Source organism: Streptomyces sp. NPDC042638, from assembly GCF_040647235.1.
Classification (GTDB): Bacteria; Actinomycetota; Actinomycetes; order Streptomycetales; family Streptomycetaceae; genus Streptomyces; species Streptomyces rameus.
On record NZ_JBEZBT010000003.1, the window covers coordinates 151,089 to 208,759 of the forward strand.

44 protein-coding genes, 2 tRNA genes and 2 pseudogenes (2 of these 48 cut by a window edge) are annotated in these 57,671 nt (G+C 72.0%); 27 read left to right on the forward strand and 21 right to left on the reverse strand.

The genetic code is table 11. The annotated features are described in order from the left end of the window. On the forward strand, window positions 1-1,717 hold the 3' portion of the coding sequence (gene malQ, locus AB0B40_RS03820; protein ID WP_345047699.1) for a 4-alpha-glucanotransferase. The gene continues 392 nt to the left of window position 1, outside the view; 1,717 of the gene's 2,109 nt are visible here — the last part of the coding sequence; its start codon lies off the left edge, out of view; the stop codon is at window positions 1,715-1,717. Between the two features lie 47 nt (window positions 1,718-1,764). Beyond that, the gene (locus AB0B40_RS03825) at window positions 1,765-2,046 is read left to right on the forward strand and encodes a hypothetical protein (protein ID WP_345047700.1); all 282 of its coding nucleotides are present in this window, start codon (window positions 1,765-1,767) and stop codon (window positions 2,044-2,046) included. 164 nt (window positions 2,047-2,210) lie between these two features. Here the strand turns inward: AB0B40_RS03825 and AB0B40_RS03830 are convergent, their stop codons facing one another. Next, window positions 2,211-2,711, reverse strand: coding sequence for a MarR family transcriptional regulator (locus tag AB0B40_RS03830; protein ID WP_345047701.1), 501 nt, complete (start codon window positions 2,709-2,711; stop codon window positions 2,211-2,213). A 120-nt stretch (window positions 2,712-2,831) separates the two neighbouring features. Between AB0B40_RS03830 and AB0B40_RS03835 the strand changes: the two genes are divergently transcribed. Both AB0B40_RS03835 and AB0B40_RS03840 read left to right on the forward strand, forming a co-directional pair. After that, the gene (locus AB0B40_RS03835) at window positions 2,832-3,797 is read left to right on the forward strand and encodes an EamA family transporter (RefSeq protein ID WP_362262627.1); all 966 of its coding nucleotides are present in this window, start codon (window positions 2,832-2,834) and stop codon (window positions 3,795-3,797) included. Between the two features lie 38 nt (window positions 3,798-3,835). Next, window positions 3,836-4,762, forward strand: coding sequence for an EamA family transporter (locus AB0B40_RS03840; RefSeq protein ID WP_362262630.1), 927 nt, complete (start codon window positions 3,836-3,838; stop codon window positions 4,760-4,762). 75 nt (window positions 4,763-4,837) lie between these two features. Here the strand turns inward: AB0B40_RS03840 and AB0B40_RS03845 are convergent, their stop codons facing one another. Further along, window positions 4,838-6,358, reverse strand: a complete 1,521-nt coding sequence (locus AB0B40_RS03845) for a catalase (RefSeq protein WP_345047705.1) — start codon at window positions 6,356-6,358, stop codon at window positions 4,838-4,840. Between the two features lie 412 nt (window positions 6,359-6,770). Between AB0B40_RS03845 and AB0B40_RS03850 the strand changes: the two are divergent. Together AB0B40_RS03850 and AB0B40_RS03855 are read left to right on the forward strand one after the other, a co-directional pair. Further along, window positions 6,771-7,178, forward strand: a pseudogene (locus tag AB0B40_RS03850) (LysR family transcriptional regulator); the annotation flags it as partial. A 189-nt stretch (window positions 7,179-7,367) separates the two neighbouring features. Beyond that, window positions 7,368-7,874: pseudogene (locus AB0B40_RS03855) on the forward strand (LysR substrate-binding domain-containing protein); the annotation flags it as partial. Window positions 7,875-7,925: 51 nt separating this feature from the next. On the opposite strand, the gene pepN (AB0B40_RS03860) reads toward AB0B40_RS03855, so the two are convergent. After that, window positions 7,926-10,499 carry an aminopeptidase N gene (gene pepN, locus AB0B40_RS03860; RefSeq protein WP_362262633.1) on the reverse strand — a complete coding sequence of 858 codons (2,574 nt, stop codon included), beginning with the start codon at window positions 10,497-10,499 and terminating at the stop codon, window positions 7,926-7,928. A 112-nt stretch (window positions 10,500-10,611) separates the two neighbouring features. Between pepN (AB0B40_RS03860) and AB0B40_RS03865 the strand changes: the two genes are divergently transcribed. Then, window positions 10,612-11,088, forward strand: a complete 477-nt coding sequence (locus tag AB0B40_RS03865; protein ID WP_345047710.1) for a DUF1203 domain-containing protein — start codon at window positions 10,612-10,614, stop codon at window positions 11,086-11,088. A 100-nt stretch (window positions 11,089-11,188) separates the two neighbouring features. Here the strand turns inward: AB0B40_RS03865 and AB0B40_RS03870 are convergent, their stop codons facing one another. Together AB0B40_RS03870 and AB0B40_RS03875 are read right to left on the reverse strand one after the other, a co-directional pair. Further along, on the reverse strand, window positions 11,189-11,422 hold the full coding sequence (locus AB0B40_RS03870; protein ID WP_345047711.1) for a hypothetical protein: 234 nt from the start codon (window positions 11,420-11,422) through the stop codon (window positions 11,189-11,191). Window positions 11,423-12,281: 859 nt separating this feature from the next. Then, window positions 12,282-13,307 (reverse strand): aspartate-semialdehyde dehydrogenase, encoded by a 1,026-nt coding sequence (locus AB0B40_RS03875; RefSeq protein ID WP_345060190.1) that lies wholly within the window; start codon window positions 13,305-13,307, stop codon window positions 12,282-12,284. Window positions 13,308-13,636: 329 nt separating this feature from the next. On the opposite strand from AB0B40_RS03875, the gene AB0B40_RS03880 reads away from it, so the two are divergent. Both AB0B40_RS03880 and AB0B40_RS03885 read left to right on the forward strand, forming a co-directional pair. Beyond that, a complete protein-coding gene (locus AB0B40_RS03880) occupies window positions 13,637-14,212 on the forward strand; it encodes a sigma-70 family RNA polymerase sigma factor (RefSeq protein ID WP_362262794.1) in 576 nt (191 codons plus the stop codon). 1 nt (window position 14,213) lies between these two features. Then, complete coding sequence (locus AB0B40_RS03885) at window positions 14,214-15,527, forward strand: hypothetical protein (protein WP_362262638.1); 1,314 nt, start codon at window positions 14,214-14,216, stop codon at window positions 15,525-15,527. A 69-nt stretch (window positions 15,528-15,596) separates the two neighbouring features. Here the strand turns inward: AB0B40_RS03885 and AB0B40_RS03890 are convergent, their stop codons facing one another. Beyond that, window positions 15,597-18,902, reverse strand: coding sequence for a S8 family serine peptidase (locus AB0B40_RS03890; protein ID WP_362262641.1), 3,306 nt, complete (start codon window positions 18,900-18,902; stop codon window positions 15,597-15,599). Between the two features lie 513 nt (window positions 18,903-19,415). Between AB0B40_RS03890 and AB0B40_RS03895 the strand changes: the two genes are divergently transcribed. From AB0B40_RS03895 to AB0B40_RS03905, 3 genes are all read left to right on the forward strand, one after another. Next, the gene (locus tag AB0B40_RS03895) at window positions 19,416-19,931 is read left to right on the forward strand and encodes an NUDIX hydrolase (protein ID WP_362262644.1); all 516 of its coding nucleotides are present in this window, start codon (window positions 19,416-19,418) and stop codon (window positions 19,929-19,931) included. Window positions 19,932-20,244: 313 nt separating this feature from the next. Beyond that, window positions 20,245-21,384 (forward strand): serine hydrolase domain-containing protein, encoded by a 1,140-nt coding sequence (locus tag AB0B40_RS03900; protein ID WP_362262647.1) that lies wholly within the window; start codon window positions 20,245-20,247, stop codon window positions 21,382-21,384. A 151-nt stretch (window positions 21,385-21,535) separates the two neighbouring features. Then, window positions 21,536-22,729 (forward strand): glycosyltransferase, encoded by a 1,194-nt coding sequence (locus AB0B40_RS03905; RefSeq protein ID WP_362262797.1) that lies wholly within the window; start codon window positions 21,536-21,538, stop codon window positions 22,727-22,729. Between the two features lie 530 nt (window positions 22,730-23,259). Here AB0B40_RS03905 and AB0B40_RS03910 read toward each other — a convergent pair. The 3 genes from AB0B40_RS03910 to pepN (AB0B40_RS03920) form a co-directional block, all read right to left on the reverse strand. Next, entirely contained in the window at window positions 23,260-24,069 is an 810-nt protein-coding gene (locus AB0B40_RS03910; RefSeq protein ID WP_345047750.1) for an SGNH/GDSL hydrolase family protein, read from the reverse strand. 201 nt (window positions 24,070-24,270) lie between these two features. Further along, the gene (locus AB0B40_RS03915) at window positions 24,271-25,320 is read right to left on the reverse strand and encodes a hypothetical protein (RefSeq protein WP_345047749.1); all 1,050 of its coding nucleotides are present in this window, start codon (window positions 25,318-25,320) and stop codon (window positions 24,271-24,273) included. 195 nt (window positions 25,321-25,515) lie between these two features. Continuing rightward, window positions 25,516-28,110 (reverse strand): aminopeptidase N, encoded by a 2,595-nt coding sequence (gene pepN, locus AB0B40_RS03920; protein WP_362262800.1) that lies wholly within the window; start codon window positions 28,108-28,110, stop codon window positions 25,516-25,518. 140 nt (window positions 28,111-28,250) lie between these two features. Between pepN (AB0B40_RS03920) and AB0B40_RS03925 the strand changes: the two genes are divergently transcribed. Then, window positions 28,251-28,913 (forward strand): DsbA family protein, encoded by a 663-nt coding sequence (locus AB0B40_RS03925; RefSeq protein ID WP_345047748.1) that lies wholly within the window; start codon window positions 28,251-28,253, stop codon window positions 28,911-28,913. Window positions 28,914-29,119: 206 nt separating this feature from the next. Here AB0B40_RS03925 and AB0B40_RS03930 read toward each other — a convergent pair whose 3' ends face one another. The 7 genes from AB0B40_RS03930 to AB0B40_RS03960 form a co-directional block, all read right to left on the reverse strand. Further along, window positions 29,120-30,499 carry an amino acid permease gene (locus AB0B40_RS03930; protein WP_345047746.1) on the reverse strand — a complete coding sequence of 460 codons (1,380 nt, stop codon included), beginning with the start codon at window positions 30,497-30,499 and terminating at the stop codon, window positions 29,120-29,122. Between the two features lie 122 nt (window positions 30,500-30,621). Then, a complete protein-coding gene (locus AB0B40_RS03935; protein WP_345047744.1) occupies window positions 30,622-31,512 on the reverse strand; it encodes a TauD/TfdA family dioxygenase in 891 nt (296 codons plus the stop codon). 11 nt (window positions 31,513-31,523) lie between these two features. Beyond that, the gene (locus AB0B40_RS03940) at window positions 31,524-32,858 is read right to left on the reverse strand and encodes an LLM class flavin-dependent oxidoreductase (RefSeq protein WP_345047743.1); all 1,335 of its coding nucleotides are present in this window, start codon (window positions 32,856-32,858) and stop codon (window positions 31,524-31,526) included. Continuing rightward, the gene (locus AB0B40_RS03945; RefSeq protein WP_362262654.1) at window positions 32,855-33,589 is read right to left on the reverse strand and encodes an ABC transporter ATP-binding protein; all 735 of its coding nucleotides are present in this window, start codon (window positions 33,587-33,589) and stop codon (window positions 32,855-32,857) included. Before AB0B40_RS03945 ends, AB0B40_RS03940 begins: the two co-directional genes overlap by 4 nt. Then, complete coding sequence (locus AB0B40_RS03950) at window positions 33,565-34,413, reverse strand: ABC transporter permease (protein ID WP_362262657.1); 849 nt, start codon at window positions 34,411-34,413, stop codon at window positions 33,565-33,567. The genes AB0B40_RS03945 and AB0B40_RS03950 overlap by 25 nt, the downstream gene beginning before the upstream one ends. Then, window positions 34,410-35,453, reverse strand: a complete 1,044-nt coding sequence (locus tag AB0B40_RS03955) for an ABC transporter substrate-binding protein (protein WP_345047740.1) — start codon at window positions 35,451-35,453, stop codon at window positions 34,410-34,412. The genes AB0B40_RS03950 and AB0B40_RS03955 overlap by 4 nt, the downstream gene beginning before the upstream one ends. 206 nt (window positions 35,454-35,659) lie before the next feature. Further along, window positions 35,660-36,859 (reverse strand): ROK family transcriptional regulator, encoded by a 1,200-nt coding sequence (locus AB0B40_RS03960; protein ID WP_362262660.1) that lies wholly within the window; start codon window positions 36,857-36,859, stop codon window positions 35,660-35,662. 435 nt (window positions 36,860-37,294) lie between these two features. On the opposite strand from AB0B40_RS03960, the gene AB0B40_RS03965 reads away from it, so the two are divergent. Then, window positions 37,295-37,876 (forward strand): biotin transporter BioY, encoded by a 582-nt coding sequence (locus AB0B40_RS03965; RefSeq protein ID WP_345047737.1) that lies wholly within the window; start codon window positions 37,295-37,297, stop codon window positions 37,874-37,876. 342 nt (window positions 37,877-38,218) lie between these two features. Here the strand turns inward: AB0B40_RS03965 and AB0B40_RS03970 are convergent, their stop codons facing one another. Then, window positions 38,219-39,637 (reverse strand): amino acid permease, encoded by a 1,419-nt coding sequence (locus AB0B40_RS03970; RefSeq protein ID WP_345047735.1) that lies wholly within the window; start codon window positions 39,635-39,637, stop codon window positions 38,219-38,221. A gap of 213 nt (window positions 39,638-39,850) precedes the next feature. Here AB0B40_RS03970 and AB0B40_RS03975 point away from each other — a divergent pair, with 213 nt between their 5' ends. Together AB0B40_RS03975 and AB0B40_RS03980 are read left to right on the forward strand one after the other, a co-directional pair. Then, entirely contained in the window at window positions 39,851-40,336 is a 486-nt protein-coding gene (locus tag AB0B40_RS03975; RefSeq protein ID WP_345047734.1) for a ribose-5-phosphate isomerase, read from the forward strand. 290 nt (window positions 40,337-40,626) lie between these two features. Further along, window positions 40,627-41,436 carry a DNA-formamidopyrimidine glycosylase family protein gene (locus AB0B40_RS03980; protein ID WP_362262665.1) on the forward strand — a complete coding sequence of 270 codons (810 nt, stop codon included), beginning with the start codon at window positions 40,627-40,629 and terminating at the stop codon, window positions 41,434-41,436. A gap of 16 nt (window positions 41,437-41,452) precedes the next feature. Here the strand turns inward: AB0B40_RS03980 and AB0B40_RS03985 are convergent, their stop codons facing one another. Continuing rightward, entirely contained in the window at window positions 41,453-42,694 is a 1,242-nt protein-coding gene (locus AB0B40_RS03985) for a GNAT family N-acetyltransferase (protein WP_345047731.1), read from the reverse strand. A 160-nt stretch (window positions 42,695-42,854) separates the two neighbouring features. Between AB0B40_RS03985 and AB0B40_RS03990 the strand changes: the two genes are divergently transcribed. Next, window positions 42,855-44,024, forward strand: coding sequence for a PP2C family protein-serine/threonine phosphatase (locus AB0B40_RS03990; protein WP_362262668.1), 1,170 nt, complete (start codon window positions 42,855-42,857; stop codon window positions 44,022-44,024). An 84-nt stretch (window positions 44,025-44,108) separates the two neighbouring features. Beyond that, on the forward strand, window positions 44,109-44,606 hold the full coding sequence (locus AB0B40_RS03995; protein ID WP_345047728.1) for an HD domain-containing protein: 498 nt from the start codon (window positions 44,109-44,111) through the stop codon (window positions 44,604-44,606). Here AB0B40_RS03995 and AB0B40_RS04000 read toward each other — a convergent pair. Continuing rightward, a complete protein-coding gene (locus AB0B40_RS04000) occupies window positions 44,603-45,823 on the reverse strand; it encodes an acyltransferase family protein (RefSeq protein WP_362262671.1) in 1,221 nt (406 codons plus the stop codon). The genes AB0B40_RS03995 and AB0B40_RS04000 overlap by 4 nt on opposite strands. A gap of 437 nt (window positions 45,824-46,260) precedes the next feature. Here AB0B40_RS04000 and AB0B40_RS04005 point away from each other — a divergent pair, with 437 nt between their 5' ends. Next, window positions 46,261-46,455 (forward strand): hypothetical protein, encoded by a 195-nt coding sequence (locus AB0B40_RS04005; RefSeq protein WP_030345093.1) that lies wholly within the window; start codon window positions 46,261-46,263, stop codon window positions 46,453-46,455. Window positions 46,456-47,008: 553 nt separating this feature from the next. Here AB0B40_RS04005 and AB0B40_RS04010 read toward each other — a convergent pair. Continuing rightward, window positions 47,009-47,079, reverse strand: a tRNA-Gly gene (locus AB0B40_RS04010). A 161-nt stretch (window positions 47,080-47,240) separates the two neighbouring features. On the opposite strand from AB0B40_RS04010, the gene AB0B40_RS04015 reads away from it, so the two are divergent. The 5 genes from AB0B40_RS04015 to clpX all read left to right on the forward strand — a co-directional run bounded on the left by AB0B40_RS04015 (window position 47,241) and on the right by clpX (window position 51,986). Further along, window positions 47,241-47,317: transfer RNA gene (locus AB0B40_RS04015), tRNA-Pro, on the forward strand. A 179-nt stretch (window positions 47,318-47,496) separates the two neighbouring features. Beyond that, window positions 47,497-48,876, forward strand: a complete 1,380-nt coding sequence (gene tig / locus AB0B40_RS04020; RefSeq protein ID WP_345060604.1) for a trigger factor — start codon at window positions 47,497-47,499, stop codon at window positions 48,874-48,876. A 312-nt stretch (window positions 48,877-49,188) separates the two neighbouring features. Beyond that, complete coding sequence (locus AB0B40_RS04025) at window positions 49,189-49,794, forward strand: ATP-dependent Clp protease proteolytic subunit (RefSeq protein ID WP_345060617.1); 606 nt, start codon at window positions 49,189-49,191, stop codon at window positions 49,792-49,794. 69 nt (window positions 49,795-49,863) lie between these two features. After that, a complete protein-coding gene (locus AB0B40_RS04030) occupies window positions 49,864-50,529 on the forward strand; it encodes an ATP-dependent Clp protease proteolytic subunit (protein WP_345060602.1) in 666 nt (221 codons plus the stop codon). Between the two features lie 170 nt (window positions 50,530-50,699). Continuing rightward, complete coding sequence (gene clpX, locus AB0B40_RS04035) at window positions 50,700-51,986, forward strand: ATP-dependent Clp protease ATP-binding subunit ClpX (RefSeq protein WP_014672712.1); 1,287 nt, start codon at window positions 50,700-50,702, stop codon at window positions 51,984-51,986. A gap of 65 nt (window positions 51,987-52,051) precedes the next feature. Here clpX and AB0B40_RS04040 read toward each other — a convergent pair whose 3' ends face one another. Then, a complete protein-coding gene (locus tag AB0B40_RS04040) occupies window positions 52,052-53,035 on the reverse strand; it encodes a hypothetical protein (protein ID WP_345060598.1) in 984 nt (327 codons plus the stop codon). A gap of 137 nt (window positions 53,036-53,172) precedes the next feature. Here AB0B40_RS04040 and AB0B40_RS04045 point away from each other — a divergent pair, with 137 nt between their 5' ends. The 3 genes from AB0B40_RS04045 to AB0B40_RS04055 all read left to right on the forward strand — a co-directional run. Further along, a complete protein-coding gene (locus AB0B40_RS04045) occupies window positions 53,173-55,797 on the forward strand; it encodes a valine--tRNA ligase (RefSeq protein ID WP_345060596.1) in 2,625 nt (874 codons plus the stop codon). A gap of 177 nt (window positions 55,798-55,974) precedes the next feature. Then, entirely contained in the window at window positions 55,975-57,486 is a 1,512-nt protein-coding gene (locus AB0B40_RS04050; protein ID WP_345060594.1) for a folylpolyglutamate synthase/dihydrofolate synthase family protein, read from the forward strand. Between the two features lie 9 nt (window positions 57,487-57,495). Next, on the forward strand, window positions 57,496-57,671 hold the beginning of the coding sequence (locus AB0B40_RS04055) for a DUF4233 domain-containing protein (RefSeq protein WP_345060592.1). It continues 187 nt past the right edge of the window; the window shows 176 of its 363 coding nt (coding positions 1-176); its start codon is at window positions 57,496-57,498; its stop codon lies beyond the right edge, outside the window.

Genomic DNA, 57,671 nt, shown 5'->3' on the forward strand with positions numbered 1-57,671 from the left:
CGGGCGGACCGGCGAGGCGTACCTCGTCATGGCCCCGGACCGGCTGCCCGCCCCGTCCGGCCGCTCCCACGGCCTCCTCGTCCAGCTGTACTCGCTGCTCTCCCGCCGCTCCTGGGGCATGGGCGACCTCGCCGACCTCGCCGAGCTGGCCGGCTGGGCCGGACGCACCGCCGGTGCCGGATTCGTCCAGGTCAACCCGCTGCACGCGGCCGTACCCGGCTCCCCCACCGACCCCTCCCCCTACCGGCCCTCCTCCCGCCGCTTCCCCGACCCGGTCCACCTGCGCGTCGAGGATGTCCCCGAGTTCGCGTACGCCGAGGACCGCGAGCGGCTGAGCGGGCTGCTGGAACGCGCCGCCCGGCTGCGCGCCGACGTGCTCGACAAGGGCGCCCTCATCGACCGGGACGCCGTGTGGGAACTGAAGCGGGAGGCGCTGGAGCTGGTCCTCGCGGCTCCCCTGGGCCCCGGCCGGCAGGCCGCCTACGACGCCTTCCGCGCGGCCCACGGCCAGGCCCTGGACGACCACGCCACCTGGTGCGCCCTCGCCGAGATCCACGGCTCCGACTGGCACCGCTGGCCGGACGGGCTGCGTGATCCCCGCTCCGCCGCCACCGCCCGGGCCCGCGCCGAACTCGCCGACCGGGTCTCCTTCCACGCCCGCCTCGCCTGGCTCACCGACGGCCAGCTCCGCACCGCCCAGCGCGCCGCCCGCGAGGCCGGCATGTCCGTCGGGATCGTGCACGACCTCGCCGTCGGCGTGCACCCGGCCGGCGCGGACGCCTGGGCTCAGCAGGACGTGTTCGCCGCCGGCATGTCCGTCGGCGCCCCGCCGGACGCCTTCAACGCCCGCGGCCAGGACTGGGGCCTGCCGCCCTGGCGCCCCGACCGGCTCGCCGCCACCGGTCACGCCCCCTACCGCGACCTCCTGCGCGCGCTCTTCCGTTACGCGGGCGCCCTGCGCATCGACCACGTCATGGGCCTGTTCCGGCTCTGGTGGGTCCCCCAGGGCAACCCGCCCACCGAGGGCACCTACGTCCGCTACGACGCCGACGCCATGCTCGCGATCCTCGCCCTGGAGGCCGCCCGTGCCGGGGCGGTCGTGATCGGCGAGGACCTGGGCACCGTCGAACCCGGCGTGCGCGAGGCACTCCAGCGGCGCGGAGTGCTCGGCACCTCCGTGCTGTGGTTCGAGCGCGACTGGGAGGGCGACGGCCACCCGCTGCCCCCCGAACGCTGGCGTGCCGACTGCCTGGCCACCGCCACCACCCACGACCTGCCGCCCACCGCCGCCCGGCTCACCGGCGACCACGTCGACCTGCGCGACCGCCTCGGCCTGCTCACCCGTTCGGCGGCCGAGGAACGCGCCGAGGCCACCGCCGACGCCGCCGAGTGGCTCGCCCTGCTGGGCAGCCTCGGCCTGCTGGACAGCCCGGCGGCCGGACCGCCCGGCTCCGACGAGGAGGAGGAGATCCGAGCCGTCCACCGCTTCCTGCTGCGTACCCCCGCCCGGCTGATCGGCGTCTGGCTCCCGGACGGCCTCGGCGACCGCCGCCCGCAGAACCTGCCGGGCACCTGGGACCAGTACCCGAACTGGCGGCTGCCGATCGCCGACCGCGACGGCCGGCCGGTGCCGCTGGAGGACCTGGTGGCCTCGCCCCGGCTGCGGGGGCTGCTGGAGGTGTTCCGGCCGGCCGGCGGGGACGCCCCGCCCCGGTAGGGCACCCCGGCCGCGCGGCCCCGGCGACGGTTCGCTAACTTGATTCCGTGGACAAGAAGAACGCCCTGCGCGCCGGCGCCCTGGCTGCCGGTACGACGCTGATGATGCTGCTCATGTCGTCCCCCGCGCTCGCGCTAACCCGTGACGACGGCGACGACCCCGGCAAGGGCCTGAGCGTCATCCAGACGCTGGGCCTGTACGTCTTCCTCCCGCTGGCGCTGTTCGTGGTGATCGCCGGGCTGGTCATGATGCTGGACAAGTCGCGGGCCAAGAAGGACACCACCTCGTCCAACATCGACGTCCGGTCCGACGCCCGCGCCAAGGCCTGACCGGACCGCTGGTTCGTTCGCCGGGGGCGCCGGTCCTCCCGTCGGTACGCGTACGCGCGTGCCCGGGTGGGACCGGCGCCCCCGGCTTCGTCGTCCGCGCGTAGGCCCACCCCCGCGGGCCACCCCCGTGGTCCCAGCCCCGCGGGCCGGCCGCCGCTCGTCGGCTACTCGGCCGTCGTGCTCAGCAACTCCCTCAGCAGGCCGGCCAGTTGGCCGGCCTGTTCGGCGTTCAGGGTGGCCAGGGCGGCGCTCTCCTCCGCCAGGCCCGCGCCCACCGCCTCGTCGATCAGCCGCAGCCCCTCCTCGGTGAGGGTCACCTGGAGACCGCGCCGGTCGTGCGGGTCGGGGGAACGGCGCAGCAGTCCGGCCCGCTCCAGCTTGTCCAGACGGCCGGTCATACCGCCGGTGGTGAGCATGAGCGCGGCCGACAGCTCGCGCGGCGAGAGGGTGTAGGGCTCGCCGGAGCGGCGCAGGGTGGCAAGGACGTCGAACTCGCCGCGCGAGATGCCGTAGGGCTTGTACGCCTTCTCCATCCGGTCGCCCATCGCGCGGGAGAGCCGGAAGATCCGGCCGAAGACCTCCATCGCCCGGGTGTCCAGGTCGGGCCGTACCCGCGCCCACTGCTCGATGATCGCGTCGACGGAGTCCGCTGGCTGTGACTGCATACGGAGAGTATCGACCGCAATCCGCTTGGCCGCAAGAAAGACACTTGACGATAAGTAGCTTAGGGCTAAGCTACTTACTAGCGACTGACGTCGCTCCTTTCATTCGACAGGAGTCCTCCCATGGCCATCCCCGCCGCCACGGACACATCCTCCGCGAGCTCCCGCGCCGCCGTCATAGCCGTCACCGCGCTCGCCCCCGTGTCCTGGGGGACCACCTACGCGGTCACCACCGAGTTCCTGCCGCCGGACCGCCCGCTGTTCACGGCCCTGGTGCGTGCCCTGCCCGCCGGGCTGCTGCTGCTCGCCGCCACCCGGGTGCTGCCGCGCGGCGTCTGGTGGCTCAAGGCGGCCGTACTCGGGGCGCTGAACATCGGCGCCTTCTTCCCGCTGCTGTTCGTCGCGGCGTACCGGCTGCCCGGTGGGATGGCGGCGGTCGTCGGCTCGGTCGGCCCGCTCCTGGTCGTCGGGCTCTCGGCGCTGCTGCTCGGCCGGCGGCCGGCTCCGCGCGCGCTGCTGACCGGGCTGGTCGCCGCGTTCGGGGTCAGCCTCGTCGTACTGAAGGGGGCCGGCGCCCTCGACCTCGTCGGCGTCCTCGCGGCCCTCGCCTCCACCACCGCCATGGCCGCCGGGACCGTGCTGACCAAGCACTGGGGCCGTCCGGAGGGGGTCGGCCCGCTGGCGCTCACCGGCTGGCAGCTCACCGCCGGCGGTCTGCTCATCGCCCCGATCGCGGCCGTCGTCGAGGGGGCCCCGCCCGCTCTCGACGGCCGTGCCGTCGGCGGCTACCTCTACCTCGCCCTGGCCAACACGGCCGTCGGCTACTGGCTCTGGTTCCGCGGGATCGGACGGCTCACCGCCACCCAGGCCGGGTTCCTCGGCCCCCTGTCGCCGCTGACCGCGGCGCTCGTCGGCTGGGCGGCCCTCGGCCAGGCGCTCACCCCGTTGCAGACGGCGGGCATGGCGCTGGCGTTCGGAGCCACGGTGGCCGGGCAGTTCGGAGGCGGCCAGGCGCGATCGTTCAGGAAGGCTGAAAGGAATGGTCGTAAAGATTCGATGGACCTGACTGGTCTGGCGCTGCGACGGTAGGGGCGTCCACCCCGCCGCCACCACCGGAAAGGCCACCTGTGACCGCAGTCGCGCACCGGACCACCACCGCCCCGGCCACCCGCTCCACCCGGCCGGGGCGGTCTGCCGCCCCCTTCGCCGGCCTCACCTGCGCCGCCCTCGCCACGGTTGTCTGGTCCGGCAGCTTCGTCACCTCACGCGGGCTGCACGACAGCGTCCCACCCGTCCAGCACGCCTTCTGGCGCTGGGTGATCGCCCTGCTCGCCGTCGCCCCCTTCGGGGCCCGGCAGGCCTGGCGGCAACGGCACCTGTTCCGGCGCCACGCCCGGTACGTCCTCCTGGTCTCCCTCCTCGGCGTGGCCGTCTACAACACCCTCGTCAACCAGGCCGCTCTGACCACCCCGGCCGCGACCATGGGCATGATCATGGCCGCCTCGCCGGTGCTCATGGCGGTGTTCGACCGGCTGGGCGGCGTACGGCTGGGCGCGCGGCGCACCGCCGGGCTGCTCCTGGCCTGCGCGGGCGTGGCGCTGCTCGTCGGCGGCGGCGCGGACTTCTCCGCCGGCGCCCTGTGGATGCCGGCCGCCGCCTGCTGCTTCGCCGGATACAGCGGGCTGCTGCGCCGCAGGCCCGCCGCCCTCGGGGCCACGGCCTTCCTGTTCACCACGTTCCTGGCCGGCGCGGTGCTGCTGCTGCCCGCGCAGGCCGTCAGCCTCGCCGTACAGGGCGGCTTCCGGCCGGTCCCCGGCACGGTCCTGCCCCTGCTCTACGTCGGCGTGGTCTCCTCCGCGCTCGCCTTCTTCGCCTGGAACAAGGCCGTCGCCCTGATCGGCGCCACCCGCGCGGGCGTCGTGTACTACCTCCAGCCGGTCTGCGTGGCCCTGCTGTCCTGGGCCGTGCTCGGGGAGCGCACGGGATGGCCACAACTGCTGTGCCTGGGGCTGGTCCTGGCCGGAGTGGTGCTCGGCGCGGGGACCCGCCGCTGAGGCCCCCTCACCCAGGGGGCCTCACCGAGCGGGCCTTCAACGAGGCCTCACCGAGGGGGCGTCACCGAGGGGGCGTCACGCCTTGTCCTGCATCGAGCTTCGCGCGGGGTTCGCCTGCTCGGCGGCCTTGGGATCCTTCTCGTCGGCCTTGGCGCGTACCCCGTCGGCGATGCGCTTGCCGATGGTCTCGTCGATGTTCGACCAGTAGGTGAAGGCGCGTTCCAGCACCGGTTCGGTGACTCCGTTGAGGAGGTGACCGACGACGTTGTCGACCAGACGGTCACGGGCGGCGTCGTCCAGGACCTCGCGCACCATGGTGCCCGGCTGGCTCCAGTCGTCGTCCTCCGGATGGGAGACGTAGGCGGCGCGGGTGATCTCGCCGTCGACCGCCCAGCTGGGCGGGGACCCGTAGCGCTCGGTGTCGGCCGCCGGACCGCCCTTGGAGTTGGGGGCGTAGACCGGGTCGGTCGTGTACCGGTAGGCCATCGCCCCGTCCTTGGAGTACGTGTGGACGTCGACGACCGGGGCGTTCACCGGAAGCTGCTGGTAGTTGGCGCCGATGCGGTAGCGGTGGGCGTCCGCGTACGAGAAGAGCCGGGCCAGCAGCATGCGGTCGGGGCTCGGGCCGATGCCGGGGACGAAGTTGTTGGGCTGGAAGGCCGCCTGTTCGATCTGGGCGTGGTTGTCGGTGGGGTTCCGGTCGAGCGTCATGCGCCCGACGGGGATGAGCGGGTAGTCCCCGTGCGGCCACACCTTGGTCAGGTCGAACGGGTTGAAGCGGTAGCCCGCGGCCTCCGCGTACGGCATCACCTGCACGTACAGGGTCCAGCTCGGGAAGTCGCCGTCCCGGATGTGCTCGAACAGGTCCCGGGTGTGGTAGTCCGTGTCGGCGGCGGCCATCTGGTCGGCCTCGTGCTGGGTGAAGAACTCGATGCCCTGGTCGGTCTTGAAGTGGTACTTGACCCAGAAGCGCTCACCGGCGGCGTTGATCCACATGTAGGTGTGGGAGGTGTAGCCGTTCATGTGGCGCCAGGTCCGCGGGATGCCCCGGTCGCCCATCAGCCAGGTGACCTGGTGGGCGGACTCCGGGGAGAGGGTCCAGAAGTCCCACTGCATGTCGTGGTCGCGCAGGTTGTTGTCCGCGCGGCGCTTCTGGGACCGGATGAAGTGCTGGAACTTCATCGGGTCCTTCACGAAGAAGACCGGCGTGTTGTTGCCGACCATGTCGTAGTTGCCTTCGCTGGTGTAGAACTTCACCGCGAAGCCGCGCGGGTCGCGCCAGGTGTCCGGGCTGCCGCGCTCGCCCGCGACGGTCGAGAAGCGGATGACCAGGTCGGTGCGGACGCCCGGCTGGAAGAGGGCCGCCTTGGTGTAGGCGCTGACGTCGTGGGTCACCTCGAAGTGACCGAAGGCGCCGCTCCCCTTGGCGTGCGGCTGGCGCTCGGGGATGCGCTCCCGGTTGAACTGCGCCATCTGCTCGATCAGGTAGGCATCCTGCAGCAGGATGGGCCCGCCGGGACCCGCGGTGAGCGAATGCTCGTCGCTCTCGACGGGCGCGCCCGAATCCGTGGTGGTGGCGGGGTGGAACTCCGTCATGAGTAGGCCTTTCCTCGTGCACTGGGCGGTCGCGCGCGCGTCGCACGCGAGCGTCTGTCCGGCGCGGCGGTGCCGGGCCGGTGGTCCCAGGACCCGACTCCCCGCTCACGGGCGGGTGGGATCCGCTCGCGCCGGGCAGTTCGGCTCTCATGAGTCGCGTGACCCTCAGCGGGCGCGGTAAACACCCCCGCGGCCACCGGACCGCCCACGGCGCCGACCGCACCCACGGATTCGTCACGGAGCGTGCACACCGGGTGCGTCCTGTGACGGGCGCCGCCCGATGGCGGGGGCTTCTCCCACGTGCGGGTGCCGCCCTGTGCCCGGCTGCCGCCCGATGCCGGGCGGCTGTCCGATGAGGCGCCCGCACGCCGGTGGGTCCGGGGCCGCGGGGGAGGCCGTGTAGCGTGCGCGCATGGCCGAGTGGGAGCTGAGGAAGCTGCGCATTCTGCGCACCCTGCGCGAGCGGGGGACGGTGACCGCGACGGCCGAGGCCCTGCACATGACCCCGTCCGCGGTCTCCCAGCAGCTCACCAACCTCGCCGCTCAGCTCGGCGTGCCGCTGCTGGAGGCCCAGGGCCGCCGGGTCCGGCTCACCGACGCGGCCCGGCTGGTGCTGGCGCACACGGAGGCGGTGTTCGAGCAGCTGGAGCGGGCGGACGCGGCCCTCGCGGCGTACGCGCACGGCGAGGCCGGGGAGGTCCGCGTCGGCGCCTTCTCGACAGCCGTGCCCGCCCTGGTCGTACCGGCCGTACGGGCGCTGCGGGCGACGCACCCCGGAGTGAGCGTGCGCGTCCGGGAGGCGGAGGCGGCCGAGGCGTACAGCAGCATGAATGTGCCCAGGCACACGGCCGTGAGCGTCCCCCACCTACGCATGTCCTCAACTCCCCTGTACGAACGGGCTGCGTATCGCTGCGTACGATGACCGGGTGGCGGCCGATCGGACGCGACGGGAAGCCGAGTTCGCAAGAATCCGACGGGGGACGCCTTGCTGCGGATGGAAACCGACACCTTTGATCTGCTGGCCGCCGGTGACGTCGACCTGGCCCTGTCCCTGGCCGCCGAGGCCCCGAGCGCGGCCGACCCCCGCTTCACGCACGTGCCGCTGCTGGCCGATCCGCTGGACGTGGCCCTCCCCCCGGACCACCCGCTCGCCCGCGCCGCGGAGCTGACCCTCACCGACCTGGCCGACGAGTCCTGGATCTTCGGCGGCAGCGGCCCCTGGTCGGACATCACCCGCCGCGCCTGCGAGGCGGCCGGCTTCAGCCCCCACCAGGGTCACTCGGCCTCCGGCTGGGCCGCGATCCTGGCCATGGTGGAGGCGGGGATGGGCGTCGCCCTGGTGCCGCGGATGGCAGCCGGTGGGCGGACGGGCGCGACCCTGCGCGAACTGGGCAGGGACCGGCCGGTACGGCATGTGGTGGCGGCGGTCCGCAGGGGCGGGGAGTCCGGACGGGCGGTGCGCCGGGTGCTGCGGACCCTGCGGGACACCGCCGACGGCGGGGCCGCCCCGGTGTGAGGGCGGACGGGGGCGCCCGGTGTCGCACCGGGCGCCCCCGCCGGTGTTCCGCTAGGCCGACGCGGCGTCCGCCGCCTGGGCCTTCAGCGCGCGCTCGATGCCCGAGCGGGACTCCGAGACGAGACGGCGCAGGGCCGGGCTCGGCTCGGCCGAGGCCAGCCAGGTGTCCGTCTTGTCCAGGGTCTCCGTGGAGACCTGGACCGCCGGGTACAGGCCGACGGCGATCTGCTGGGCCATCTCGTGCGAACGGGACTCCCAGACGCCCTTGAGGACCTCGAAGTACGCGTCCGTGTACGGCGCGAGCAGCTCCCGCTGGTCGGTCTGCACGAAGCCGCTGATCACGGCCTCCTGCACGGCGTTGGGCAGCTTGTCGGACTCGACGACCGAGGCCCACGCCTCCGCCTTCGCCTCCGGCGTGGGCCGGGACGCGCGGGCGGTGGCCGCGTGCCGCTCACCGGCCGCCGTCCGGTCCCGCTCGTACTCCGCGGCGATGTCCGCCTCGTCGTAGTGCCCGACGGCCACCAGCCGCTCCACGAAGGCCCAGCGCAGCTCGGTGTCGACGGCCAGGCCCTCGATGGTGGTCGAGCCGTCCAGCAGGGCGTCGAGGAGGTCCACCTGTTCCGGCGTCCGGGCCGTCGCCGCGAAGGCGCGGGCCCAGGCCAGCTGGTGGTCACTGCCCGGCTCGGCCGCGCGCAGGTGGGCCAGCGTGGCGTCCGTCCAGCGGGTCAGCAGGGTGTCCCGGGCGGCCGGGTCGGCGTACAGGTCGATGGCCAGCTTGACCTGGCGGTGCAGGGACTGCACGACGCCGATGTCGGACTCCTTGCCGATGCCGGACAGCACCAGCGAGAGGTAGTCGCGGGTGGCCAGTTCGGCGTCCCGCGTCATGTCCCAGGCCGACGCCCAGCACAGGGCGCGCGGCAGGGACGCCTCGAAGTCGCCGAGGTGCTCGGTGACGGTCCTCAGCGACTCCTCGTCCAGGCGGACCTTGGCGTAGGACAGGTCGTCGTCGTTGAGCAGGACGACCGCCGGGCGGCGCCTGCCGGCCAGTTGCGGCACGGGCGTCAGCTCGCCGTCGACGTCCAGCTCGATCCGGTCGGTGCGCACCAGCTTGCCGCTCGCCTCGTCCAGGTCGTACAGACCGATCGCGATGCGGTGCGGGCGCAGGGTCGGCTCCCCCTGGGCGCCGGCCGGCAGCGCCGGGGCCTCCTGGCGGACGGCGAAGGAGGTGATGACCCCGTCGGCGTCGGTGGCGATCTCGGGCCGCAGGACATTGATGCCGGCGGTCTCCAGCCACTTCTTCGACCACGTCTTCAGGTCGCGGCCGGAGGTCTCCTCCAGGGCGCCCAGCAGGTCGGACAGGCGCGTGTTGCCGTACGCGTGCCGCTTGAAGTAGGCCTGCACGCCCTTGAAGAACTCGTCCTCGCCGACGTACGCCACCAGCTGCTTGAGGACGCTCGCGCCCTTGGCGTAGGTGATGCCGTCGAAGTTGACGAGCACGTCGTCCAGGTCGCGGATCTCCGCCATGATCGGGTGCGTGGACGGCAGCTGGTCCTGCCGGTACGCCCAGGTCTTCATCGAGTTCGCGAACGTGGTCCACGAGTGCGGCCACTTCGAGCCGGGCGCGGCGGCCTGGCAGGCGACCTCGGCGTAGGTGGCGAACGACTCGTTCAGCCACAGGTCGTTCCACCACTCCATGGTGACCAGGTCACCGAACCACATGTGGGCCAGCTCGTGCAGGATCGTGGCGGCCCGCACCTCGTACGCCGCGTCGGTCACCTTCGACCGGAAGACGTACTGGTCCCGGATGGTGACCGCGCCCGCGTTCTCCATGGCGCCCGCGTTGAACTCGGGTACGAAGAGCTGGTCGTACTTCTCGAAGGGGTAGGCGTAGTCGAACTTCTCCTGGAACCAGTCGAAGCCCTGCCGGGTCACCGCGAAGATCGCGTCCGAGTCGAGGTACTCGGCGAGCGAGGGCCGGCAGTAGATGCCGAGCGGGACCGTCCGGCCGTCCTTCTCGTACACGCTGTGCACGGAGTGGTACGGGCCGACGATCAGCGCGGTGACGTACGTCGACAGGCGCGGGGTCGGCTCGAAGACCCAGACGTTGTCCTTCGGCTCCGGGGTCGGCGAGTTGGAGACGACGGTCCAGCCCTCGGGCGCCTTCACGGTGAACTGGAAGGTGGCCTTCAGGTCCGGCTGCTCGAAGGAGGCGAAGACGCGGCGGGCGTCCGGGACCTCGAACTGGGTGTACAGGTACGCCTGCTCGTCCACCGGGTCGACGAAGCGGTGCAGGCCCTCGCCGGTGTTGGTGTAGGCGCAGTCCGCGGTGACCCGCAGGACGTTGCGGCCCTCCAGCAGCCCCGGCAGGGCGATCCGCGAGTCCGCGAAGACCTCGGCGGGGTCCAGATGGTCGCCGTTGAGGACCACCTCGTGGACGGCCGGGGCCACCAGGTCGATGAAGGACTCGGCACCGCCGCGGGCCACGTCGAAGCGCACCGTGGTCACGGACCGGTAGGTACCGCCCTCCTGCGCGCCGGAGAGGTCGAGATCGATCTCGTACGAGTCAACGGAGAGCAGCTCGGCCCGCTGCCGTGCCTCGTCGCGAGTCAGGTTTGTGCCAGGCACCCGGTCATCTCCTCGTTCTGTGTCGGTTGCGCCATCCTTCCATGGGAGCCGCACCGAACGCGATGTCCGTAACCCGCCGGTGGCCGGGGTGGTGCGACGGGACGCTGAGGGCATGACGGAACCCATCGCACACCCCATCACCCCCGGGGTCCTCGAGGAGCTGCGCACGGCCGACGACGCCGGCCGGCCCATGGCCCCGTTCACCGACGCGGAGGGCGGCGCGCCGCTGCGCTGCTGTCTGCGCCGCAGTGCTCCCGGGGAGCGGATCGCCCTCGTCTCGTACGCGCCGCTGCGCCGCTGGGCCGCGAAGACGGGCGCCGACCCGGGGGCCTACGACGAGCAGGGCCCGGTCTTCGTCCACGCCGAGGAGTGCCCGGGCCCCGCCGGCGAGGCCCTGCCGTTCACCGGCTCCCGCCGCGTGCTGCGCCGCTACTCGGCCGACGGCCGGATTCTCGGGGGCCGGCTGGTGGCGGACGCGGACGCCTTCCGGCCTGCGCTCGCGGCGGCGTTCGACGACCCGGAGGTGGCCCTGGTCCACGTCCGGGCGGTGGAGTACGGGTGCTTCCTGTACGAGGTCCGCAGGCCGTGAGCGGCCGCGGCACCGGGCCCCCGACATACCGAAGCCGGACGGGCGGGGAGCCCGTCCGGCTTCGGCCGGGGGGTGGCGGACGCGGGGTCCGCGACCGCGGTCAGCCCACCACGACCACCACGACGCCGGTGCCGTAGAAGCCGTTGCGGAAGCCGTTGCCGAAGAAGTCGCCGTATCCGTAGCCGCAGCCGCCGTACCAGCAGCCGTGGTGGGTGGACACCTGGTCCGGGGTGGCGGCCGAGGCCGTGCTCGCCACGCTCATCGTGGCGCCGCCGGCCAGGAGGACACCGGCCACGGTCGCCGCGAAGAGATGCCTCACGCGTTGTGCTTTCATGGGCCTACCTTCCTTCCACGCCCTCGCGGGGGTTCCCGGTACGGGGGCGATGGCCGCTACCGCGGTGCGAACGGGCACTGCGCGGTCGTAGTGATGCCGGAGGGACGACAGGCACGGCCTGTGCCACTTGGGCTGCCGGCCGCCGATGGCGGGCACACCGCCCGATCGCGGCCCTCCTCCAACACGCTAGCGGCCCATCGGTCGCTCGGCATCTCGAGCGGCCGTCCCCCCGCACGCCGGGAAAGGGCCAGGTCACGTGGGGAGCCCGTGGTGGCGCCACCCGGTGTCACCCGCCGGGCGCCCGCTCCGCCCAGGTCAGCCCGGCCGCCGGGTCCGGCGTCGTCCGCACGTGCGGGGCCGTCCGCGCGGACACCGGAACCCGGCGCGGCCCGTACGCCCTGTCGAGTCCTCGGCACCACCCGCCCACCAGGTCCGCGAGGTGCGGCGCCGAGGACCGGGTGACCGGTCGACCGGTCGAGGGTGCCGTCGCCGCCGGACCGGTGCCGGTCAGGGCCCGGCGCGTCATGACCGCCAGGCGCAGGGGATGCGCCGGGCGGCCATGACGCGCCGGGGCGCGAAGTGGCGCCGGGCGCCGCCGCGTTCCTCCGGCCGGCCGGCGGCCACGGACGAGGCCGGGAACGGCGGTTCGCGGGCGGCGGCGGGCAGGGGCCGCGGGTGCGGGTACGTCGGCCGGCGCGCCGCCGGGCAGCGCCGTCAGCTCGGCGGCGCGGTCCGGCAGCGGCCGCGCCGCCCGTGCGCCCGGCATGCGGAAGGGGCGGCCACATGACCGTGACCGCCCCTGTGCCGCTCGTCTTCCGCGGGTGCGCTACCTCGCGCCACCTCGTCTTACGTGCGTGCGCTACTTCGCCTTCGAGGACAGCTCCGCCGCCACCAGCTCCGCGATCTGCACCGCGTTCAGCGCGGCGCCCTTGCGGAGGTTGTCGTTGGAGATGAACAGGGCGAGGCCGTTGTCCACCGTCTCGTCGCGGCGGATACGGCCGACGTACGACGGGTCCTGGCCGGCCGCCTGCAGCGGGGTCGGGATCTCGGAGAGGGCGACGCCGGGCGCCTTCGCCAGCAGCTCGGTGGCGCGCTCCGGGGCGATCGGGCGGGCGAACCGGGCGTTGACCTGGAGGGAGTGGCCGGAGAAGACCGGGACGCGCACGCAGGTGCCGGAGACCTTCAGCTCGGGGATCTCCAGGATCTTGCGGGACTCGTTGCGCAGCTTCTGCTCCTCGTCGGTCTCGTTCAGACCGTCGTCGACGATGTTGCCCGCCAGCGGGAGCACGTTGAAGGCGATGGTGCGCTTGTAGACCTGCGGCTCGGGGAAGTCGACCGCCGCGCCGTCGTGGGTGAGCTTGTCGGCCTCGGCCGCCGCCTTCTGCACCTGGCCGTGCAGCTCGGCCACGCCCGCGAGACCCGAGCCGGACACCGCCTGGTAGGTGGCGACGACCAGTGCCTCCAGGCCGGCCTCCTCGTGCAGCGGCCTGAGCACCGGCATCGCGGCCATCGTGGTGCAGTTCGGGTTGGCGATGATGCCCTTGGGACGGTCGGCGATCGCGTGCGGGTTCACCTCGGAGACCACCAGCGGGACCTCGGGGTCCTTGCGCCAGGCCGAGGAGTTGTCGATCACGACGGCGCCCTGCGCGGCCACCTTCTCGGCCAGCGCCTTGGAGGTCGCGCCGCCCGCGGAGAAGAGCACGATGTCCAGGCCGGTGTAGTCGGCGGTCGTCGCGTCCTCCACCGTCACGCCGTCCAGCACGGTCCCGGCGGAACGGGCCGAGGCGAACAGGCGCAGCTCCGTGACCGGGAAGTTCCGCTCCACGAGGATCCTGCGCATGACCGTGCCCACCTGACCGGTGGCTCCGACGATTCCGACCCTCACAGCGACTCCCTCTATGTGTCTCTTGCCTGACCGGGGCTTTTCCATCATGCGGCCGACCCCGGTCCAGCTGTCCAATTCTTTGCGGCGCCTGCCCGAGGAATGGGACACGATCCCCCCGCGGACGGTTCCATCTGTCCGCCTGGCGCGCCGCTGAGCTGCAGAAATTCCCTCCGCGGTGGGACCGCGCCGGAAGCTGTGCTGTCCCGCCCCTGCCCGATGGGCCCCCGGCCATACGAAGGTGTGACGTACGCCTCTGCGCCCGGCCGGGGCGTCCCGAACGTTTCGGCCCGCCGCCACGTCATAGGGGCAGACGCGTGAGGGGGTGGCTTGTGCTGCGCGGAAGGACGCGCCACGACCGGGGGCCGGCCGTCGCCGGTCAGGACCGGAGCGGCGGGACCGGCGGGCTCGGCCCGGCCGGCGACGATCCGCTGGACGCGGCCCAGGAACGGCGGGTGCGGGCGGTGCTCGCACTCGGCGGGGTGCCGCAGTCGGACCTGCCGGATGGGGTGCAGCAGGTACGGCTGCGGCTGCTGGAGCGGGCGGCGAGCGGTCGCGAGGCCCCGCGGGACGTGTCGGCGTGGGCCGCGGTGGTCGCCTCCAACCTGGCCATGGACTGGCACCGGGCCAAGCGGCGCGGGGAACGGCTGGGGGAGCGGCTGGCCGCGCTGCGCGAGCCGGCGCACCCCTCGGGTGAGGAGACCAGCCTGCTCTCCCTCGCCGTCGCCCGGGGCCTGGACGAGCTGCCGGCCGCCCAACGGCAGGTGATCGTGCTGCGCTTCTTCGCCGACCTGCCGGTGCGGGCCATCGCCGAGGAGCTGGGCGTCCCCGAGGGCACGGTGAAGAGCAGGCTGCACACGGCGGTCCGCGCACTGCGCGACCGGCTGCACGAGGACGAGGTGGTGTGACGTGACCGCCGGACACGAGAACGCGCGGAACGCCGGGGAGTACGACGGGATGGACGCCCTGATGGCCGCGATCACCGACGACCCGCTCCCGGAAGAGGCCCACCGGGACCCCGCCTTCCTCACCGAACACCGGGCGGCCCAGGCCGACGTGGCCATGCTCCGAGCCCGACTGACATGGCTGGCCGAGGCCCTGACGGGAGAGAAGCGGGAGGAGCAACCCGGGGACGCGGCGGCCGAGGCCCCGGTGGCCGGGGAGGCCGTCGGCACGGGGGCCGGGGATGCGGTGGCTGGACGTGCGGGGACTCTGGACGCGGACGTCGGGGACGCGGTGGCCGAGACCCTGGTGGCCGGGGAGGCCGTCGGCACGGGGACGGGGGACGCGGACGTCGGGGACGCGGCCGTCGGCACGGCGGCCGGGGGGACGGCGGGTGGGGAAGTGGCCGTCGGCCCGGGGGACGGGGACGCGGTGGCTGGAGGTGCGGGCGCCGTGGGCGCGGCCGTCGGGGACGCGGGTGAGGCGGCGGCCTGGGGGACGGTGGCCGAGGCGACGGCGGGCGGGGACGCAGCCGTCGGCCCGGGTGCCGGGGATGCGGTGGCTGGACGTGCGGGGGCTCTGGACGCGGACGTCGGGGACGCGGCCGTCGGCACGGCGGCCGGGAAGACGGTGGGCGGGAACGCCGCTGTCGGGGACGCGGTGGGCGGTTCGGTGGCCGGGGGCGCGGCGGTTGGCGTGGGGGGCGGGGGGACCGCGGGTGTAGGTGTTGCGGGGGCCGCTCGGCGGGGACGGGGCCGGGTGCGCCCCGTCGGGAGGGCGGGGCGGTCGCCGCGGACGGGGGCTCGGCGGATTGTGATCGGGTCGCTCGCCGGTGTCGTGGTCGTCGCCCTGTCCCTGGGCGTCGGCCGGCTGGTGACGCAGGGCGGCGTCGACGCCGGCGCGGCGTCGAAGAGCGCGGACGGCGAGGGCGGGCGGGCGGCGGACCCGGAACGTGAACTGGCCTGTGCCCGGTTGGCGGTGGAGGGCACCGTGGCGCGGGTGGAGCGGCAGGAGGACCCCTCCGGCAGCCGGGTCACGCTGACCGTGAGCCGTACCTACAAGCCCGCGCACGGCCCGGCCGAGGTCGGCGTCCTGCTCGACGCGGGCACGTGGCCGGCGCCGCGCACGGGACAGCACGTGCTCGTCACGGTCGCCCGCGGCGAGCGGTACGCGAGCCTGTGGGCCGTGGGCGACGCCCGCGTGGCCGCCGAGCGTGCCCGGATCACCGGTGCCCTGCCCGGTTCCCGGGACCTGGCCTGCCCCTCCGGCGACGCCTCCTGAACCGGGCGGCACGACGAGAAGGGGCGGGCGTCCGCCAGGACACCCGCCCCTCCCGCGTGCGTCACCCCGTTACGGCGTGACCTTCTCGATCTTCACGCTGCCGGTGCCGGCGACCGTGCCGCGCGCGTTCACCAGCTGCACCCGGCCGAAGAACTCACGGCCGGCCGGAGCCTCGGTGGCGGCCGTCACCTGGCCGGTCACCGTCGCCGAAGCGCCCGTGTCGAGCTTGACGGGGGCCGAGTCGCCGACCGTGACGGAACCGAGCGCGGAGGAGAAGAACACGTCCCGGTAGTCGTAGTCGGTGGAGCCGGACGGCACCGAGTAGCCCACGACCTCGATGGTGTAGGTGCCGGCGGCCGGGGACGGCACGGAGACCGCCTCCTCGGAGTCACCGTCGGCGGACTTGCCGACCTCCTTGCCGGACGCGTCGTACACCGTCAGGTCCAGGTCGGCCGCCGCGTCCGAGACGCCCCCGATGGCGACGTCGAGCGAGGTCGCGCCGGCCGGGACGACCACCGTACCGGTCTGCGTCTCGCCCTGCTTGATGGACGGGCGGGCCGACTTGGCCGAGCCGAGCGGGCCGCCGACCAGCTTGCCGTCCAGCGCGGCGTACTTGTTGGTCACCTTCCAGGAGGCGGTCACCGGGGTGCCGACCTTCGCCTCGGGGACGGTCACGGTCTCCGGGTCGAAGGCCGCGCCGAGGACGGTGACGTCCAGCTTGAACGGGTTGTCGAGCAGCGGAGAGGTGCGGCGCGCCTCGACCTCGACCTCCCAGACGCCGGGCTGCGGGTCGGCGTACGCGCGCACGTCGGGCTTGCAGCCGTTGCCGTCCAGGTAGTTGTTGTAGCAGTACGGGGTGCCCGTGTTGTCCGACGGGACGCCGTAGGGGTGGATGGCGATGAACCGGGTCTGGCTCTTGTCCTGCAGGCCGCCCATCGCGACCTCCAGCGACTTCGCGCCCTCGGGCACGGACACGAAGTACGACTGCGTGCTGTTGCGCTGCACCGAGCCGGACGCGGAGTAGCTGTAGTGCACCGGGGCCGCGACCACGACCGTGGCGAGCATCTGCTTGTCGATGCCCTCGGTCCTCGGGTCGTCGATCTCCAGGATCGCGCTCTTGATGCCCGCCGACTTCGGGGCGGCCTGCACCTTGACGGTCACCGGCTGGTTCAGCGGCAGCCCGACGACGTCGTCGCCGACGATCCGGAAGGTGTGCCCGGCGTTGTTCTCGAAGTGCAGCTCGTGCCGGACGGCCTTGTCCGGGCCGGAGGTGCGGGTGATGGTGACGTCGTACGTCTTCTTCTGGCCCGCCTGCAGGCCGCCCTCGCGGTCGTAGAGGCCGGTGCCGAAGCCCGGGGTCTTCAGGGCGGAGTCGAGCGCGGTGTCGACCGGGGCCTTGACCGTGTAGTCGTGGGCGGTGGCGTCGTCACGGATGGCGTCCCACGCGTCCACGATGTTGATCAGTCCCGCGCCCTCCTCGTACGCCTGCACGTCCTTGATGTGGTCGGCGGTCGAGGTCAGCGCGGTGCGCAGCTTGGCCGGGGTGAGGTCGATGCCCTTCTGCTTCGCCGCGCTCAGCAGCAGCGCGGAGGCACCGGCGGCCTGCGGGGAGGCCATCGAGGTGCCCTGGAGCATCGAGTAGCCGGCCGGCAGCGAGTAGCCCGACTCGGCGACCGGGGAGCCCGGCAGCCAGGTCTGGGTGGTGTTGATCGCCGCGCCGGGCGCGCTCAGGGTCGGCGTGAAGCCGCCGTCCTCCCGCGGGCCGCGCGAGGAGAAGGGCATCATCGCGTACTTCTTCGCCACGGCCGAGCCGTAGTTGGCGGCCCAGGTCTCCTTGGAGATGGCCGCGCCGACCGAGATCACCTTGTCCGCGAGCCCGGGGTCGCCGATGGTGTTGGCGCCGGGGCCGGAGTTGCCCGCGGAGATCACCAGCTGGACGCCGTAGGTGTCGATGAGCCGGGTGTACAGCTCGGCGCGCGCGTTGTTGCCGTCGTTCAGCGCCGGCAGGCCGCCGATCGACATGTTGACGATGTCGACGCCGCGGTTGGTGACGAGGTCGATCATGCCCTCGGTGAGCGCGACGTTGGTGCAGCCACCGGTCCAGGTGCAGGCCCGCGAGGAGACGATCTTCGCGCCGGGGGCGGCGCCGTTCATCTTCCCGCCGAACAGGCCGTTGGCGGAGGTGATGCCGGCGACGTGGGTGCCGTGCTCGGACTCGATGACGCCGATGTTGACGAAGTCGGCCTTCTTGCCGACCCAGTCGCCGCCGTACGGGTCGGTGGGCACGTCCTTGCGGATCTGGACGACGAACGGCTGCCGCTCGACGACGTCGGTCTTCGGGTCGTCGGTGCCGAAGTAGCCGACCTGGTAGCCGTCCTTGTACGGCTTCATCGGCGTGTCGTCGGTGAAGTCGAAGTTGTTGTTCAGGTCGACGCGGACGGTGCCGGCGGCCGGGTCGTAGAGGATGCCCCAGGCGTCGGTGGTGTCGCCGTCGCGGTTGGCGTCGCCCTTGGCGTCGCCGCCGGCCGTGGCCGACTCGCGGAACAGGCTGACCTGGTAGTCACCCGCGGGCGCCTTCCAGGTCGCGCCGCCGTAGCTGAACGACGGGCCGCTGACCGGGTTGGTCATCCGGCGCCAGGTGCCGTCGCTGTCGAGGATCGGGTCCGTCGAGGTGACCCAGTCGACGATCTTGCGCTCGCCGGTGGTGGTCTTCTGCAGCGCCGGGTGGCCGAGGTCGACGCCGGAGTCGAGGATGCCGATGGTGACGCCGCGGCCGTCCGCCTTCGGGTGCTCCTTGACGAAGTCGACGGCACCGGTCTCGAAGGAGGGGTTGTACGGGTTCTCCGCCGGGGTGTTCCTGTCCGGCGCGGGGTAGGCCTTCGCCGCCTGACCGGCCCTGGCGGTGGTGACCGTGCTCGGCGTCGGGTCGTCGAGCGGGATCTCCTGCCTGAGGTCGATGGCGTGCACCGAGGAGAGTCCCGCCGCCGCCTTGATGGCCGCGTCGGCCCTGCCGGTGGGGACGGTGGCGCGGACGTAGCCGACCTTGTCGTAACTGCGGCCCACCGAGCCGCCCTTGACCGCGTCCAGCGTCCGGGCGACCTGCTCGGTCTGCCCGGGGGCGGTCGCGATCATCATCGTGACGTTCTTGGCGCCGTCGGCCTTGGCCTCGGCGAGCGCGTCGGCGTCGTCCGAACCGAGCTTGTCGTGGGCGGACTTGACGCCGGGGTCGGCGGCCGGGGCGGGTGACGGGTCGGCGGCGAGCGCCAGGGGTACCGGCCCCGCCGCGGAGAGGGCGGCCACCACGCCCACGGCCACGACTATGCGGGCCAGGCGTCTCGGACCGGATATGGGATCACGCTCGGGGGTGTGGGTCATCGGCATCCCTCAGGTAAAGGAACGAGCGGACGAGAGCGCTCAGCTTTACCGAAGGGCCAGGAAAATCGGGGACCGTTGACCGAAACGAGATGAACGTATGGGGAAAACCCGCGATGTGATTTGAGCGGTTCGGGCGTCTATAGGGCGGTATTTGCTCAGGTGTCCTTGGAACGCGCGTAATGGCGGGACGCCTCGGCCCGGTTGCCGCGGGTGGCCATCGAGCACCGGCACCGCGTCCACGAGCGGCGCCGCCTGTCCGAGGGGACCGTTCACCGCGGCCCCGAGCGCCTCGCGCGCCGTCGGCAGGTGGTCCAGCACCTCCGCGTCGGCCGGGTGGGCCCCGGCCGGCCCGTTGCTCTCCAGCCGGACCGCGAGTCCCCCCTTCTGGCGGGTCGTACGGTGGTTACCCGTGCTCCTGTGTACGGGCGCCGCCCTCCCGCTCCCCGGCGAGGCCCGCACCCGGTCCCCCCCGGCGGGGTGCTCACCGGCCGACATGCCCGCTAACGTCGGGGAATGCGAAGGAAGTTGAGGGTGGCGGCCTACGCCGTGTGCGTCCGTGACGGACAGATCCTGCTGGCCCGCTCGCCGGCCCCCGACGGCACGCCCGAGTGGGTGCTGCCCGGCGGCGGCATGGAGCACGGCGAGGACCCGTACGACACCGTCCGCCGGGAGGTCACCGAGGAGACCGGCTACCGCATCGAGGTGACCGGTCTGCTCGGCGTCGACTCCTCCCGGCGCCTCTTGCCCAGCGGGCGTCCGCTGCGCCGTACCGACCACCACGGCTTGCGCATCGTCTACGAGGGCGAGGTGACCGGCGGCGAACTCCGGTACGAGATCGGCGGTTCCACCGACTTCGCCGCCTGGCATGACCTGGACGCCGTACCCGGGCTCACCCGCGTACGCCTGGTCGACACGGCCCTGCGGCTGTGGCGTGAACGCCCCCCGCACGGCCGCCTGGAGCACCTCCCCGCACCCCGGCCGACGAACGACGGACGACCGGTCCCCGGCCCCCCGCGACCCGCTCCGTGACCGCCCCCGGCCCCCCGCGACCCGCTCCGTGACCGCCCCCGGCCTCCCCGGTGACCCGCGTACGGTGACCGGCGCCGCGCGTCCCCACCGCGGCCACGCGCGGGTGGTCCCCGCGGCCGGCGATCCCCCGTGAGCGGACGTCCGCCTCCGCACCGCCCGCGACCCTCGCCGGCGGCGCGGCCGGCCGGGATGCCGGGCCGGTGTCGGAGAAAGGCTGAAAGCCGCTCAACCGCCCCGCGCCGAGGCAACCTTCGCGCGGCGCCCTCGGGTCCTCACCCCCGACCGCGTCACACAGCACAGGTTGGGGGAACACATGCGCGTACGCGCGACTCTGGTGGGCAGCACCGCCCTGCTCCTCACGGCGGCCCTGGCGGGCCCGGCCGTGGCCGCCTCCGGCAGTCACTCCGGCGGCGGCCACTCGGCCACCCGTGAGGCGATCGAGGCGGCGGTCGAGGCCGGTGTGCCCGGCGTGACCGCCACCGCGAGGGACACCCACGGCACCTGGTCCACGACGGCGGGCGTCGGCGACCTGCGCACGGGCGGGCACCGCTCGGCCGCCGACCGCTACCGCGTCGGCAGCATCACCAAGACCTTCGTGGCCACCGTGCTGCTCCAGCTGGAGGCGGAGGGCCGGCTCTCCCTGGACGACAAGGTCGACCGGTGGCTGCCCGGCGTGGTGCGCGGCCACGGCCACGACGGCCGGCACATCACCGTCCGCCGGCTGCTCAACCACACCAGCGGCATCTACGACTACACGTCCGACGACGACTTCGCCCGCGCCCACTTCCTCAAGGACGGCTTCTTCCGGCACCGCTACGACACCCTCACCCCGGGCGCCCTGGTGGCGATCGCGATGCGGCACGAACCGGAGTTCGCGCCGGGCACGTCCTGGAGCTACTCCAACACCAACTACGTCCTGGCCGGCATGGTGATCGAGAAGGTGACCGGCCGCTCCTACGCCACCGAGATCACCCGCCGCGTCATCGACCCCCTGCACCTGACGGCCACGTCCGTCCCCGGCACCCGGGTCACCGTCCCGCGGCCCAGCAACCGGGCCTACTCCAAGCTCGCGGAGACGGCGACGGGTCCGACGTACGACGTCACGGCCCTCAACCCCTCCCTCGCCTCCTCGGCGGGCGAAATGATCTCGGATTCCGCGGACCTGGACCGCTTCTACAGCGCGCTGCTGCGCGGAAAGCTCCTGCCGGCGCACCAGCTGAAGGAGATGAAGACCACGGTGAAGATCGACGGTGTCCCGAACGTCCGCTACGGCCTCGGGCTGATGGACACCACACTGACCTGCGGTGTTCACGTCTGGGGCCACGACGGCGGCATCCACGGTTCCACGTCCTCGGCGGTGACGACGGCGGACGGCCGGCATTCCCTCGCCCTCAATTTCAACGCGGACTGGACGGGCGAGCCGGCGCCCGTGATCGAGAAGGAATTCTGTTAGCCGACGTTTCATTCGCGTAGTTCTGCGTTAACTCGCACGCAATGTCCGTACCGCCTCATATCGGCTAACCCGCTGTGAACGGGGATGGCTGGATCTTTTCGATCATTTATGCAAGGCGGGTGGTCGTGTGCGTGCGAGGCACGAGCTGCGTGTGCTGTCGGTCTACGAGGGCTTCTTCTCCGGGGGAGCCCGGATCGTGCACTCCGACGTCGTTCTGGGACTGGCCGAGGGCGGCCAGTCCCACCAGGTGCTCAGCATCCATGGCGAGGTCCATCGCGAGGCCACCCGGCAGCGCATGGAGGACGACGCCTGCTACCGGGCGCTGACCGCCGGCGCGGTCGGTGTCACCTCGCTGGGCCGCACCGCCGGCCTGGTGGACGGCGCGGTCGCGGCGGATGTTTTCAGCGGGCCGGAGCTGGCCGAGACCGCACGGTCGATGGCCGCGGCCGACGTGATCCTCTCGCTGAAGGAGCAGCCGCTGGCGCTGCTCAACCAGGCCGGGCTGCCCCGCCGCCCGGTCGTGGTCTGCCTGCACCGCTCCGATCCCGAGAACCAGGGCCCCGCCCTGGACGAGCTGCGGGCCGCCATCGCCGACGGCACGGTGGCGGCGTGCGTGTGCTGCGCCGAGTCGACGCGGGCCGCGTACGAGGCCGCGGGCGTCCCGCGCGAACTGCTGCACGTCATCCCCAACGGGGTGGACCTCCTGCGCTTCCGCCCGGACGCGGCGGCCCGGCTCGCCTTCCGCGCGTCCCTGGGCATCCCGGCCGCGGCCCCGGTGATCGTCTTCGCGGCCCGCTACGCCACGATGAAGAACGTCCCGCTCCTGCTGCGGGCCGCCCGCGCCTTTCTCGCCCGCGAGCCCGAGGGACAGGTGCTGATGTGCGGCGCGGGCATGGACGGCGCGAACGCCGCCCTGTCGGCCGACATCGCGACCGCGTTCGGCGCGGACCGGCACCTCGCGGGCCGGGTCCGCCACCTCGGCGTACGCCGCGACATGGAGACCGTCTACGCCGGGGCCGACGTCGTCGCCCTGACCTCCGCCTCCGGGGAGGCGGCGCCGCTGTGCCTGATCGAGGGCATGATGTGCGGCGCCGTCCCCGTGACGACGGACGTCGGCGACAGCGCGGAGATAGTCCGGGGTCACGGGTTCGTGACCCCGCAGGACCCGGAGGCCGTCGCCCTGGCCTGGACGGCGGCGGTCGCCGGCCGCGCCGGTCTCACCCCGGCGCTGGCGGCGAGCCGCGAACGCTTCAGCCGTACGCGCATGATCGCGGCGTACGCCACGCTGCTCGAGGACGTCTACACCCGAGCCTCGCGCCTCCCGACACTCCCCGACCCCCTCTAGCCCACCCGGCCCCGGCCCCGGCCCGCCGCCGGTCCCCGGCTCCCGGCCTCCTGACCCGGCCCCGGTCTCCCGGTCCCGGCCCCGGTCTCCCGGCCCGGTCCCGGCTCCCGGTCCCGGCCCCGGTCTCCCGGCCCGGTCCCGGCTCCCGGCCCGGTCCCGGCTCCCGGTCCGGCCCCGGCTCCCGGTCCCGGCTCCCGGTCCCGGCTCCCGGTCCCGGCTCCCGGTCCCGGCTCCCCGGCTCCGGGCCCGGCTCCCTGGCTCCCCGGCTCCCCGGCTCCCCGGCTCCCGGCCCGGCCCCCGGCCCCGGCCCCCGGCTCCGGGTTCGCGGCTCCCAGGCTTCCGGCTCCGCGTTCCGGGCACGCGGCTCCCAGGCTTCCGGCTCCGGCTTCTGGCCCCCGGGCTCGCGGGCCCCGGCCTCCGGCCCCCGCGCTCGCGGCTCCCAGGTTCCCGGCTTCCGGGCCCGCGGCCCCCGGCCGCCGCTGGCGGGTGTGGGAGCCCGTGGGCGGGCCGTGGGGGCCGTGGGGTGGGGGTCAGGTCGCGTGGGTGAGGGCCGGCAGGTAGCCGAGTGACTGGCCCGGTGCCGTCGGGTGGTACGACTCGGTGATCGCCAGCACGTCGACGCTGTGCAGCCAGGGGCTGGACGAGCAGATCTCGTGGCCCGCGAAGGCCCCGGTCACGTCGGCGAAGATGAACCCGTGGACGGCGGCGCGCTGGGCGATCACCGCGTTGAGGTGGTCCACGGCGTCGTTGAGGGTGGTGCGTTCACCGTCCTGAAGGCCCAGCGCGCAGCTGCCGCTGAGGTGGTAGAGGTGCGGGTAGCCGAGCACCACGACACGGGCGGCGGGCGCCCGGCTCCGGATGGCCGTGTAGAGGACGTCGAGATCGCCCGCGAGCGGGCCGTCCATGACGGCGCGGGAGCGGGAGACGGCGGACAGGCACCGCTCGGTGCCGCCCAGCGCGCAGGTCGCCAGGACGCTGACGAATCCCGTGTCGCTGCCGCCGACGGTCAGGGTGACCAGGCCGGTGCGGGCGCTGAGATGGCCGAGCTGCTCCTTCAGGACGTCCTTCGCGCCGGCGCCGTTGCACGCGGCGAAGCTGAAGGTCGCCGGCGCGTGGGCCTCGGCCCACAGCACCGGGTAGGCCCGGCTGCTGCGCTTGCACTCCTTGCCCGAGGCCAGGTAGTCGCCGGCTCCGACACCGGAGGAGTAGGAGTCACCGAGGGCCACATAGCCGCCGGCCACGGTCGAGGACGCCACTTGTGCCGTCGCGGGGCCGGCGAACGCACAGGCCGCCGCGAGGAGGAGGGAGCACGCACCGGCCGCTATTCGGGGCTTTCTCATGTCTCTCCTGATACCGCGGCCCGCGCGGCGCCGCCCGCCCCGCTCGTCCGTTCCGGTGAACCCTCACCCCGGTGGCGCAGCAGAAGTTGCCCGGCGGCGGCACGCACGGGGAGGGGCCGCCGGCGTCCGGGCCGGCAGCCCCTCCTCTCCCCTCCTGAACGCCCTTCCGGCGGCCCTCCCGCCGCCGGTCCCGGTCCGTCACTACCGGGGCAGGACCACGACGTAGGCGGCCGGGTCGCGGTCACCGGACGCCATCAGCGCCGTCCGTACCACCGCCGCCTGCTGCTCCAGGGACTCCCGCAGCTTCCTCGGCGTGATGTACACGACCGTGATGCCGAGGCGTTCGAGGTGCTCGCGCTTGAGGGCGTACTCCGACCACAGCGCGTCGTCGTCCTGCGGATGGCCCTGGCGCGGCGCGCGCGTGTCGAGTTCGACGGCGACCGCCTGGTCGGGCCAGTAGGCGTCCACGCCGCCCAGGTGCGGGCCGCCGGGCAGGCGCAGGTCGACGTTCCAGACGGGGTCGGGCAGGCCGTGCTCACGCACCATCCGGTACAGGCGGTCCTCGGCGATCGAGCGGCCCTCCGCGAGCAGCGCGTCCACCGCGTCCACCACGTGCGGCCGGCTCAGCAGCTTCGCCTGGGTCAGCTCCCGCACCACGGCCGCCGGTTCGCAGTGGCCGCCGCGCACCGACTCGGTCAGCAGCCGGCGTACCGCCTCCGCGTCCGTCAGCTCCGCCACCGTGTCCGCCAGGGCCCGTGGCACCGGCGCCACCGGCAGGCCCGCCACGGCCTGCGGAGCGGGCAGGGCGGTGGTGCGCAGGATGCGGACGTAACCCGTGGAGCGCAGTCGGCGCGACCGGGGGACCAGGACGTCCACGTGCTCCAGCGAGGGCAGCGGCGGGGTGGACGAGAAGCCGTGCAGGGTCAGCGCCGCCGGCCCGGTGACGACCGCCTCCGCGTAGACCGGCCGGTGCGGGCTCTGGGCCGTCGGCTGGACCGGGACGCCCGGCTCCGCCGTGCGGGCCGCGTACAGCAGGGCGCCGTGCAGCCGCTCCTCGCCGGTGGGCGGCCCGGGGTGCAGCAGGATCACGTTCGGGAGCAGCTCTTGCCAGGGACCGTCGGGGCGGCACTGCTCGCCCAGTTCGGCGGCCGGCACGCCGTGGGCGCGCAGCTGAGCCGTCGTCAGGACACGGCGGTGGGCGTCGGAGAGGTGGCGCAGGGGGCGGGGGGAGAGCGGGGTGTTGTGGGTCATGGCGTCGGGATTCCCGCACCCGGTCCCGCTCTTAACCGTTGTTACACGGCCGTCGAAGAATGCGGACAAGACGGGACTAAAGGTCAGATGTTCGGGTGCCGAGTAGGCACCGAAAACCCCTGGTCCGATCAGGTGCGGACCAGGGGTTACGGCGGTGTGTGCCCGGATCTCGTAACGGTCACCGACCGGGCAAGCTCAGGCCAAAGCTCGCCGGTCGGAGGCCGCCGCGTCGCACGCCTGTGCGCCCAGTGCCCGCGCCAGGTCGTCCCGCGCCTCCAGCACCAGCCGGCGCAGCGCCGGGGCCGCGTCCTCGTGCGCCGCCAGCCACGCGTCCGTCGCCTCCAGGGTCTCCGGACGGTCCTGGAACACCGGGAACAGGCCACGGACCACGTCCATGCCGATCTGGATCGACCGCTCGCGCCACACCCGCTCGATCGCCGCGAAGTACAACTGCGCGTACGGCGCGGTCAGCTCCCGCTGCGACGGCTGCCCGAAGCCCGCGATCGTCGCCTCCACCAGCGCGTTGGACAGCGTGTCCGCCTCCACCACCTGCGCCCACGCCTGCGCCTTGACCGCCGCCGACGGGCGCGCGGCCAGGCAGCGCACCTGGTGCCGCTTGCCGGACGCGGTGTCGTCCCGGGCCAGCTCCGCCGCCAGCACCGACTCGTCGGCCGCGCCGTGCGCCGCCAGCGGCTCCAGGAACGCCCAGCGCAGCTCCTGGTCCACCGTCAGGCCCTCGACCTCGGTCGTACCGTCCAGCAGCTCCTCCAACAGCTTCAGGTCCGGCCCCGCGGCGGCCACCGCCGCGAAGAACCTCGCCCAGGCGAGCTGGTGCTCGCTGCCCGGCCCGGCCGCCCGCAGCTCCCGCAGCGCGCCCTCGGCCAGCAGCTGCCCGCCGGTCTCCCGCCACGCGGGCGCCGCGTAGTGCGTCAGTGCCGAGTCCGCCCAGGCGTGCAGCATCTGGAGCACGCCGATGTCCGACTCGCGGCCCGCGAACCGCAGCACCAGGCCGATGAACTCCCGGGCCGGCAGCAGCCCGTCCCGGGTCAGGTTCCACAGCGCCGACCAGCACAGCGCCCGGGCCAGCGGGTCGGTCAGCTCGCCCAGGTGCGCGCGCAGGGTGGCCAGCGAGGTCTCGTCGAAGCGGATCTTGCAGAAGGTGAGGTCGTCGTCGTTGACCAGCACCAGCTCCGGCGCCTCGGCGCCCGCCAGCTCCGCCACGACCGTACGCGGGCCGTCCACGTCCGTCTCCACGCGCGCGTACCGCTCCAGCGTGCCCGCCGGAGTACGCCGGTACAGCCCCACCGCGACCCGGTGCGGGCGCAGCGTCGGGTGCGCCTCCGGAGCCTCCTGGACCACCGCCAGCTCGGCGATCCGGCCGCCGGTGGTGTCCAGCAGCACCTGCGGGGTCAGCGAGTTCACCCCCGCCGTCTGCAGCCAGGACCGGGACCACCCCGTCATGTCCCGGCCGCTCGTCTCGGCCAGCACCGACAGCAGGTCGCCCAGGCGCGTGTTGCCGTACGCGTTGCGCTTGAAGTAACGCCGGGCGCCCTCCAGGAACGCCTCCTGGCCGACGTAAGCCACCAGCTGCTTGAGCACCGAGGCGCCCTTGGCGTAGGTGATGCCGTCGAAGTTCAGCTTGGCGTCCTGCAGGTCCCGGATGTCGGCCGTGATCGGATGCGTGGAGGGCAGCTGGTCCGCGCGGTAGGCCCAGGCCTTGCGGCGGTTGGCGAAGGTGATCCAGGCGTCCTTGAAACGGGTGGCGCCCACGTTCGCGAACGTGCCCATGAAGTCCGCGAAGGACTCCTTCAGCCACAGGTCGTCCCACCAGACCATCGTGACCAGGTCCCCGAACCACATGTGCGCCATCTCGTGCAGGATGACGTTGGCCCGCGCCTCGTACGACGCCTGCGTCACCTTCCCGCGGAAGATGTACTCCTCCCGGAAGGTCACCAGGCCCGGGTTCTCCATCGCGCCCAGGTTGTACTCCGGCACGAACGCCTGGTCGTACTTCCCGAACGGGTACGGGTAGTCGAAGTGGTCGTGGAAGAAGTCCAGGCCCTGCTTGGTGACCAGGAAGACGTCCGCGGCGTCGAAGTGCGGGGCGAGGCCCCTGCGGCACATCGCGCCCAGCGGGATCTCCAGCTTCGTGCCGTCGTCGAGGGTGCGCGTGTAGGAGTCGGTCACGTAGTGGTACCGGCCCGCCACCACACACGTGATGTACGTCGAGATCGGCTTGGTCTCGGCGAACCGCCAGACGCCGTCGGTGAGTTCACCGGCGCCGTTGCTCCACACCGTCCATCCCTCGGGCGCCCGCACCTCGAAGCGGTACGGCGCCTTCAGGTCCGGCTGCTCGAAGTTCGCGAACACGCGGCGGGAGTCGGCCGGCTCGTACTGCGTGTACAGGTAGACCTCGCCGTCCTCCGGGTCGACGAAGCGGTGCATGCCCTCGCCGGTGCGCGAGTAGGCGCACTGCGCGTCCACCACCAGCTCGTTCTCCGCGGCCAGGTCCTCCAGCGCGATCCGGGAGCCGTCGAAGACCTCGCCGGGGTCGAGGTCCCGGCCGTTGAGCGAGACGGACGTGACGCCCGGCGCGATCAGGTCGGCGAAGCTGGACGCCCCGGGCTCGGTGCAGCGGAAACGGACGGTGGTCACCGAGCGGAACGTGCGCGGCTCGCCGTTCCCGTCGCCGACGGCGGACCGGAGGTCCAGGAAGACGTCGTACCCGTCGACGGACAGCAGGGCGGCCCGCTCCCGGGCCTCGTCGCGGGACAGATTCTCACCGGGCACGGACGGCACTCCCTCGTGATCGCGTGGATGGTGGCTGAACAGGACCGATCCTGCCATGTGCTCCTGACGGCGGACAGCGGGGAATGCGGGTGGCGGTGACCTCGTTGACGCTGCGAAAGACCGTTTCGCAGAGGAGCGCCATGTCCGAGAGCCCCACCTCGTCCGGCAAGACCCCCGTCGACTTCTGGTTCGACCCGGTGTGCCCCTGGGCCTGGATGACCTCCCGCTGGGTGCTGGAAGTGGAGAAGGTCCGCGACATCGAGGTCCGTTGGCACGTGATGAGCCTGGCCGTCCTCAACGAGGACAGGCTGGACGAGCTGCCGGCGGAGTACGCCGAGAACATGCGGCCCGGCGGCTCGACCTGGGGCCCGGTCCGGGTGGCGATCGCCGCCCAGCAGCTGCACGGCGACGAGGTGGTCGGCAAGCTCTACACCGCGCTCGGCACCCGCTTCCACAACGAGGGCCTCGGGGTGAACCGCGACAGCATCGCCGCCGCCCTCGCCGACGCCGGCCTGCCCGCCGACCTGGTCGAGTTCGTGGACAAGGACACCTACGACACGGAGCTGCGCGCCTCCCACAAGGAGGGCATCGACAAGGTCGGCCAGGACGTCGGCACCCCGGTCATCGCGGTGCCCGGCGCCGACGGCGAGCAGATCGCCTTCTTCGGCCCGGTCGTCACCCCCGCCCCCAAGGGCGAGGAGGCGGCCCGCCTGTGGGACGGCACGGTCGCCGTGGCCTCGGTGCCGGGTTTCTACGAGATCAAGCGGTCCCGCACCAAGGGACCGGACTTCAGCAACCTGTAGGCCCCCACGGGCCATGGAGGACCCCCGCGAGTCACGTCCTCGCGGGGGTCTTCCTTCTTCCGCCCGCCGACGTGAAGGGTGAGAAGACGATCACGAGGCAGGCATCCTTATTGCAACACAGTTGCAACTACACGCTAGCAGTAACAGCGCCGGAGTAACAGAAAAGGCCCCCACGTGTCGTACGCGGGGGCCTTGGCGAGGACGGGTCAGCGCCGGACGCGGGCCCGCTGCCAGGCGTAGCCGGCCGCCGCCAGGATCAGGGTCATGGCGCCCGTCGAGTACAGCTGGACGCGGGTGTCCGCCTCGCGGGCCATCAGGACGAAGATCGCCGCCATGCCGGCCAGCGCGACCCAGGTCAGCCACGGGAACGCCCACATGCGCACGACCAGCTTCTCGGGGGCCTCGCGCTCGATACGGCGGCGCAGCAGCAGCTGGGAGACGGCGATGAAGATCCAGACGACCAGGATGACCGCGCCGATCATGTTCAGCAGCCAGCGGAAGATGTCGTCCGGCCGCCAGTAGTTGAGCAGTACGCAGACGAAACCGAGGACGCACGAGGTGAGGACCGCGATCCGGGGCACCCCGCCGGACAGCCTGGACAGCGCCTTCGGGCCCTGGCCGCGCTCGACCAGCGAGTACGCGATGCGTGAGGCGCCGTAGATGTTGGCGTTCATCGCGGACAGCAGGGCGACCAGCACGACCACGTTCATCAGCCGGCCCGCGCCCGGGATGCCCAGGTGGTCGAGCGTGGCGACGTACGGGCCCTTCTCCACGACCTCCGCGGCGTCCCACGGCACCAGGGTGACGGCGACCGCCATCGAGCCGATGTAGAACAGGGCGATGCGCCACATCGCCGTACGGACGGCCGACGCGACGCCCCGGACGGGGTTCTCCGACTCGGCCGCCGCGATGGTGACCGTCTCCAGGCCGCCGTACGCGAACACCGAGGCGAGCAGGCCCACCAGCAGCCCCTCGCTGCCGTTCGGCATGAAGTCGGTCAGGTGGGACGCGCCGGGGGAGTCGGTGCCGGGCAGCACGCCCGCGATGGCCAGCACGCCGAGGACCAGGAAGAGGGAGATCGCGCCGACCTTCAGCGCCGCGAACCAGAACTCGAACTCGCCGAAGTTCTTCACGGCGGTCAGGTTCGCCCCGCAGAACACCACCATGAACAGCGCGACCCACATCCACTGCGGAGTGCCCGGCACCCAGCCCTGGACGATCTTCGCGGCGCCGATGCCCTCCAGTCCGACCGCCGTGCACAGCAGGACCCAGAAGGACCATCCGGCGGTGAAGCCCGCCCACGGGCCGATCGCCCGCTCGGCGTGTGCCGAGAAGGAGCCCGACGACGGGTACGCGGCCGACATCTCGCCCAGCATCCGCATGACCAGCATCACCAGGAGGCCGGAGAGGGTGTAGGCGATCACGATGGACGGCCCGGCGGCGGCGATGCCCGCGCCGGAGCCGACGAACAGCCCCGCGCCGATCACCCCGCCGAGGGCGATCATGGACAGATGGCGCTGCTTGAGGCCGTGGGAGAGGGAGGCGTCCGCCTGCGGCGGCGTCTCCGTGGTGGTGCTGCTGGGCATGGGGCGCGGCTCTCCCAGTGCAATAGGCGGGCAAAAACCCCGCCAGTGTGGGCGGCCCGTCCGCTCAGGCGAAGGGGCCGCCCACTATACGGACACCCGCTGCACGCAGGGTGAACCCCCGGTTACGCGGCCAGGGGGGTGTAGTGCGAGGCGTCACCCTCGATCGAGTAGCTCTCCTTGCCCTCGATGCCGACCGGGACGTCACCGGCGACGGTCACCCGGTGCAGGCGCCGCGGCCGCCCGTCGTAGTTGTCGATCGCGTAGTGCTGGGTGATCCGGTTGTCGAAGAGCACCAGCTGGTTCTCCGACCAGCGGTGGCGCAGCACGTTCTCCGGGCGGGTGACGTACGCCTGGAGCAGGTCGAGGATCTTGCGGGACTCGCCCGCCGACAGGCCCGTGATCCGCTGCGCGAAACCGCCGATGAACAGCCCGCGCTCGCCGGTCAGCGGGTGGACCCGGACCACCGGGTGGGCGGTGCGGTACGTGATGGAGGTGAACTGGGCCCGCTGGGCGGCCTTCTCCTCGTCGATCTCCTCGTCCGGCACCGCGTAGTCGTAGTCGTTCGTGTGCTCGGCCCACAGGGTGTCGGCCAGCCGGCGCAACGGCTCGGGCAGGTCGCGGTAGGCCGCCGCCGCGTTGGCGATCAGCGTCTCGCCGCCGTACGGCGGGACGGTCAGCGAGCGCAGGGTGCTGGCCTGCGGCGGATTGAGGACGAAGGTGACGTCGGTGTGCCAGTGGTTGGCGCGGCCCCGCTCGCTGTCCACCGGCAGCACGTTCGGGGCGTCCTCGACCGCGCCGACGGTCGGGTGGGCGGTGGTCAGGTCGCCGAGATGGCGGGCGAACGCCTGCTGGCCTGCGTCGTCCAGGCGGACGTCGTCGAAGACCAGCGCCTTGTGGACGTTGAGCGCCTCGCGGATCGCGCCGACCTGCTCCGGGGCGAGCGGTCCGGAGATGTCGACGCCGGAGACCCGGGCGCCGATGCGTGCGGTGACCTTGGTGATCTCGATGGACATGAGGGTTCCTCTCAGACGGACGCGGGGGTCAGGTACTGGTTGGCGGGGCGGGGCAGGCCGTAGCGCTCCCGCAGGGTCCGGCGGGGCCCGTACTCGGTGCGCAGCAGGCCACGGGCGCGCAGGAGCGGTACGACGTGTTCGACGAAGGCGTCCAGGCCGGAGGGCAGCACGGCCGGCATGATGTTGAAACCGTCGGCGGCACCCTGCGTGAACCAGGTCTCGATCTGGTCGGCGACCTGCTCGGGCGTCCCGGCGAAGGTGAGGTGCCCGCGCCCGCCGCCGAGCCGCCCGATCAGCTGCCGCACGGTCAGCCGCTCGCGCCGGGCCAGCTCGACCACGAGCGTGTAGCGGCTCTTGGCCCCCTCGATGGCGGACTCGGGTGCCAGTCCGGCGGGCAGCGGGGCGTCCAGCTCCAGCGTCCCGGGCTCCAGGTGCAGCAGGCTCTCCAGGCGGCCCACCCCGTGGTCGTACACGATGTGGTCCTCCAGCAGCTGCTCGGCGGCCCGTGCCTCGGCCTCGGTGGACCCGAGCACCGGGACGATGCCGGGCAGCACCTTGATGTGCCCGGGGTCGCGTCCGGCCTGCCCGGTGAGGGACTTGAGGTCGGCGTAGAACTCCTGTGCGTCGGCGAGGGTCTGCTGGGCGGTGAACACTGCCTCCGCGTACCGGGCGGCGAACGCCTTGCCGTCCGCCGAGGACCCCGCCTGGACCAGGAGCGGATAGCCCTGCGGCGTGCGCGGCACGTTGAGGGCCCCGGCGACGCTGAAGTACGTCCCCTTGTGCCGGGGCGGGTGGATCTTGCTGTCGTCGCCCCACACGCCGGCCGCCTTGTCGGCGACGACCGCGTCGTCCTCCCAGCTGTCCCACAGCTTGAGGGACACGTCCAGGAACTCGGCGGCGCGCGCGTACCGCTCGGCGTGCGCGGGCTCGGCGTCCAGGCCGAAGTTGCGGGCGGCCTCGGCACCGGCGGTGGTGACGATGTTCCAGCCGGCCCGGCCGCCGCTGATGATGTCCAGCGAGGCGAACTTGCGGGCCAGGTTGTAGGGGGAGTTGTAGGAGGTGGACGCGGTGGCGATCAGGCCGATGTGCTCCGTGGCCGTCGCCAGCGCGGTCAGCAGGGTGAGCGGTTCCAGGGCGCCGGCCGGCCGCTGGGCCAGGTTGTTCCACAGCTGGGGGCCGTCGGCGAGGAAGAGGGAGTCGAAGGTGCCGCGTTCGGCGGTCCGCGCCAGGCCGACGTAGTGGGCGAGGTCGACGTGCGCGTACGGATCACTCTCCGGCAGCCGCCAGGACGCCTCGTGGTGGCCGGTGTTCATCAGGAACGCGTTCAGATGGAGCTGCCTGGTCATGCGTGGTCCTCCGTGACACCGAGCGCGGCCAGCAGCCGCTCGCGGTAGGCACCCAGCACCGGCTCGCGGTAGGAGCGCGGGTGGGGGTGGTCGATGGTCAGGTCGAGGCCGATCCGGCCCTGGTCCAGCACGAGGACCCGGTCGGCGAGCACGATCGCCTCGTCCACGTCGTGGGTGACCAGCAGCACGGACGGCCGGTGGCGCTTCCACAGGTCGCGCAGCAGGTTGTGCATCCGGATCCGGGTGAGCGCGTCCAGCGCACCGAACGGCTCGTCCGCGAGCAGGAGTTCGGGATCGCGCACCAGGGAGCGGGCCAGCGCCGCCCGCTGGGCCTCGCCGCCGGACAGCTCGCCCGGCCAGGCCCGCTCGCGGCCGCCCAGCCCGACCTCCCGCAGCGCGGCCCGGCCGCGTTCCCCGGCGTCCTTGCCGTCCAGGCCGAGCAGGACGTTGTCCAGCACCCGGCGCCAGGGCAGCAGCCGGGAGTCCTGGAACACCACGGAGACCCGTTCGGGCGCGGTGAGCTGCCCGCTTCCGGTCACCCCGTGGTCCAGGCCGGCGACCGCGCGCAGCAGGGTGGACTTGCCCGAGCCGCTGTGGCCGAGCAGGGCCGTGAACTGTCCGGCCGGCAGGTCGAGGTCGACGCCGTCGAGGACCGTACGGCCGCCGAACGACCGGGTCAGGCCACGCAGCCGGACGGTGGGCCGGGTCAGCTGCTCAGTGTGCGGCGCCATGACAGCACCCTCCGTTCGATGAGTCGGACCACGCTGTCGGAGACCAGGCCGAAGGCGCCGTAGATCAGCAGACCGACCAGGATGACGTCGCTCTGGCCGTAGTTCTGCGCCTGGAACATCAGGTAGCCGAGGCCGCTGGTGGCGTTGATCTGCTCCAGGACCACGAGGCCCAGCCAGGAGCCGGTCACACCGAGCCGGAGGCCCACGAAGAAGCCGGGCAGCGCGCCGGGGATCACGACCTGACGGATGAAGGTGAACCTCGACAGGCCCTGTACCTCGGCGAGTTCGACGAAGCGGCTGTCGATGCCGGACAGCGCGGCGTGCGTGTTCAGATAGATCGGGACGTAGACGACGATCGCGATGATGGCGATCTTGAAGGTTTCCCCGATGCCCAGCCAGAGGATGAACAGCGGGATCAGGCCGAGGGTGGGGATCGCCCGGTTGAGCTGCACGGTCCCGTCGATCAGCGCTTCGCCGGCCCGGCTGAGGCCGGAGGCCAGGGCGAGCAGCACCCCGGCGGTCAGGCCGATCGCGAAACCGTAGCCGGCCCGCCCCAGGGAGGTCAGCACATCGGTGGGCAGGGTGCCGTCGGTCCACAGATGGCCGGCGGTCCGCAGGACCGTCCAGGGCGCCGGAACGGCACCCGTGTCGAGCGTTCCGGCGGCCGAGGCGGCGGCCCACAGGACGAGCAGCAGCAGCGGGCCGATGAGCCGGGCGGCGGGCAGCTGACGGCCGGGGGAGAGCCGGCGGCGCCGGCGGACCTGGGGAAGCTCCTCGGCGGCCTGCGCCGCAGGGGCTGTCGTCGTCGTGGTCACGGCGGTCACCTCCGGTACTCCGCCGGTACGGCCCTGGCGGCTATGGACTCGAAGCGGTGGTCGAAGAGCGAGGACACGTCGAACTTCTTCACGAAGCCGCCCTCGGCGAGCAGATCGGCGGTCTCCTGCTCCCACTTGACCGCCTCGTCCCAGCTGGGCGGAAAGAGAGGCTTGTTGGCGAGAGCGGTGATGGACTTCGCCTGTTCCAGGGTCAGGTTCTGCGTCTTGACGTAGAACTCCTCGTTCCATACGTCCGGGTGCTCGTACGCCCACACCTGGCCCTTGGCCCACTGGGGGATGTAGGCGGCGACCGCGGCTGCCTTCGCCGGGTCGTTCAGCACCGCCTGCGGCGCCCACAGCAGGTTGAGCAGGTCGACGACGTCGGTCCTGATGGCGTGGGCGCCCTTCCCCTCGTACTGCTTGAGGTACGCCGGCGCCTGGTTGTTGGCGAGCGGGGCGATGTCCACCTGGCCGGACTGCAGCGCGGTCAGGAACTGGTTGCTGGTCAGCGGGATCAGCTTCACGTCGTCGTACTTCAGGCCGGCCTGCTTCAGCGCCCGCAGCAGGACGACACCCTGGGCCTGCCCCTGGGAGAAGGCGAGCCGCTTGCCCCGGAAGTCCTCGATCGCGCGGATGTCGCTGCCGGGCTTGGTGGCGAAGAGGTAGTTGGGCTTGCGGGTGATGTCGATCGCCACGATCTTCGCGTCGAAGCCCTGGTAGTGGGCCTGGATCGGCGGGATGCCCGCGTTGTTGGCGAGGTCGAGGGAATGGGCGCGGAAGGCGTTGATCACATCCGGGCCCGCCCCGATGTTCGCCCAGGTCGACACCGTGAAGGGCAGCTCGGGCAGCTTCGCCAGCTTGAACTGGAGCTGCTGCTGGCCCAGATAGGAGGCGATCTTCAGACTGGTGCCGGCCGGGACCTTCGCGGCGAGCGGCTTGGTGGCGGCGCCCTTGGCGTCGGCGGAGGCATCGCCCTTGGCGCAGCCGCTGAGCCCCGCGACGGCGGCGGACGCCCCGGCCAGGGAGGTGAGAAAGGCACGACGGTGCATGGGAGGACTCCCAGGGGAAAAAGAGGGGGAAAGGCAGGAAGAATTCCGGGACGGCAGGCCGGAGAAGGGAAACTCACACAGCGGGAAACACGCGCTTCATGCGCGGCAATATGTCAGCAACAGAAGGTGCGACAGCTGATGAGTACGTCCATGACCAGCATGTTCCCGGCCATGAGCGACCCCTGTCAACATTCCGAGTTTCTGAATTAAATAAGCTCAGGTGACGCACTCAGCGGATCCCGGAACAGCGCGTCGAGCATGACGGATCCACCCGCCACCGCCAGTACCGAATCCGGGAAACTCGTCGGCAGCACGGCCGCCGCACGGCTGTCTCCGGCCGCTTCCCGCAGCGCGTTCAGACAGTCCTCGAAGTGCATGACGCCCACCTCCGTCACCACGACGGTCTCCGGGTTCAGCACGTCCAGCAGCAGCCCGGCCGCCCGTCCGGTCGCCCGGGCCCGGTCCACCAGCAGCCGCCGGGCCACCGCGTTCCCGCCCGCCGCCGCGGCCACCACATGCATCGGATTGGTCGAGTCGGTCACCCCGGCCGCCCGGGCCCGCCGGCACAGCGTCCGCTCGCTCAACTCCGCCTGGAGGCAGCCGGTACGGCCGCACGGGCACGGCTCGGTGCCGCCCGGCACCGGCAGATGGGCGATGGCCCCGGCCGCGGACCGGGGACCGTAGTGCACCTCGTCATGGGTGGCGAAGGCGGCGTCCACCATGTTGCCGACGAACAGGTGCAGCACGCTCCGGCTGCCCCGGGCCCGCCCGAACAGCCGCTCCCCGTGCACCAACGCCCGCGCGTGTCCGTCGACCCGGACCGGCAGACCGGTGCGGGCGCCGAGCAGCTCCCGCACCGGCACCTCCCGCCAGCCCAGCAGCTCGTGCTCGACCACCGTGCCCGTCTCCCGGTCCACCCAGCCGCCCACCGCCACCCCCACGCCCAGCGGACGCCGGTCCGGCACCCCGGAGAGGAGCCCCGCGAGGCCCTCGGCGGCCCGCGCCAGCACCCGGCCGGGCTCGGTCCCCCCGTGCCGCAGCTCCCGCCGGGCCACCACCCGGCCGCGCAGGTCCAGCAGCGCCACCGTGGTGTACGGCACGGCCACGTGCACACCGGCGACCAGGAAGCGGCGGTCGTCCAGGTCGACCGGGACGTGCGGCCGGCCCACCCCGTTCGAGCGGCGGGGCACCGCGGACTCCCGGATCAGGCCCCGCTCGGCGAGCCGGGCACAGTGCTCGGTCACCGACGCGGGCGACAGCCCGGTCAGCCGGGCGACGGTGCTGCGGGCCACCGGTCCGTGCTCCAGTACGGACCGCAGGACGACGCTGGCACTGGTGCGCCGCCGGTCGCTGTCGGCGGCACGCGGGACGGGGGAGGCAAGGGCGGGAACCGCGGTACGGGGCATGGAGAACCGTCCTCGGGAACGGGGCCGACACGTCTCGGAGTCTCGAAAGCGGGCGAGGCGCGCCGAAGGTCCGCCCCTACCCCGGACGGCGACAGGTGGCCGTGCCCTGGCGTCGCAGGTCGACATAGCGACGCGAGGTGAGGTTCCGGGACTGGGCGACCATGGCTGGAAGGGTAGGGCAGGAAAGGCGAATCCGGCCAGATGACCGGGGTTCGTTTGGTGAAACCGCACAGCCCCCGGCGCCCGCACCGCGTGAGCGAAGCGTCCCTGCCTCAGTGATCAGTGTCACGCCCCGCCCGGTGTGACCGGCGGTCTTTGTCCGGAGCCCACGAAGCTCTCGCTCCGTCCTTTGTCGAGCGCTGACGGTGATCGGCCCGAGTCGGCTGGGATAGCGTCACGGTGTCCCAGCATGTACTCGTCACCCGCGGAGTCCCCATGAGCACCGCCACCGCCGTCGCCCGCCCCGGCGCAGTCCTCGCCGACCTGCTGCCGTCCTCCCGCGTCCGCGATGCCGCCCTCGTCGTCGGCGGCGCCGCCCTCACCGGCCTCGCGGCCCAGCTGTCGGTGCCGGTCCCCGGCTCCCCGGTGCCGGTGACCGGCCAGACCTTCGCCGCGCTGCTCGTCGGCACCACCCTCGGCGCCCGCCGCGGCTTCGCCTCCCTCGCTCTCTACGCGGTCGCCGGTGTGGCCGGCCTGCCCTGGTTCGCGAACGGCGCATCCGGCGCGGGCATGGTCTCCTTCGGCTACATCCTCGGCATGCTGCTCGCCTCCGCCCTCGTCGGCGCCCTGGCCCGCCGCGGCGCCGACCGCTCCCCGCTGCGCATGGCCGGCACGATGGTCCTCGGTGAGGCCGTCATCTACGCGGTCGGCGTCCCCTACCTGGCGCTGGCGGCCCACATGTCCGCGTCCCAGGCGATCGCGGCCGGCCTCACCCCGTTCCTGATCGGCGACGCCCTCAAGGCCGCCCTGGCGATGGGCGTGCTGCCCACCGCCTGGAAGTTCGCCGGCCAGCGCTAGGCACCCGCGGTTCCCGCCCGAGAGGTTCGCCGGATCGTCGCCCCCCACGACCCGGCGGACCTCTTTCGCGTCCCGAGGTGGGTGGCGGAGGACGGGTCTAGGGGCGGGTGGCGGTGGCGGGTCCCGGGGTGGGTGGCGGAAGGCGCGGGGCGCAGGGTGCAGGGCGCGGGGCGCAGGGTGCAGGGCGCGGGGCGCAGGGTGCAGGGCGCAGGGCCGGATCCGCGCGGAGGCCGGGGCGGCCGGGGAACGCGAATGGCCGCACGACCCGACACCTCGTGTCAGGTCGTGCGGCCATTCCGTGCCGGGTGCGGCGACGTCCCGCGGACGTGCCGGTCCGGGAGATCAGCCGATGGACACCTTGTCGGCCGGGGCCTCGGCCGCCGGAGCCGGGCGGCGCGCCGTGAGCCGTTCCTTGACCACGGCGATGATCAGTACGACCGCCGCGACCATCAGCGACAGCAGCACCGTCTCGCGGCCGTCGTGCTCGGTGTCGAACAGCATGTAGACCAGCACGCCGACGATCAGCGTGGCCGTCGCCCAGGTCAGGTACGGGTACAGCCACATCCGCACGACGAGCTTCTCCGGCGCCTCCCGCTGGATGATCTTCCGCATCCGCAGCTGCGAGAAGCAGATGACCAGCCACACGAACAGCGCCACCGCACCGGAGGAGTTCACCAGGAACAGGAAGATCGTGTCCGGCGACAGGTAGTTGAAGAAGACGGCGACGAAGCCGAACACGACCGACGCGAGGATCGCCGTCATCGGCACGCCCCGGCTGTTGACCCGCGCGAACGCCTTCGGCGCGTCGCCCCGCTCACCGAGCGAGAAGGCCATCCGGGAGGCCGTGTACAGGCCGGAGTTGAGGCAGGACAGCACCGAGGTCAGCACGATGACGTTCATGATCTCGCCGGCGTGCGCGATACCCAGTGAGTTCAGGGCGGCGACGTAGGAGCCGTCCTTCTTGATGGACGCGTCGTCCCACGGCAGCAGCGAGACCACGACCAGGATCGAGCCCAGGTAGAAGACGCCGATGCGCCAGATGATGCTGTTGGTGGACTTGGTGACCGCCTTCTGCGGGTCCTCGGACTCGCCGGCCGCCAGGGTGGCGATCTCGCTGCCCATGAAGGAGAAGACGACCAGCAGCACACCGGTGAGGATCGCGCCCGGACCGTGCGGCAGGAAACCGCCGTGCGAGGTGAGGTTGCCGAACGACGCCTTGTCGGCGTGCACGCCGGGCAGCACGCCGAACACGGCGAGCAGACCGACGACGATGAACGCGCCGATCGCCACGACCTTGATGCCGGCGAACCAGAACTCGAACTCGCCGTAGGAGCCGACGGAGACCAGGTTGGTCGCGGTCAGCACGACCATCACGATGAGCGCCCAGCCCCACTGCGGGACGGCCGGGACCCAGCCTTCGAGGATCTTCGCGCCGGCGGTCGCCTCGACGGCGAGCACGACGACCCAGAAGAACCAGTACAGCCAGCCGATGGAGAACCCGGCCCAGCGGCCCAGGGCGCGGTCGGCGTGCGCGGAGAAGGAACCGGATGTCGGGTTGGCGGCGGACATCTCGCCGAGCATGCGCATCACGAGCACGACGAGCGTGCCCACGAGGGCGTAAGAGAGGAGGATTCCCGGTCCCGCGGTGGCAATACCGGAACTGGAACCGACGAAGAGGCCGGCTCCGATGACACCACCGATCGCGATCATCGTGAGGTGGCGGTTTTTCAGTCCTGCTTGGAGGCCCGAACCAGGGGTCATGGACGGATTTCCTTTGCGCCAGGTGAAGCTGCCCGTACGAGCGGTGTACGAGTCGGTCCAGTGAATCCGAGGCGAACGAATTCGGGAACCTCTGAATCCGGATTGTTACTTGAGGTTGCCTTGAGGTTCTATGGTGTCGCTCACATTTTTCTGCCCGTCCGGACGCCGACACCCGGGGCTGCTGCCCCGAAAGGGGCGTGTCACACTCGTTGCATGCGCGTGTACCTCGGCTCGGACCATGCGGGCTACGAACTGAAGAACCACCTCGTCGAGTGGCTGAAGGCCGCCGGCCACGAGCCCGTCGACTGCGGGCCGCACATCTACGACGCCCAGGACGACTATCCGCCGTTCTGCCTGCGCGCCGCGGAGAAGGCGGCGGCGGACCCGGACGCCCTCGGCATCGTGATCGGCGGTTCCGGCAACGGTGAGCAGATCGCCGCGAACAAGGTGAAGGGCGTGCGCGCGGCGCTGGCCTGGAGCGAGGAGACGGCGTCGCTCGGCCGCCAGCACAACGACGCCAACGTGGTGGCCGTGGGTGCGCGGATGCACAGCACGGAGGAGGCGACCAAGTTCGTCGAGGTCTTCCTGAGTACCCCGTTCTCCGGTGACGAGCGCCACATCCGCCGCATCGACATGCTCTCGGCGTACGAGACGACGGGCGACCTCCCCCCGATCCCGGCCCACCACCCGCAGCAGTAGCCCACCCCGCCCGGCTCACCGGGCACCGGCTCCGGGGGCTGCACCCGCAGACCCCCGGGGTGCGGCCAGGACCGCGGCCGGTCCGCCCGGCCTGCGCCCCGCCCCCCCGCGTGTCCCCGCCCGGTTCCGCGGGCTGGACCCCGTCGCGGCCCCGCGACGGCGCCGGGCACGAGGGGCCGCCCCGCGACCGCGCCGGGCACGTGGGCCCGGGCCCGCCCGCGACCGCCTCTCGGCCCGGCCGGGACGGGTGTGGGGGCGGGAGAAGACGGAATGGAAAGGACAGGCCAGCCTTGCCGGAAGGGCACACGATCCACCGGTTGGCCCAGGAGCACGCCGACCGCTTCCAGGGAAGGCCCGTCCGCGTCACCAGCCCCCAGGGCAAGTTCTCCGACGCCGCCGCCCTCCTGGACGGCACCGGGCTGACCGCCACCGAGGCCCACGGCAAGCACCTCTTCCTGGGCTTCCGGGCCGCCGAGTGGGTCCACATCCACCTCGGCCTCTTCGGCAAGGTCGGCTTCGGGGACGCCCCGGCGCCCCCGCCGACGGACACCGTCCGGCTCCGGCTCACGAACGACACGTCGTACGTCGATCTGCGCGGCCCCACCACCTGCGCCCTGATCACGGACGCCGAGAAGGCGGCGATCCACGCCCGGCTCGGCCCCGACCCGCTGCGCGCGGACGCCGACCCGGGCGCCGCCTACCGCAGGATCTCCCGCAGCCGTACCACGATCGCCGCGCTGCTCATGGACCAGAACGTCGTCGCCGGCGTCGGCAACGTCTACCGGGCCGAGGTCCTCTTCCGGCACGGCATCGACCCCTACCGGGTGGGCCGGGACATCACTCCGGCCGAGTGGGACGCCCTCTGGGCCGACCTGGTCGAGCTGATGCGGGAAGGCGTGCGGAACAACCGGATCGACACCGTCCGCCCCGAGCACACCCCGGAGGCGATGGGCCGTCCGCCCCGCGTGGACGACCACGGCGGCGAGGTGTACGTCTACCGCCGCGCGAACCTGCCCTGCCACATCTGCGGCGGGGAGATCCGCACCGCCGGCCTCGCCGCCCGCAACCTCTTCTGGTGCCCCGGCTGCCAGCAACGGTGATCCACGGGCCGGTGCGTCAGAAGCCGTGGGGCAGCCACGGGGCCACCGGTGAGCCGAACGCCACCGACGCCTCCGCCAGTGCCCCCGGCCGCGACTCCCGCACCCGCCCGGCCGCCGCCAGCGACAGCAGGCTCACCCCGCCCAGACAGGCCGCTCCCAGCTCCCGTACGGACAGCGCGAGGTCGGCCGTGTCGGTCGTACGCTCGCAGGACGCGCCCTTCGCGTCTCCCGTCAGCCGCCAGCGCCCGGCGTTCCACGGGCAGAAGGCGTCCTCGACCTCGAGGACGACGTCGACGGGCGTCAGATACGTACGGGCCGACAGGGCCGCGCCCACGTCCACGAGACGGACGTACCCGGCATCCCTCGACTGCACCAGGCAGCGGCGGATGTCGGAGACCAGGTGCTGCCACGCGTCGTCCACCGGCCGGCTCCGCAGCTTCAGCGTCGTCATCAGGTCGATGCCGAAGAGGAAGCGCCACAGCGCGGCCTCGCTCGCCGGGTCGAGCGCGGCCAGGTCCTCCAGGGACACCGTGCCGTCGTGACCGCTCGGCCCCCAGCCCATCTTGGTGCGGAAGCGCGCGTACCCGGTGACCTCGCCGTCCCGTTCGGCGAGCACGCACTGCAGGGCCGACGCCCCCTCCCGCTCGCTCTCGGGGTCGAGCAGACGGACCCGCTCCCAGCCGGGCTGCCGCGCCAGCATGCCGGGGCGGCCGGGCACCGTAGCCGCGTACACCGCCTCGCACGCGTCCAGGACGTCGGCGGGCGGGGCATAGCGCACCCGCACCTCGTCCGTGCCCCCGGGCAGCGCCAGCGTCACCCGGCTGGTGTCGATCTCGGCGCTGAGCTGGAACGTCGCCGAGCCGTACCCGAACCGGCCGTAGATCGCGGGCTCGGAGGCGAACAGCGCGGCCAGCGGCTCCCCCTTGGCGCGCGCGTCCTCCAGCAGCCGCCGCATCATCGAGGTCAGCACCCCGCGCCGCCGGTGCGTCGCGGCCACGCTGACCATCGTCACGCCGGCGGTGGGCACCACCGCCCCGCCCGGAACGGTCATCCGGAAGCTGAAGGCCCCGGCCGTGCCCACGAGCGTGTCCGCGTCCCAGACGGCCAGGGAACGGTCGAACTCGGTGAGTGACCTGTCCAGCTCGCGTTCCTCGGCCGAGGCCGGCCCGCCGCCGAAGGCGCGGACCAGGTGGTCCCACCACCGGTCGAACTCCTCCGGGCGAAGCGTCTTCAACTCGGTTCCGTGCTCAGTCCCCATGGGCCATGCCTATCAGGGCGTAGGGGGACGAGCCAGTGAATTTCCCCCCGCCGGCACGTGCCCCGGGCGGTCCGGCGAACGGCGAAGCGGAACCTCGCAGGGGGGACAAGTGGGACCTCCCGTGCCAAGCGGCCGGTCGGCTGGATAGGGTCCCGAACTGATGGCAGCAGGACGACAGCGGCGCGCGAAGGCCGAGACGTTCACGGCCCGGTGGAAGATGCAGTGGCACCGGGCCCGCGTCGGGCTGCGCAGAAGCGCCGTGGACTACTTCCGCGGCGACGGCTCGGACTGGATCGCCTTCGCCGGGCTGCTGTTGACCGTCCCGGTCCTCGCGGCCATGACACTCCTGAACTCGGTGTGGTGCTCCCCGGCCACCCTGGTGCTGCCGATCGTCGCCGGCGGTCTGCTGCTGCGCCCGGCGAGCCTGCTCGGCCTGTACGCGGCGGCGGCCACCGCGCTGATCGTGGAGTCGGTGCGGCTCGGCCCGTACACCGAGGGGCCCTCCCGGGTCACCCCGGGCATCGTCCTGGTGGTCGCCGCGTGCGGCTTCTTCGGGCTGCTGACCGCCCAGTTCCGCAGCCGGGTCGGCGTGCCCTGGCGGCGCGGCGGCACCATGCTGTTCGACCTGCGCGAGCGGATCCGGGTGCAGAGCAAGCTGCCGAAGCTGCCGAAGGGCTGGCACCACGAGATGGCGCTGCGCCCGGCGGGCGGCCAGTCCTTCTCCGGTGACTTCGTCGTCGCGGCCCGTACCAACGGCGGCCGGACCCTCGAGGTCGTGCTGACCGACGTGTCCGGCAAGGGCGTGGACGCCGGCTCGCGCGCCCTGCTGCTGTCCGGCGCCTTCGGCGGTCTCGTCGGCTCCCTGCCCCCGCACGCCTTCCTGACGGCCGCCAACGGCTATCTGCTCCGCCAGGACTGGGACGAGGGCTTCGCCACCTCCATCCACCTGGTCCTGGACCTGGACTCCGGGGACTACGAGCTGTACTCCGCCGGTCATCCGCCGGGGCTGCAGCTGAGCGCGGGCAGCGGGCGCTGGGAGGAGAAGGCGGCCGAGGGCCCGCTGCTCGGTGTGTACGACGGTGCCCAGTTCGACCCCGTGAAGGGCTCACTGCGCCCCGGGGACGTGTTGATGCTGTTCACAGACGGTCTGGTGGAGACCTCCGACCGGGACATCGTGGAGGGCATCGACCGGCTCACCGGCGAGGCCGACCGCTATGTGGCCGGGGGCTTCCACGGCGCCGCCTGGCATCTCATCGAAGCGGTCGCCAAGGACGTCAACGACGACCGGGCGCTGCTGCTGATCTGCCGCGAGGTGGCCGCCGCCCGCTGAGCCGCGGGGGCGCGGCGGGACGCGGCCGGGCCCGGGGCAGACGAAACCCCTCCGCTCCCCGCCCCGGCAGGAGACACTCGGCGCATGACCCACCTCACCCTCGCCGAGGTCGAGGCCCTCGCCCGCGCCGCCCACGACGGCCGGACCGACAAGGCCGGACGGCCGTACGCCGAGCACCTCGCGGCCGTCGCCGAGGGCGTCCGCGTCCGCGGCGGCGACCCGGAGCAGATCGCGGCGGCCTGGCTGCACGACTCCCTGGAGGACGCCGCGCTGAGCGAGGAGTGGCTGGCGACGGCCGCCCTCAGCGAACGCACCAAGGCCGTCGTGCACGCCCTCACCAAGCGGTCCGGGGAGCCGCCGGAGGCGTACGCCGGCCGGATCCTCGCCACCCCCGGCGCCCTGCTGGTGAAGCAGGCCGACCTGGCGCACAACGCCGATCCGCGGCGCCTCGCGGTGCTCGACGGACCGACCCGGGAACGACTGACTCAGAAGTACGCACGGATGCGCGCACTTCTCGGCCTGCACCCCGACCCGGCCCCCGACCCGCACCCCGACCCGGAACCCGGAACCGGAACCCGCTAGGCGCTGACCCTCTCCCGCTGTTTCTCCTCCTGCCCCTGCTGCTCCTGCTCCTGCCGCCGCTCGCGGGCCGACTCGGCCGCGTCCTGCTTGAACGCCCACGCCATCCTCGGCTCCATCGCGAAGCGGAAGACGCGCTGCACCGGCGGTGTGCACAGCACCGTGACGGCGGCCGCGGCGAGGACGGTCACCAGGATCTCGCCGAGCGGACGATGCAGCCAGGAGTGCCCGAACCAGCCGCGGTAGTAGGCGAACTTCACCAGGAAGCCGTGCAGCAGGTAGCCGTAGAGCGTGCCCGCGCCGAGCGCCGTGAACCACATCTTCCGGCGTGGCACCCAGGCGAAGAAACAGGCCGTCAGCGCCAGCGAGCAGCCCATCATCGCGAGTGTCATCACCGGGCCGCACCACCACGGGGCGCCCAGCTCCTGGGCCGCGTCGCGGTGGTAGAACCAGGCGGTGGCCATGCGCGGCACCGCCCACCAGCCGAACGCCAGCGCCGCCGCGAACACCGGCACCGAGACGGCCCGCACCCAGCGCCGGCGCACCAGCTGGAAGTGCTCGGGCTTCATGCACAGGCCGAGCACGAAGTACGGCAGGAACTGCAGCACGCGCTGGAGGTCGAGGTCGTCGCCGATACCCGGGCTGACGGTCGCCAGCATGGCGATGCCGAGCGCCACCGGCAGCGGCCTGCGCACCAGCTTCCAGACGGGCGTGGTCAGCCGCCACACGAACAGGGCGACCAGAAACCAGGTCAGGTACCAGGGGTCGAGGAGGCTGATGTCGTCGTGGGAGCCGGTGACGAGGTTCTTGAAGAGCGGGTACGCCGTCTCGAACAGGACGTACGGCACGGCGACCCCGGTGATCAGCCGTTTCAGCCGGTCCGGGCGCATGTCGAAACTGCGCGAGAAGAAGCCGGAGATGATGATGAACGCCGGCATGTGGAAGGCGTACACGACCGTGTACGCGGCCTCCAGGATCCGGCTGTCGGCTTTCAGCGGCTCCCACGCGTGACCCATCGCGACGAGGGCGATCGCCAGGTACTTGGCGTTGTCGAAAAACGCGTCGCGCTGTCCGCCGGGTCTGTCCGGCGCCGTCGTCCGCGGCGTCGGCCGCTCCTGCGTACTCGACGGGGTACGCGGACCGGGCACTCCGTCCGCCGGCGGCTGTGCCGGGGGGAGCGGCCTGCGGTTCTGGCCGGGGGACGAGGCGGCGTCAAACATCCCAGGCACCCTAGCGTCGCCCGCGGTATTTCGTAAAACGCCTGCGGGCATTCCCGGTTATGGCGTTCGGATACCCGCGGAATTACCCAACGCACCGGCCCCGTTCACGTGATGATGTGCACACTCAGGTCGCCCGTTCACCCTTGATGTCCTGATTCATCCTACCCAATCGGGTCATACATCGCCCCGGGGCCGGCAATTCGAATTACTTGCGCACAAGATGTGTGGACACGGAAACGAAGTCGCGTGATGAATCGGCGAGTCACGTGCGGGTGCCCGCTCGAATTACCGTGCGGGAGATCGCCCGTACCGGGCCGCCGTCCGACGTTGTGTCACGGGCCGCATACGGCGGCCGGGTTGGTGGCACGATGGTTCTGGCGGGGGTGCGCGGGTACCTCCGGGCCGGGAGAGCGGACCGACCGAGGGCGGGATCAGTTGTGGCCATTTCACTGTCTGTGGTGCTTCTGTTGGCGATCATCCTGGTGGTGCTGATCCGAGGGGGGAACATCAAGGCCGGCCCCGCCATCGTCGCGATCCTCTTCGGGTTCTTCCTGGCCTCGACCGGCATGGCGCCATCGATCGACCGCTTCCTGAACTCGATAGCGGAATCCATCAACTCGATCAGGTTCTGACCCGGGGGCGACGGGCGGACGTACGGAAACGGCGCGACGCGACTCGGCTCCGGCGGAGGCCGGCACTGGCGGATCGGGCATGCGGGTGGCCCACCTGACCCGCCCCCGCCGCCGGCCCGCCGCCAAGATCGCGCACGACGAGTTCGCGCCACCCGCCGGGACGCCCGCGCCGCCCCCCTGCGGCCGGCGAGGACCTCGGCACCCACGCCCGCCGGCCCGGCCCGCTCCCGGCCGACGCCATCCTCACCGAGGACGACGGCCCCCGGCTCATCGGCTCCGGCATCTCCCACGCGACCGAGACAGCCGAAACGGACGCCCCCACCCCGAATGGCCGCGGCCAACGGATCTACAAGGCGCCCAGAAGGCACCCAGGAGCGAGGCGGGCAAGCGGCCCGTCGCCACCCCCCGCTCGATCATGACGGTCGGCGTCGCCCATATGGAGCAGTTCGCGGAGCCCGGTGCTGAGGGCCGGGCGGAGGGCTGAAGGGCCCCGGGAAAGGCCGAAGGCCCAGGGAGAGGAGAACGATCCCTCGCCTGGGCCTTCCGCGTACAGAGCGGGCGACGGGAATCGAACCCGCGTAGCTAGTTTGGAAGACTAGGGCTCTACCATTGAGCTACGCCCGCAGTACTGCGCCGCAGGTCGGTGACCGCGGCACTGAAGGCATCGTAGCGGGTCGCCCGCCGCCGAGGCCAACGAGTTCGGCGCCGGGCGATCCGCACCTGCCGCCTGGAGGAATACAGCCGACGGGAACGGCCGGGGCATGTACCCTACGTCTCGCACCAGACGGGGTGTGGCGCAGCTTGGTAGCGCGTCCGCTTTGGGAGCGGAAGGCCGTGGGTTCAAATCCCGCCACCCCGACCACCGGCACACGAGGTCGTAATGATCGCCTTTTGGGGCGCTGACCCGCTGCGGTTACTATGCAAGCTGCGCGCCCGTGTGTCCCGGCCCACTCGGCCTACGAACTCCTCCGGGCGGCGAAATCCGCCGGACCAGTCTGGCTCCGGCAGAACCCAAGAAGTCAGCCACAAGGAGACCGAACCGTGAAGAGCGCCGTGGAGACCCTGAACCCGACCCGGGTTCGGCTCACTGTCGAGGTGCCCTTCGAGGAGCTCAAGGACAGCCTCGACGCGGCGTACAAGAAGATCAACCAGCAGGTCACGGTGAAGGGCTTCCGTAAGGGCAAGATCCCGGCCCGCGTCATCGACCAGCGGTTCGGCCGCGGTGCGGTGCTGGAGGAGGCCGTCAACGACGCGCTCCCGAAGTTCTACACCGAGGCGGTCAACGAGGCCGAGCTGAGCCCGCTGGGCCAGCCCGAGGTCGACATCACCGAGCTGAAGGACGGCGAGACGCTGAACTTCACCGCCGAGGTCGACGTCCGCCCGGCCGTGGAGATCCCGGACTACTCCGGTATCGAGGTCGAGGTCGACGCCGTCGAGGTGACCGACGAGGACATCGAGAAGTCGGTCGAGCAGCTCCGTGAGCGCTTCGCCTCCACCTCCCCGGTCGAGCGCCCCGCCGAGGACGGCGACGTCGTCACCATCGACCTGGAGGCCAAGGTCGACGGCGAGGTGCTGGAGGACGGCATCGCCAACGGCGTCTCCTACACCATCGGCTCCGGCGAGCTGCTGGACGGCATCGACGACGCCGTCAAGGGCAAGTCCGCCGGCGAGGAGGCCACCTTCACCTCCGAGCTGAAGGGCGGCTCGGCCGCGGGCAAGGAGGCCGAGGTCACCGTGAAGGTCACCCAGGTCGCCGCCCGCGAACTGCCCGAGCTGGACGACGACTTCGCGCAGCTCGCCTCCGAGTTCGACACCCTGGAGGAGCTGAAGGCGGACAGCCGCAAGCGCCTCGCCAACATGAAGCAGTTCGACCAGGCCACGCAGGCCCAGGAGCGCGTCCTGGAGAAGCTGCTGGAGCTGGTGGAGGTCCCCGTCCCCGAGAAGCTCCTCGAGGACGAGGTCAACACCCGCAAGCACAACCTGGAGCACCACCAGCTCGGCCAGATGGGCCTCACCCTCGACAAGTACCTGGAGATCCAGGGCAAGACCGCCGAGGAGTTCGAGACCGAGACCCGTGAGGCCGCGGTCAAGGGCATCAAGACCCAGTTCGTCCTGGACGAGCTGGTCAAGAAGGAGCAGCTGAACGTCAACCAGGAGGAGCTCACCGAGCACCTCATGCGGCGTGCGGCCTCCTCCGGCATGTCCCCGGACCAGTTCGCCCAGGCCGTTGTCGAGGGCGGCCAGGTCCCGCTCCTGGTCGGCGAGGTCGCCCGCGGCAAGGCCCTGGCCGTCGTGGTCGAGGCCGCCACGGTGAAGGACACCAACGGCGAGGTCGTCGACCTGGACGACGAGGAGGAGGAGACCGAGGCCGCCGAGGCGTCGGAGACCGAGGACACCTCCGAGGAGAACGCCGAGGGCTGAGCGGTCCCACGGCGCCTCTGAAGCGCACACGACGGGCCCTGGGGAGTTTCCCCGGGGCCCGTTCGTCACCCCGGGCGGGTACCGCCGGTCCGGGGGACACGGGGCCGTACCGACGGCCGGCGCCGCCGTGTGAGCGCTACGCCCCCGGCGAACACTCCCATCTCCGGGATTCCCCGAAGGGACCTGAGCGTTAGGGTCCATGAATACGGGGGCAGGGGAGTCTCCTGACACCCCCCGCCAAGCCTCCGGCAGGACGACGTGAGACGGCCCGGCGCCGTCGTAAGACGAGCAGGTGGATACGTGACGAATCTGATGCCCTCCGCCGCCGGCGAGCCTTCCATCGGTGGTGGCCTCGGCGACCAGGTCTACAACCGGCTGCTCGGCGAGCGGATCATCTTCCTCGGCCAGCAGGTGGACGACGACATCGCCAACAAGATCACCGCACAGCTGCTGCTCCTTGCGGCCGACCCCGACAAGGACATCTACCTCTACATCAACAGCCCCGGCGGCTCGGTGACGGCCGGCATGGCGATCTACGACACCATGCAGTACATCCCGAACGACGTGGTCACGATCGGCATGGGCATGGCCGCCTCGATGGGCCAGTTCCTGCTCACCGGCGGCACCGCCGGCAAGCGCTTCGCCCTGCCGCACACGGACATCATGATGCACCAGGGCTCCGCGGGCCTGGGCGGTACGGTCTCGGACATCAAGATCCAGGCCCAGTACCTGCTGCGCACCAAGAAGACGATGTCCGAGCTGACCGCGCTGCACTCCGGCCAGCCCGTCGAGACCATCATCCGCGACGGCGACCGCGACCGCTGGTTCACCCCGCAAGAGGCCAAGGAGTACGGTCTCATTGACGAGATCATCACGCACGCCTCGGGTGTTCCGGGAGGCGGCGGCACCGGTGCCTGACCGGCCAGGCCACGCCACGCACCGCAGAGACCGAAGCCCCCAGAACGCCACCAGGACGGTGAACACCCCATGAGCAACTTCCCCGGCGCCGCCAGCGGCATGTACGAAGGGCCCCGCCCCGACAGCCGCTACGTGATCCCGCGCTTCGTCGAGCGCACCTCCCAGGGCATCCGCGAGTACGATCCGTACGCGAAGCTCTTCGAGGAGCGCGTGATCTTCCTGGGCGTCCAGATCGACGACGCCTCCGCCAACGACGTCATGGCGCAGCTGCTGTGCCTGGAGTCGATGGACCCGGACCGGGACATCTCGATCTACATCAACAGCCCCGGTGGCGACATGACCGCCCTGACGGCGATCTACGACACGATGCAGTTCGTGAAGCCCGACATCCAGACGGTCTGCATGGGCCAGGCGGCCTCCGCCGCGGCCATCCTGCTCGCCGCCGGTACGCCCGGCAAGCGCATGGCGCTGCCGAACTCGCGCGTGCTGATCCACCAGCCGGCCGGCTCCACCGGCCGCGGTCAGCTCTCCGACCTGGAGATCATCGCCAACGAGTTCACCCGGATGCGTGAGCAGCTGGAGGACATGCTGGCCAAGCACTCCAACCAGCCGCTCGAGAAGATCCGCGAGGACATCGAGCGCGACAAGATCCTCACGGCCGAGGAGGCGCTGGAGTACGGCCTCGTCGACCAGATCATCTCCACCCGCAAGCTGAACAACAGCGCGGTCCGCTGACGCGGAACCGAGCACTTCCGGCCCCCCTTGGCTCGGTGCACGTCAAAGTGAACCCTGCCAAGGGGGGCCCGAACACCGGGTCCGGCAAGGTACCGTCGGACATAAGGCAGCACCAGGAGCCGCTGGACTCGTAACGTCCAGGCGTCTCCCAGGCGAAGGGGAAGCACACCGTGGCACGCATCGGTGACGGCGGCGATCTGCTCAAGTGCTCGTTCTGTGGCAAGAGCCAGAAGCAGGTCAAGAAGCTCATCGCAGGGCCCGGTGTGTACATCTGCGACGAGTGCATCGATCTCTGCAACGAGATCATCGAGGAAGAGCTCGCGGAGACCAGCGAGGTCCGCTGGGAGGAACTGCCCAAGCCGCGTGAGATCTACGAGTTCCTCGAGGGCTACGTGGTCGGCCAGGAGGCCGCCAAGAAGGCCCTGTCCGTCGCGGTGTACAACCACTACAAGCGGGTCCAGGCGGGCGAGAACGGCGGCGCGAGCGGCCGGGACGACGCCATCGAGCTGGCGAAGTCCAACATCCTGCTGCTCGGCCCCACGGGCTCGGGCAAGACCCTCCTCGCGCAGACGCTGGCGCGCATGCTGAACGTCCCCTTCGCGATCGCCGACGCCACGGCGCTCACCGAGGCGGGGTACGTGGGCGAGGACGTCGAGAACATCCTCCTGAAGCTCATCCAGGCGGCGGACTACGACGTCAAGAAGGCCGAGACGGGCATCATCTACATCGACGAGATCGACAAGGTCGCCCGCAAGAGCGAGAACCCGTCGATCACCCGTGACGTCTCCGGCGAGGGCGTCCAGCAGGCGCTGCTGAAGATCCTCGAGGGCACCACGGCCTCCGTCCCGCCCCAGGGCGGCCGCAAGCACCCCCACCAGGAGTTCATCCAGATCGACACGACGAACGTGCTGTTCATCGTGGGCGGTGCCTTCGCCGGCCTGGAGAAGATCATCGAGGCGAGGGCGGGCGCGAAGGGCATCGGCTTCGGCGCGACGATCCTCTCCAAGCGTGAGCTGGAGGCCAAGGACGTCTTCGAGGACGTCATGCCGGAGGACCTGGTCAAGTTCGGCATGATCCCCGAGTTCATCGGCCGTCTCCCCGTCATCACCTCGGTCCACAACCTGGACCGCGAGGCGCTTCTCAAGATCCTGGTCGAGCCCCGCAACGCGCTGGTCAAGCAGTACCAGCGCCTGTTCGAACTCGACGGCGTGGAGCTGGACTTCGAGCGCGAGGCGCTGGAGGCCATCGCGGACCAGGCCATCCTCCGCCAGACCGGCGCCCGCGGCCTGCGCGCCATCATGGAGGAGGTCCTCCAGGGCGTGATGTACGAGGTGCCGTCCCGCAAGGACGTGGCCCGCGTCGTCATCACGGCCGACGTGGTCCTCTCCAACGTCAACCCGACCCTGATCCCGCGGGACGCGCGGGGGAGGGGCTCGGGGGAGCAGAAGACGGCGTAACAGACGGTCACAGGGGAAGGGCCCCGGCCGGCCGGCCGGGGCCCTTCCCCTGTTCTGCGACGAGGTCAGACCTTGACACGGACCTCATTGCGGAACTTGGCCGCCAGTTCGGCGTCCGTCTCCGGGTCGGCGGCCCGGCCGGCGGCGAGGGTGGCGATGTCCATCGGCATCACCATCCCGAGCGTGCTCTTGTCACCCCAGATGCAGATGTCGAACGTCATCTCCTTGGGGCCGGCGGAAGTGGTGTCGGGGTTCTCGCTCTTGATCTGCTGGCACTTCAGGACCGCGCCCTTGAGCGAGGCGGGCGTGTACTGCTTCGGCTCGCCCACCAGACCGACACCCTCGGTGCTGTCCTTGGTGCTTTCCTTCTTCATGTAGGCGAACATCGCGTCGACGGCCTTCTCGGGATCGTCGATCGTGCCGTACACCCCACCGAACTTGATCATCTTCTTGGCCAGCGGGTTGCTCGCGTCACCGGCGTCGTACTCGGCGCTGACGTCCTTGGGGTCGTGGACGCCCCACTTCTCGGCGTCCTTGAGGTCGCTGGACGTCATGGTGTCGTCCTCGCCCTTGCCCTTCTTGTACTCCGTCAGCACGGTGTCCGGAGTCGTCAGCTTGTGCGGGCCGTCGTCCGCCACGCCACCACCGCCGCTGCCGCCGAGCACGAAGTACGCGCCCACCGCCAGCACGGCGACCACGGCCACCGCACCGATGATCAGACCCGTCTTCTTCTTGCCCCCGGCCGGCTGCGGCGGCTGGGGCACGGCGAACGGCTGCTGCTGGCCGTAGGGGTTCGGCTGCTGGCCGTACGGGGCAGGCTGCTGGCCGTACGGAGCCGGCTGCTGCGGCACGCCCTGCTGCGGGTAGCCGTAGCCCGGCTGCGGCGGAGCGGGAGGGGCCTGCTGGGGGTAGCCGTAGCCGGGCTGCGGCGCCTGCGGCTGCTGGCCGTAGGGACCCGGCTGGCCGTAGGGCCCAGGCTGTCCCGGCTGGCCGTACGGACCCGGCTGCTGGGGCTGCTGGCCGTACGGGCCCGGCTGGTTGTGACTCATTCCTGGGTTCCCCTCCAGAAGCTTATGTGTTCCTGACATCCTGGCTCAGGTCCGGAAACCGCACGCCACCGGGGGCCGCACCGTTACAGAACAAACGTGTTTCGGGACGGCCGCGTGACACCTCTAAACTGAGCCCCGTGACCGAGAACGCTCAGCAGCAGCCACCCGCGCCCGACTCCGAACTGCCGACCCAGTACGCGCCGGCCGATGTAGAGGGGCCGCTGTACGAGCGCTGGGTAGAGCGCGGTTACTTCGAGGCGGACGCGAAGAGCGAGAAGCCGCCGTACACCGTCGTCATCCCGCCGCCGAACGTCACGGGCAGCCTGCACCTGGGCCACGCCTTCGAGCACACCCTCATCGACGCCCTGACCCGCCGCAAGCGCATGCAGGGCTTCGAGACGCTGTGGCAGCCGGGCATGGACCACGCCGGCATCGCCACCCAGAACGTCGTCGAGCGCGAGCTGGGGAAGGAAGGGAAGTCCCGGCACGACCTCGGCCGCGAGGCGTTCGTCGAGCGCGTCTGGCAGTGGAAGGGCGAGTCCGGCGGGCAGATCTCCGGGCAGATGCGGCGCCTCGGCGACGGCGTCGCCTGGTCGCGTGAGCGCTTCACCATGGACGAGGGCCTGTCCCAGGCCGTCCAGACCATCTTCAAGAAGCTCTACGACGACGAGCTGATCTACCGCGCCGAGCGCATCATCAACTGGTGCCCGCGCTGTCTGACGGCGATCTCCGACATCGAGGTCGAGTACCAGGACGACGACGGCGAGCTGGTCTCCATGAAGTACGGCGAGGGGGACGACACCATCGTCGTCGCCACCACCCGTGCCGAGACGATGCTCGGTGACACCGCCGTCGCCGTCCACCCCGAGGACGAGCGCTACCGGCACCTCGTCGGCAAGCTCATCCGGCTGCCGCTGACCGACCGCTCCATCCCGGTCGTCGCCGACGAGCACGTCGACCCCGAGTTCGGCACCGGCGCCGTCAAGGTCACCCCGGCCCACGACCCGAACGACTTCGAGATCGGCCAGCGGCACGACCTGCCCGCCATCACCGTGATGGACGAGCACGCCGTGATCACCGTCCACGGCCCCTTCCAGGGCATGGACCGCCTGGAGGCCCGCTCCGCGATCGTCGCCGCGCTGCGCGCCGAGGGCCGGATCGTCGCCGAGAAGCGGCCCTACGTCCACTCCGTCGGCCACTGCTCGCGCTGCAAGACCACCATCGAGCCGCGCCTGTCCATGCAGTGGTGGGTCAAGGTCGGTCCGCTGGCGAAGGCGGCGGGCGACGCCGTCCGCGACGGCCGCGTCAAGATCCACCCGCAGGAGATGGAGAAGCGGTACTTCGACTGGGTCGACAACCTCCACGACTGGTGCATCTCCCGCCAGTTGTGGTGGGGCCACCGCATCCCGGTCTGGTACGGCCCGAACGGCGAGGTCGTCTGCGTCGGCCCCGACGACGAGGCCCCCGCCGGCGAGGGCTGGCACCAGGACACGGACGTCCTCGACACCTGGTTCTCCTCCGGCCTGTGGCCGTTCTCCACGCTCGGCTGGCCCGAACAGACCGAGTCGCTCGCGAAGTTCTACCCGAACTCCGTCCTGGTCACCGGCTACGACATCCTCTTCTTCTGGGTCGCCCGGATGATGATGTTCGGCCTGTACGCGATGGACGGCACCCCGCCGTTCCACACCATCGCCCTGCACGGCATGGTCCGCGACCAGTTCGGCAAGAAGATGTCGAAGTCCTTCGGCAACGCGGTCAACCCGCTGGACTGGATGGACAAGTACGGCTCCGACGCCCTGCGCTTCACCCTGGCCCGCGGCGCCAACCCCGGTGTCGACGTGCCGATCGGCGAGGACTGGGTCCAGGGCTCCCGCAACTTCGCCAACAAGATCTGGAACGCGACCCGCTTCGCGCTGATGAACGGCGCGACGGTGGACGGGCCCCTGCCGGACCCGTCGGCCATGTCGGCCACGGACCGCTGGATCCTCTCCCGCCTGGGCTCCGTCATCGCCGAAGTCGACGCGTACTACGACGACTACCAGTTCGCGAAGCTCTCCGACGTCCTCTTCCACTTCGCGTGGGACGAGGTCTTCGACTGGTACGTCGAGCTGTCCAAGACGGTCTTCCAGGCGGGCGGCGAGCCGGCCGAGGTCTCCAAGCGGGTCCTGGGCGAGGTCCTGGACGTCACGCTGAAGCTCCTGCACCCGGTCGTCCCGTTCGTCACGGAGACCCTCTGGACGACACTGACCGGCGGCGAGTCGCTGGTGATCGCCGAGTGGCCGGCCGACAGCGGCTTCCGTGACACGGTGGCCGAGCAGGAGATCTCCACCCTCCAGTCGGTCATCACCGAGGTCCGCCGCTTCCGCGCCGACCAGGGCCTCCAGCCCGGCCAGCGGGTCCCGGCCCGCCTGACCCTGGACGGCACGGCCCTCGCCCCGCACGAGGCCGCCATCCGCCAGCTGCTGCGCCTGCAGCCGGAGGGCGAGTCCTTCACGGCCACGGCCACCCTGCCGGTCGCCGGCGCCGAGGTCGCCCTCGACCTCTCCGGCACCATCGACGTCGCCGCGGAGCGCAAGCGCCTCGCGAAGGACCTCGCCGCGGCCGAGAAGGAGAAGGCCCAGGCCACGGCCAAGCTCGGCAACGAGGCGTTCCTCGCGAAGGCCCCGGAGAACGTGGTGGACAAGATCCGCACCCGCCTCGCCAAGGCCGACGAGGACATCGCGCGCCTCCAGGCCCAGCTGGAGAGGCTGCCGCAGGCGTAGCCGTCCGCAGCGTGTGCGAAGGCCCCCGCGACCGCGAGGTCCCGGGGGCCTTCGCACGCTCCGGCAGGGGCGCGGGGAACCGCACGACCAGCCGCGACGCGGCCCCGGCCGGCCGACGAGACAAGCCGTCCCATACCGGCGCCGCGAAGCCACCGCCCGCTCCGTAGACTGGGCCCCGTGAGCGACCCGAACGGCACCGACCAGCCCGACCCCCTCGACTCCTTCGACGAGATCATCGAGGCCGAGACCGAACGCGACCCCGACCTCGCGGTCATCGAGGCCGGCAGCCGCACCCTGCGCACCCAGGGAGGCCCGCCGCAGGCCGACGTACCCGCGCGCCCGGAGGACCCCGCGGTCGACCAGGCCCTGCGCGACGTCGAGGCGGAGCTGGCCACCCGCTGGGGCGAGACCAAGCTGGAGCCCTCGGTCGCCCGTATCGCCGCGCTGATGGACGTCCTGGGCGAGCCCCAGCGCTCGTACCCCTCGATCCACATCACGGGCACGAACGGCAAGACCTCCACCGCCCGCATGATCGAGGCCCTGCTCGGCGCCTTCGAACTGCGCACCGGCCGCTACACCAGCCCGCACGTGCAGTCGGTCACCGAGCGGATCAGCCTGGACGGCGCCCCGGTCTCCGCCGAGCGGTTCATCGAGACGTACCTCGACATCAAGCCGTACGTGGAGATGGTCGACTCCGCGCAGGAGTACCGCCTGTCCTTCTTCGAGGTGCTCACCGGCATGGCGTACGCCGCCTTCGCGGACGCGCCCGTCGACGTCGCCGTCGTCGAGGTCGGCATGGGCGGCTCCTGGGACGCCACCAACGTGATCGACGGCGACGTCGCCGTCGTCACCCCCATCGACCTCGACCACACCGACCGGCTCGGCGAGACGCCCGCGGCGATCGCCTCCGAGAAGAGCGGCATCATCAAGCAGGACGCCACCGTCATCCTGGCCCAGCAGCCGGTGGACGCGGCGCAGGTCCTGCTGAAGAAGGCCGTCGAGGTGAACGCCACGGTCGCCCGCGAGGGGCTGGAGTTCGGCGTCGTCGCCCGGCAGGTCGCCGTCGGCGGACAGCTGCTCACCCTGCGCGGCCTCGGCGGCGAGTACCCGGAGCTGTACCTCCCGCTGCACGGCGCCCACCAGGCACACAACGCGGCCGTGGCGCTCGCCGCCGTGGAGGCGTTCTTCGGCGTGGGAGCGCAGCGCGCGGAGCCGCTGGACATCGACACCGTGCGGAAGGCGTTCGCGGCCGTCTCCTCGCCGGGCCGCCTGGAGGTCGTACGGCGTTCCCCGACCGTCGTGCTGGACGCCGCGCACAACCCCGCGGGCGCCGAGGCCGCCGCCGAGGCCGTGCGCGAGGCGTTCGACTTCACCCGGCTGGTCGGCGTCGTCGGCGCGAGCGGTGACAAGAACGTGCGGGGGCTGCTGGAGGCCTTCGAGCCGATCTTCGCCGAGGTCGTCATCACCCAGAACTCCAGCCATCGCGCCATGGACGCGGACGAGCTGGCCGCGATCGCCGTCGAGGTGTTCGGTGACGAGCGCGTGCAGGTCGAGCCGCGGCTGCCGGACGCCCTGGAGGCCGCGATCACGCTGGCCGAGGAGGAGGGCGAGTTCGCCGGCGGCGGCGTGCTGGTCACCGGATCCGTCATCACGGTCGGCGAGGCCCGGCTGCTGCTCGGGAAGGGCTGAGGGCAGAAGATGCGTACGCTCTGTGCGTCCACCCTGATCGGTGAGTTCTTCGTCATCGGTTTCGCCGGGCTCGTCGCCATGAAGGACCCGGACCTGTCCACCTCCACGGTGTGGCTGGTCAGCGGTATCGCCATGCTGCTGTGCGTGCTGCTGTGCGGCATGGTCACCCGCCCCGGCGGAGTGGC

Coding starts and splice junctions, on each gene's coding strand:
- AB0B40_RS03830 (WP_345047701.1), bottom strand. CDS start 2,711: ATGCAGTCACAGCCAGCGGACTCCGTCGACGCGATCATCGAGCAGTGG.
- AB0B40_RS03835 (WP_362262627.1), top strand. CDS start 2,832: ATGGCCATCCCCGCCGCCACGGACACATCCTCCGCGAGCTCCCGCGCC.
- AB0B40_RS03845 (WP_345047705.1), bottom strand. CDS start 6,358: ATGACGGAGTTCCACCCCGCCACCACCACGGATTCGGGCGCGCCCGTC.
- AB0B40_RS03865 (WP_345047710.1), top strand. CDS start 10,612: ATGACGGAACCCATCGCACACCCCATCACCCCCGGGGTCCTCGAGGAG.
- AB0B40_RS03870 (WP_345047711.1), bottom strand. CDS start 11,422: ATGAAAGCACAACGCGTGAGGCATCTCTTCGCGGCGACCGTGGCCGGT.
- AB0B40_RS03890 (WP_362262641.1), bottom strand. CDS start 18,902: ATGACCCACACCCCCGAGCGTGATCCCATATCCGGTCCGAGACGCCTG.
- AB0B40_RS03895 (WP_362262644.1), top strand. CDS start 19,416: ATGCGAAGGAAGTTGAGGGTGGCGGCCTACGCCGTGTGCGTCCGTGAC.
- AB0B40_RS03900 (WP_362262647.1), top strand. CDS start 20,245: ATGCGCGTACGCGCGACTCTGGTGGGCAGCACCGCCCTGCTCCTCACG.
- AB0B40_RS03910 (WP_345047750.1), bottom strand. CDS start 24,069: ATGAGAAAGCCCCGAATAGCGGCCGGTGCGTGCTCCCTCCTCCTCGCG.
- AB0B40_RS03915 (WP_345047749.1), bottom strand. CDS start 25,320: ATGACCCACAACACCCCGCTCTCCCCCCGCCCCCTGCGCCACCTCTCC.
- AB0B40_RS03925 (WP_345047748.1), top strand. CDS start 28,251: ATGTCCGAGAGCCCCACCTCGTCCGGCAAGACCCCCGTCGACTTCTGG.
- AB0B40_RS03930 (WP_345047746.1), bottom strand. CDS start 30,499: ATGCCCAGCAGCACCACCACGGAGACGCCGCCGCAGGCGGACGCCTCC.
- AB0B40_RS03935 (WP_345047744.1), bottom strand. CDS start 31,512: ATGTCCATCGAGATCACCAAGGTCACCGCACGCATCGGCGCCCGGGTC.
- AB0B40_RS03940 (WP_345047743.1), bottom strand. CDS start 32,858: ATGACCAGGCAGCTCCATCTGAACGCGTTCCTGATGAACACCGGCCAC.
- AB0B40_RS03945 (WP_362262654.1), bottom strand. CDS start 33,589: ATGGCGCCGCACACTGAGCAGCTGACCCGGCCCACCGTCCGGCTGCGT.
- AB0B40_RS03955 (WP_345047740.1), bottom strand. CDS start 35,453: ATGCACCGTCGTGCCTTTCTCACCTCCCTGGCCGGGGCGTCCGCCGCC.
- AB0B40_RS03960 (WP_362262660.1), bottom strand. CDS start 36,859: ATGCCCCGTACCGCGGTTCCCGCCCTTGCCTCCCCCGTCCCGCGTGCC.
- AB0B40_RS03965 (WP_345047737.1), top strand. CDS start 37,295: ATGAGCACCGCCACCGCCGTCGCCCGCCCCGGCGCAGTCCTCGCCGAC.
- AB0B40_RS03970 (WP_345047735.1), bottom strand. CDS start 39,637: ATGACCCCTGGTTCGGGCCTCCAAGCAGGACTGAAAAACCGCCACCTC.
- AB0B40_RS03975 (WP_345047734.1), top strand. CDS start 39,851: ATGCGCGTGTACCTCGGCTCGGACCATGCGGGCTACGAACTGAAGAAC.
- AB0B40_RS03985 (WP_345047731.1), bottom strand. CDS start 42,694: ATGGGGACTGAGCACGGAACCGAGTTGAAGACGCTTCGCCCGGAGGAG.
- AB0B40_RS03990 (WP_362262668.1), top strand. CDS start 42,855: ATGGCAGCAGGACGACAGCGGCGCGCGAAGGCCGAGACGTTCACGGCC.
- AB0B40_RS03995 (WP_345047728.1), top strand. CDS start 44,109: ATGACCCACCTCACCCTCGCCGAGGTCGAGGCCCTCGCCCGCGCCGCC.
- AB0B40_RS04000 (WP_362262671.1), bottom strand. CDS start 45,823: ATGTTTGACGCCGCCTCGTCCCCCGGCCAGAACCGCAGGCCGCTCCCC.
- AB0B40_RS04025 (WP_345060617.1), top strand. CDS start 49,189: ATGCCCTCCGCCGCCGGCGAGCCTTCCATCGGTGGTGGCCTCGGCGAC.
- AB0B40_RS04030 (WP_345060602.1), top strand. CDS start 49,864: ATGAGCAACTTCCCCGGCGCCGCCAGCGGCATGTACGAAGGGCCCCGC.
- AB0B40_RS04040 (WP_345060598.1), bottom strand. CDS start 53,035: ATGAGTCACAACCAGCCGGGCCCGTACGGCCAGCAGCCCCAGCAGCCG.